55 protein-coding genes and 1 pseudogene are annotated in these 55,749 nt (G+C 60.0%); 32 read left to right on the forward strand and 24 right to left on the reverse strand.

Translation table 11 applies throughout. The features are described from left to right. Positions 1 to 303 precede the first annotated feature (303 nt). Positions 304 to 855, reverse strand: coding sequence for a hypothetical protein (locus FJ320_05050; GenBank protein ID MBM3925343.1), 552 nt, complete (start codon positions 853 to 855; stop codon positions 304 to 306). A 638-nt stretch (positions 856 to 1,493) separates the two neighbouring features. On the opposite strand from FJ320_05050, the gene recG reads away from it, so the two are divergent. The 12 genes from recG to FJ320_05110 all read left to right on the forward strand — a co-directional run bounded on the left by recG (position 1,494) and on the right by FJ320_05110 (position 15,034). Then, on the forward strand, positions 1,494 to 3,752 hold the full coding sequence (recG, locus tag FJ320_05055; protein ID MBM3925344.1) for an ATP-dependent DNA helicase RecG: 2,259 nt from the start codon (positions 1,494 to 1,496) through the stop codon (positions 3,750 to 3,752). 107 nt (positions 3,753 to 3,859) lie between these two features. Then, the gene (locus FJ320_05060) at positions 3,860 to 5,101 is read left to right on the forward strand and encodes a hypothetical protein (GenBank protein ID MBM3925345.1); all 1,242 of its coding nucleotides are present in this window, start codon (positions 3,860 to 3,862) and stop codon (positions 5,099 to 5,101) included. A 123-nt stretch (positions 5,102 to 5,224) separates the two neighbouring features. Then, positions 5,225 to 6,901 carry an arginine--tRNA ligase gene (locus FJ320_05065; protein ID MBM3925346.1) on the forward strand — a complete coding sequence of 559 codons (1,677 nt, stop codon included), beginning with the start codon at positions 5,225 to 5,227 and terminating at the stop codon, positions 6,899 to 6,901. Between the two features lie 60 nt (positions 6,902 to 6,961). Further along, positions 6,962 to 7,228 (forward strand): BrnT family toxin, encoded by a 267-nt coding sequence (locus FJ320_05070; protein MBM3925347.1) that lies wholly within the window; start codon positions 6,962 to 6,964, stop codon positions 7,226 to 7,228. Beyond that, positions 7,200 to 7,580, forward strand: coding sequence for a hypothetical protein (locus tag FJ320_05075; protein MBM3925348.1), 381 nt, complete (start codon positions 7,200 to 7,202; stop codon positions 7,578 to 7,580). The genes FJ320_05070 and FJ320_05075 overlap by 29 nt, the downstream gene beginning before the upstream one ends. 48 nt (positions 7,581 to 7,628) lie before the next feature. Continuing rightward, the gene (trpS, locus tag FJ320_05080; protein MBM3925349.1) at positions 7,629 to 8,630 is read left to right on the forward strand and encodes a tryptophan--tRNA ligase; all 1,002 of its coding nucleotides are present in this window, start codon (positions 7,629 to 7,631) and stop codon (positions 8,628 to 8,630) included. Positions 8,631 to 8,824: 194 nt separating this feature from the next. Beyond that, positions 8,825 to 9,649, forward strand: a complete 825-nt coding sequence (locus tag FJ320_05085; protein MBM3925350.1) for an inositol monophosphatase — start codon at positions 8,825 to 8,827, stop codon at positions 9,647 to 9,649. Between the two features lie 83 nt (positions 9,650 to 9,732). Continuing rightward, positions 9,733 to 10,668 (forward strand): hypothetical protein, encoded by a 936-nt coding sequence (locus tag FJ320_05090; protein ID MBM3925351.1) that lies wholly within the window; start codon positions 9,733 to 9,735, stop codon positions 10,666 to 10,668. Between the two features lie 244 nt (positions 10,669 to 10,912). Continuing rightward, positions 10,913 to 12,286 carry a CoA transferase gene (locus FJ320_05095; protein ID MBM3925352.1) on the forward strand — a complete coding sequence of 458 codons (1,374 nt, stop codon included), beginning with the start codon at positions 10,913 to 10,915 and terminating at the stop codon, positions 12,284 to 12,286. Between the two features lie 202 nt (positions 12,287 to 12,488). Continuing rightward, positions 12,489 to 12,878 carry an endonuclease domain-containing protein gene (locus FJ320_05100; GenBank protein ID MBM3925353.1) on the forward strand — a complete coding sequence of 130 codons (390 nt, stop codon included), beginning with the start codon at positions 12,489 to 12,491 and terminating at the stop codon, positions 12,876 to 12,878. 1 nt (position 12,879) lies between these two features. Then, a complete protein-coding gene (locus FJ320_05105) occupies positions 12,880 to 14,103 on the forward strand; it encodes a CoA transferase (protein MBM3925354.1) in 1,224 nt (407 codons plus the stop codon). Between the two features lie 124 nt (positions 14,104 to 14,227). Next, positions 14,228 to 15,034: a hypothetical protein gene (locus tag FJ320_05110; GenBank protein ID MBM3925355.1), complete on the forward strand. Its 807-nt coding sequence runs from the start codon at positions 14,228 to 14,230 to the stop codon at positions 15,032 to 15,034. Between the two features lie 5 nt (positions 15,035 to 15,039). On the opposite strand, the gene FJ320_05115 is transcribed toward FJ320_05110, so the two are convergent. Beyond that, entirely contained in the window at positions 15,040 to 16,311 is a 1,272-nt protein-coding gene (locus tag FJ320_05115; protein ID MBM3925356.1) for an HD domain-containing protein, read from the reverse strand. 96 nt (positions 16,312 to 16,407) lie between these two features. After that, the gene (locus tag FJ320_05120; GenBank protein MBM3925357.1) at positions 16,408 to 16,611 is read right to left on the reverse strand and encodes a hypothetical protein; all 204 of its coding nucleotides are present in this window, start codon (positions 16,609 to 16,611) and stop codon (positions 16,408 to 16,410) included. Between the two features lie 221 nt (positions 16,612 to 16,832). Here FJ320_05120 and FJ320_05125 point away from each other — a divergent pair, with 221 nt between their 5' ends. Then, the gene (locus FJ320_05125; GenBank protein ID MBM3925358.1) at positions 16,833 to 17,141 is read left to right on the forward strand and encodes a hypothetical protein; all 309 of its coding nucleotides are present in this window, start codon (positions 16,833 to 16,835) and stop codon (positions 17,139 to 17,141) included. 658 nt (positions 17,142 to 17,799) lie between these two features. On the opposite strand, the pseudogene FJ320_05130 reads toward FJ320_05125, so the two are convergent. The 4 genes and pseudogenes from FJ320_05130 to FJ320_05145 form a co-directional block, all read right to left on the reverse strand. Continuing rightward, a pseudogene (locus FJ320_05130) lies at positions 17,800 to 17,937 on the reverse strand (adhesin). Between the two features lie 404 nt (positions 17,938 to 18,341). Continuing rightward, entirely contained in the window at positions 18,342 to 20,072 is a 1,731-nt protein-coding gene (locus tag FJ320_05135; protein ID MBM3925359.1) for an HYR domain-containing protein, read from the reverse strand. 169 nt (positions 20,073 to 20,241) lie between these two features. Then, positions 20,242 to 20,943 carry a DNA repair exonuclease gene (locus FJ320_05140; protein ID MBM3925360.1) on the reverse strand — a complete coding sequence of 234 codons (702 nt, stop codon included), beginning with the start codon at positions 20,941 to 20,943 and terminating at the stop codon, positions 20,242 to 20,244. A 60-nt stretch (positions 20,944 to 21,003) separates the two neighbouring features. Continuing rightward, the gene (locus tag FJ320_05145) at positions 21,004 to 21,213 is read right to left on the reverse strand and encodes a hypothetical protein (protein MBM3925361.1); all 210 of its coding nucleotides are present in this window, start codon (positions 21,211 to 21,213) and stop codon (positions 21,004 to 21,006) included. Positions 21,214 to 21,696: 483 nt separating this feature from the next. Between FJ320_05145 and FJ320_05150 the strand changes: the two genes are divergently transcribed. The 6 genes from FJ320_05150 (at position 21,697) to FJ320_05175 (ending at position 26,550) form a co-directional block, all read left to right on the forward strand. After that, complete coding sequence (locus FJ320_05150; protein MBM3925362.1) at positions 21,697 to 22,749, forward strand: hypothetical protein; 1,053 nt, start codon at positions 21,697 to 21,699, stop codon at positions 22,747 to 22,749. A 263-nt stretch (positions 22,750 to 23,012) separates the two neighbouring features. Continuing rightward, the gene (locus tag FJ320_05155; GenBank protein ID MBM3925363.1) at positions 23,013 to 23,312 is read left to right on the forward strand and encodes a hypothetical protein; all 300 of its coding nucleotides are present in this window, start codon (positions 23,013 to 23,015) and stop codon (positions 23,310 to 23,312) included. A 21-nt stretch (positions 23,313 to 23,333) separates the two neighbouring features. Beyond that, entirely contained in the window at positions 23,334 to 23,555 is a 222-nt protein-coding gene (locus tag FJ320_05160) for a hypothetical protein (protein ID MBM3925364.1), read from the forward strand. 189 nt (positions 23,556 to 23,744) lie between these two features. Further along, positions 23,745 to 23,966 carry a DUF433 domain-containing protein gene (locus FJ320_05165; GenBank protein ID MBM3925365.1) on the forward strand — a complete coding sequence of 74 codons (222 nt, stop codon included), beginning with the start codon at positions 23,745 to 23,747 and terminating at the stop codon, positions 23,964 to 23,966. A gap of 571 nt (positions 23,967 to 24,537) precedes the next feature. Further along, positions 24,538 to 25,194 carry a hypothetical protein gene (locus FJ320_05170; GenBank protein ID MBM3925366.1) on the forward strand — a complete coding sequence of 219 codons (657 nt, stop codon included), beginning with the start codon at positions 24,538 to 24,540 and terminating at the stop codon, positions 25,192 to 25,194. A gap of 111 nt (positions 25,195 to 25,305) precedes the next feature. Then, entirely contained in the window at positions 25,306 to 26,550 is a 1,245-nt protein-coding gene (locus tag FJ320_05175; GenBank protein ID MBM3925367.1) for a histidine--tRNA ligase, read from the forward strand. A 7-nt stretch (positions 26,551 to 26,557) separates the two neighbouring features. Here the strand turns inward: FJ320_05175 and FJ320_05180 are convergent, their stop codons facing one another. From FJ320_05180 to FJ320_05190, 3 genes are read right to left on the reverse strand one after another with little or no spacing between them, the layout of a single operon-like run. Next, on the reverse strand, positions 26,558 to 26,974 hold the full coding sequence (locus FJ320_05180) for a type II toxin-antitoxin system VapC family toxin (protein MBM3925368.1): 417 nt from the start codon (positions 26,972 to 26,974) through the stop codon (positions 26,558 to 26,560). A gap of 5 nt (positions 26,975 to 26,979) precedes the next feature. Continuing rightward, on the reverse strand, positions 26,980 to 27,303 hold the full coding sequence (locus FJ320_05185; protein MBM3925369.1) for a hypothetical protein: 324 nt from the start codon (positions 27,301 to 27,303) through the stop codon (positions 26,980 to 26,982). Positions 27,304 to 27,311: 8 nt separating this feature from the next. Next, positions 27,312 to 27,713, reverse strand: a complete 402-nt coding sequence (locus FJ320_05190) for a hypothetical protein (GenBank protein MBM3925370.1) — start codon at positions 27,711 to 27,713, stop codon at positions 27,312 to 27,314. A 106-nt stretch (positions 27,714 to 27,819) separates the two neighbouring features. Between FJ320_05190 and FJ320_05195 the strand changes: the two genes are divergently transcribed. Further along, positions 27,820 to 28,740, forward strand: a complete 921-nt coding sequence (locus FJ320_05195) for a cyclase family protein (GenBank protein ID MBM3925371.1) — start codon at positions 27,820 to 27,822, stop codon at positions 28,738 to 28,740. A gap of 153 nt (positions 28,741 to 28,893) precedes the next feature. On the opposite strand, the gene FJ320_05200 is transcribed toward FJ320_05195, so the two are convergent. From FJ320_05200 to FJ320_05230, 7 genes are all read right to left on the reverse strand, one after another. Further along, entirely contained in the window at positions 28,894 to 29,118 is a 225-nt protein-coding gene (locus FJ320_05200; GenBank protein ID MBM3925372.1) for a hypothetical protein, read from the reverse strand. Between the two features lie 218 nt (positions 29,119 to 29,336). Further along, the gene (locus FJ320_05205) at positions 29,337 to 30,110 is read right to left on the reverse strand and encodes an MOSC domain-containing protein (GenBank protein ID MBM3925373.1); all 774 of its coding nucleotides are present in this window, start codon (positions 30,108 to 30,110) and stop codon (positions 29,337 to 29,339) included. A 196-nt stretch (positions 30,111 to 30,306) separates the two neighbouring features. Continuing rightward, positions 30,307 to 31,317 (reverse strand): 2-dehydropantoate 2-reductase, encoded by a 1,011-nt coding sequence (locus tag FJ320_05210; protein MBM3925374.1) that lies wholly within the window; start codon positions 31,315 to 31,317, stop codon positions 30,307 to 30,309. 26 nt (positions 31,318 to 31,343) lie between these two features. Continuing rightward, positions 31,344 to 31,655, reverse strand: a complete 312-nt coding sequence (locus FJ320_05215) for a GIY-YIG nuclease family protein (protein ID MBM3925375.1) — start codon at positions 31,653 to 31,655, stop codon at positions 31,344 to 31,346. An 80-nt stretch (positions 31,656 to 31,735) separates the two neighbouring features. Further along, a complete protein-coding gene (locus FJ320_05220; protein ID MBM3925376.1) occupies positions 31,736 to 32,869 on the reverse strand; it encodes an amidohydrolase in 1,134 nt (377 codons plus the stop codon). A 212-nt stretch (positions 32,870 to 33,081) separates the two neighbouring features. Then, positions 33,082 to 34,182 carry an amidohydrolase gene (locus FJ320_05225; protein ID MBM3925377.1) on the reverse strand — a complete coding sequence of 367 codons (1,101 nt, stop codon included), beginning with the start codon at positions 34,180 to 34,182 and terminating at the stop codon, positions 33,082 to 33,084. Positions 34,183 to 34,263: 81 nt separating this feature from the next. Further along, positions 34,264 to 35,055 (reverse strand): enoyl-CoA hydratase/isomerase family protein, encoded by a 792-nt coding sequence (locus tag FJ320_05230; GenBank protein MBM3925378.1) that lies wholly within the window; start codon positions 35,053 to 35,055, stop codon positions 34,264 to 34,266. An 85-nt stretch (positions 35,056 to 35,140) separates the two neighbouring features. Here FJ320_05230 and FJ320_05235 point away from each other — a divergent pair, with 85 nt between their 5' ends. Next, the gene (locus tag FJ320_05235) at positions 35,141 to 36,658 is read left to right on the forward strand and encodes an MFS transporter (protein ID MBM3925379.1); all 1,518 of its coding nucleotides are present in this window, start codon (positions 35,141 to 35,143) and stop codon (positions 36,656 to 36,658) included. Positions 36,659 to 36,677: 19 nt separating this feature from the next. Here the strand turns inward: FJ320_05235 and FJ320_05240 are convergent, their stop codons facing one another. The 4 genes from FJ320_05240 to FJ320_05255 all read right to left on the reverse strand — a co-directional run bounded on the left by FJ320_05240 (position 36,678) and on the right by FJ320_05255 (position 40,590). Beyond that, positions 36,678 to 38,366, reverse strand: coding sequence for a C1 family peptidase (locus tag FJ320_05240; GenBank protein MBM3925380.1), 1,689 nt, complete (start codon positions 38,364 to 38,366; stop codon positions 36,678 to 36,680). A gap of 255 nt (positions 38,367 to 38,621) precedes the next feature. After that, positions 38,622 to 38,951, reverse strand: coding sequence for a peroxiredoxin family protein (locus FJ320_05245; GenBank protein MBM3925381.1), 330 nt, complete (start codon positions 38,949 to 38,951; stop codon positions 38,622 to 38,624). A 48-nt stretch (positions 38,952 to 38,999) separates the two neighbouring features. Further along, positions 39,000 to 39,134, reverse strand: a complete 135-nt coding sequence (locus FJ320_05250; GenBank protein MBM3925382.1) for a redoxin domain-containing protein — start codon at positions 39,132 to 39,134, stop codon at positions 39,000 to 39,002. A gap of 76 nt (positions 39,135 to 39,210) precedes the next feature. Next, entirely contained in the window at positions 39,211 to 40,590 is a 1,380-nt protein-coding gene (locus FJ320_05255) for a hypothetical protein (GenBank protein ID MBM3925383.1), read from the reverse strand. Between the two features lie 153 nt (positions 40,591 to 40,743). On the opposite strand from FJ320_05255, the gene FJ320_05260 reads away from it, so the two are divergent. The 10 genes from FJ320_05260 (at position 40,744) to FJ320_05305 (ending at position 50,967) form a co-directional block, all read left to right on the forward strand. Then, positions 40,744 to 41,169, forward strand: coding sequence for a hypothetical protein (locus FJ320_05260; GenBank protein MBM3925384.1), 426 nt, complete (start codon positions 40,744 to 40,746; stop codon positions 41,167 to 41,169). A gap of 194 nt (positions 41,170 to 41,363) precedes the next feature. Then, positions 41,364 to 42,233, forward strand: a complete 870-nt coding sequence (locus tag FJ320_05265) for a hypothetical protein (GenBank protein MBM3925385.1) — start codon at positions 41,364 to 41,366, stop codon at positions 42,231 to 42,233. 345 nt (positions 42,234 to 42,578) lie between these two features. Beyond that, positions 42,579 to 43,538 (forward strand): zinc-binding dehydrogenase, encoded by a 960-nt coding sequence (locus FJ320_05270; GenBank protein ID MBM3925386.1) that lies wholly within the window; start codon positions 42,579 to 42,581, stop codon positions 43,536 to 43,538. A gap of 219 nt (positions 43,539 to 43,757) precedes the next feature. After that, on the forward strand, positions 43,758 to 45,974 hold the full coding sequence (locus FJ320_05275) for a bifunctional (p)ppGpp synthetase/guanosine-3',5'-bis(diphosphate) 3'-pyrophosphohydrolase (GenBank protein ID MBM3925387.1): 2,217 nt from the start codon (positions 43,758 to 43,760) through the stop codon (positions 45,972 to 45,974). 70 nt (positions 45,975 to 46,044) lie between these two features. Further along, entirely contained in the window at positions 46,045 to 46,311 is a 267-nt protein-coding gene (gene rpsT / locus FJ320_05280; protein MBM3925388.1) for a 30S ribosomal protein S20, read from the forward strand. A 111-nt stretch (positions 46,312 to 46,422) separates the two neighbouring features. Beyond that, positions 46,423 to 47,070, forward strand: a complete 648-nt coding sequence (gene lexA / locus FJ320_05285; GenBank protein MBM3925389.1) for a transcriptional repressor LexA — start codon at positions 46,423 to 46,425, stop codon at positions 47,068 to 47,070. A 123-nt stretch (positions 47,071 to 47,193) separates the two neighbouring features. After that, positions 47,194 to 48,396 (forward strand): isocitrate/isopropylmalate dehydrogenase family protein, encoded by a 1,203-nt coding sequence (locus FJ320_05290; GenBank protein ID MBM3925390.1) that lies wholly within the window; start codon positions 47,194 to 47,196, stop codon positions 48,394 to 48,396. 95 nt (positions 48,397 to 48,491) lie between these two features. Further along, on the forward strand, positions 48,492 to 49,436 hold the full coding sequence (mdh, locus tag FJ320_05295) for a malate dehydrogenase (GenBank protein MBM3925391.1): 945 nt from the start codon (positions 48,492 to 48,494) through the stop codon (positions 49,434 to 49,436). A gap of 68 nt (positions 49,437 to 49,504) precedes the next feature. Beyond that, on the forward strand, positions 49,505 to 50,257 hold the full coding sequence (locus tag FJ320_05300; protein MBM3925392.1) for a cysteine hydrolase: 753 nt from the start codon (positions 49,505 to 49,507) through the stop codon (positions 50,255 to 50,257). 2 nt (positions 50,258 to 50,259) lie between these two features. Further along, complete coding sequence (locus FJ320_05305; protein ID MBM3925393.1) at positions 50,260 to 50,967, forward strand: cysteine hydrolase; 708 nt, start codon at positions 50,260 to 50,262, stop codon at positions 50,965 to 50,967. Here the strand turns inward: FJ320_05305 and FJ320_05310 are convergent. From FJ320_05310 to FJ320_05320, 3 genes are read right to left on the reverse strand one after another with little or no spacing between them, the layout of a single operon-like run. After that, a complete protein-coding gene (locus tag FJ320_05310) occupies positions 50,964 to 51,212 on the reverse strand; it encodes a hypothetical protein (GenBank protein MBM3925394.1) in 249 nt (82 codons plus the stop codon). The genes FJ320_05305 and FJ320_05310 overlap by 4 nt on opposite strands. Beyond that, positions 51,175 to 51,543 (reverse strand): hypothetical protein, encoded by a 369-nt coding sequence (locus tag FJ320_05315; GenBank protein MBM3925395.1) that lies wholly within the window; start codon positions 51,541 to 51,543, stop codon positions 51,175 to 51,177. Before FJ320_05315 ends, FJ320_05310 begins: the two co-directional genes overlap by 38 nt. A 26-nt stretch (positions 51,544 to 51,569) precedes the next feature. Then, positions 51,570 to 53,081, reverse strand: a complete 1,512-nt coding sequence (locus tag FJ320_05320; GenBank protein MBM3925396.1) for an MFS transporter — start codon at positions 53,079 to 53,081, stop codon at positions 51,570 to 51,572. Positions 53,082 to 53,246: 165 nt separating this feature from the next. Here FJ320_05320 and FJ320_05325 point away from each other — a divergent pair, with 165 nt between their 5' ends. Then, entirely contained in the window at positions 53,247 to 55,637 is a 2,391-nt protein-coding gene (locus FJ320_05325) for a hypothetical protein (GenBank protein MBM3925397.1), read from the forward strand. The last annotated feature ends 112 nt before the right edge of the window (positions 55,638 to 55,749 follow it).

Here is a 55,749-nt window from a genome sequence, read left to right on the forward strand (position 1 = left end):
GGGGGGGGGGTGGGGAGGGGAGGGTAGGGGAGTGAGAGGAGATAAATCTCTAGTGGTAGGTGGCATTGATAAAGCATCGTGGGTTCCAGGGTTTCACCCTCTCTTCCTTCGACCAGGCTCAGGACGGCGTCTGTTCTCCCCCATCAAGGGGGAGAAGGTAAAAAGAAAAGCTGGCTGTGATAGGTGTCATTTGGCATGAACCAAATTAACTAGCAGCCGCCATCATTAGAGAGAAGGAATTTTCTTGGTGGCGGTCAGCCTAACTATTCACAGCAAACCTTAATTCGAGCCAATTAGGCACCGTTAGGGCAGGGGCTTGGGCAGGAAGTAGCGTTTGTTATCTACGATTAGGGGCTGGCCGGCCAGGATGCGCTGGTAGAGCCTGGATGTAATCGTTAGGTCTTGCTCGTTGTATTCCAGGAGTCGGTGCTTCTGTTTAGCAAAGACTCCTTCGTTTTGAGTATGGTCCCAGGGGATTTTAGATATGCCTAGGGTCTCGCTACATAGCGTATCTAGCTTCACGCGGAAGCCGGCGAGGTATTGGAACTTGGCCATGATATCGTAGTGCTTCTTCATCTTGGGCGCGGAGCCGAGGAACTTTTTGAAATAGACGTCCAGAACGGCGAAGTCGAAGCGTGTGCCATTGAAGGTGACGATGGTGCCTGAGTACGAGTTAAGGAAGTCGGCCAGGTTGCCGAGGTCTTGCTTATTGCATTCGTAGGGGACGTACCTCACCTGGTCCATGGTGCCTGTCACCAGGAGCATGAAGTCCGCCGGGTTGTAGTTGTCAAAGTCGCCGCGGCAGGTCTCGATGTCCAACACACAGAAGTTACTGGCAGCTACGCTCTGACCCATGGCACTTTCCTTCCTAGTCGGCTGGTGAATTAGCTAAGAGCAGTCTGGAATTTTAAAGGCTTGAATGGGTAGATGCTAGATTACAAGCATGGATGCAGAGCAAGGACTGGTGTGGAAGAGACGATGAAAGAGGGCTGTAGAGGTGGTGAGGGAGGGGCAGCCTGTCGTGCTAAACTTTAGGCATGGCCACAAGGCAAGGGCCGCCGGCGGTGGAGACGTTCAAGAAGATCCTCCAGTTGGAGGAGAAGCGAGGCTTTGACAATAAGGCGGTGGCGGGGGGGTTGGACCGGTTTTTGGAGCGGAATCGTGAGGAATTAGTGGAAGGTTTAGATCCTTCGACTGCGTCCGGGTACGGACTCCGCTCAGGACTCGCTACGCTCGGTCCCCATCCCGTCGACCCAAGGGCGCTGCTGTCGGAGGGGTACGGGGGGATGGAGGTGGGGCGGAGGAGGGAGTGGGTGGGGCTGTGGTTGGGGATGATGGGGGAGGCCCCCACCGCATCCCCGACCCCCCTCTCTAACTCTCCCCCTCAAGGGGGGAGAGGACCAAAGGGGCAGTCAGAGAGGGGTGTAGGCAAATTAGCGAGGCCAACCCCTACTCCGGAAATGGGAGAGGACTGGATTCCAGCTTCCGCTGGAATGACCCTTCGACCAGGCTCAGGGCAGGCCCTGGGGAAGGGCGAGGAGACCTCGCCCCTACAAAGGGCCAAGAGGCCTGGAAAATCACCGAAGCGACCTGGGCGAAGGCCGGCAGGCGGGGGGACGACGTTGCCGGTGGAGTCGCCGGTGACGAAGCTGTCAAGGGTGGAGGCGAGGACGGCGGCGAGGCTGGAACGGTTGGGCGTGTCGACGATTAAGGACTTGCTTTATTTATTTCCGCGTCGTCATAAAGACTATTCGAACACGATAAAAATCGCGGAGATGACGCCAGGGCAGGAAGCTACGATAAAAGCCACAGTATGGGAAGCGCGGGCGATTCGATTGGGGCAACAGGGGCGGCTTCAGGCTACCGAGGCGACAGTCGGCGACGAGACGGGGAATCTGAGGGTGACGTGGTACGGGCAGCCCTACATAGCCAGGACGCTAAGGAGTGGAGAGCAGATAGGCCTAAGCGGGAGGCTGGATATTTTTGGCGGGGAACGAGTGTTAAAGTCGCCGGACTATGAACTGGTGCGTGATGGAATTGAGATGATACACGCGGGCCGACTGGTGCCGGTGTACCCGCTGACGGAGGGGCTGTCTGCGAGGCAGATGCGGCGGCTGGTGTGGCAGGCGGTGGAGAGGTGGTCGCCGGCCTTGCAGGACTTCCTGCCGCCGGACGTGCGAGAGCGGCAGGGGCTGCGGGACTTGCCGACGGCGGTGACGCAGGCGCACTTCCCGGACGATATGGAATCGTATGAAGAGGCGAGGAGGCGGCTGGCCTTCGACGAGCTGTTCCTGCTGCAACTGGCGGTGCAGCTTAGGCGTCAGAACTGGCAGAAGGGGACCAAGGGTATACCCATTAGACCCGACGGGAAGGTCATCGCCAGCTTTATCAGCCATCTGCCCTTCAGCCTGACCAACGCGCAGAAGCGGTGCCTGGAGGAGGCGTTGGGGGACATGGCGCGGGGCACGCCGTCGATGAGCCGACTGCTGCAGGGCGAGGTGGGGAGCGGGAAGACGGTGGTGGCGCTGACGGCGCTGCTGGCGTCGGTGGCGTGCGGGTACCAGGGGTCCATCATGGCGCCGACGGAGATACTGGCGGAGCAGCATTTCCAGACCGTGTCAAAGCTCATGCGAAACATGGCGAGGCCGACGCAGGAGGAGAACCTGATCACCGCGTACCTGGAACCACACTCGCAGCCCCTATCGGTAGCGCTGGTGACGGGCAGCACCAAGAAGTCGATAAAACGGGAGATAAAAGAGCGGGCGGCGGAGGGGAAGCTGGACATTATCATCGGCACCCACGCGCTGATACAGGAAGAGATGTCGATGCCCAACCTGGCGCTGGCGGTGGTGGACGAACAGCACCGGTTCGGGGTTATGCAGAGGGCGGCGCTGCGTGGCAAAGGCGAAACGACGCCCCACCTGCTGGTGATGTCGGCGACGCCGATACCACGGACGCTGGCGCTGACGCTGTACGGCGACCTGGACATATCGACGATAGATGAGCTGCCGCCGGGTCGGCAGAGGATAGGGACTCGATGGGTTTCGCCGGACAAGCGGGCGGCGGCATATAGCTTTGTGCGGGAGCAGGCGCAGGCGGGCCGGCAGGCCTTCGTGATATGCCCGCTCATCGAAGAGTCGGAGGCGGTGGAGGCCAAGGCGGCGACGGCGGAGTACAAACGGCTTAGCACAGAGGTGTTCCCGGACCTGCGGCTGGGACTGCTGCACGGGCGGATGCCGTCGAAAGAGAAGGAGCGGGTCATGGGGCAGTTCTATGGGCGGGAATTGGACATACTGGTATCCACGCCGGTGGTGGAGGTAGGCATCGACGTGCCTAACGCCACGGTGATGATGGTGGAGGCGGCGGACAGGTTTGGGCTGGCGCAGCTGCACCAATTCAGGGGCCGGGTAGGCCGCGGCGAGCATCGGAGCTACTGCCTGCTGCTATCGGACGCGCCGTCGGACGGGGCGAGGGAGCGGCTTTCGGCCATTGAGCAGATCCACGACGGGTTCCGGCTGGCGGAGGTGGACTTGCAGCTTCGAGGGCCGGGGGATATTTTCGGGACACGGCAGAGCGGGCTGCCGAATTTGAGGATGACGCGACTGAGCGACCAGCGGCTGCTGACGACGGCGCGGGAGGAGGCGTCGAGGCTGCTGGAGAAGGACCCGGGGCTGTCGAAGAAAGAGCATAGGGCGCTGAAGAAGGAGGTAGCGGGTCGGTTCCAAGGGGAGGTGACAGGAGAGGTGGGGTAAACAGGTACGTCCCACGACCGCCGGACTATTAAAAACCTCTAAAATCAGGGCCGGGCCGTGAGATATTCGTGAGATACCTGTGGTAATACCCTGGCGGTTAAAGCTATATGAGCGCGCAAAGAGAAGTCCGTCTCCCAGACGCCGCCGTAGTTTCCGGGACGGCTGAAGCCGAAAGGGCGCAGGGCGGGGGAGTGATGGGAGGGATGCGCCGATTCGGAACCTTCATGGTCGGCCCGCGGTACAGGCCTGTGCATCTCGCCATCATCACTTTCGCGCTGCTGCTGCATCTGGCGACCCACTACGCGACGTACCTGGACACCACACGCTCCCTGGTCAGCGGCCTTCCTTACTTCAGACTCCATATACTGCATGAGATGGAGTTCCTGCTAATCATTGTTTATGCGGGGGTAGTGTTTGGGGTCAAGGGAGGTCTGATAGCGGTGGGCATATCCGCCGTCACATCCATCCCGTTCTTGTTTCAGGCGGACATCATTGGGTACCGGGCTGCGCCGGGGGAGATGCGGGATTCCGCGCTTCAGCTATCGGTCATGCTGCTGATGGGCGTCTTGATGGTGGGACTGCTGGAGGCGGATAGGAAGCGTCGACAGGCGGTCAGCACGGCGCGGGAGATGGAGGAGTTGGACAAGCTGAAGACCAACTTCCTGAGCATGGCGTCGCACGAATTGAGAACGCCGATATCTAGCATATTCGGCTTCGCCGACCTGCTGGAGACCTCCAACCCGTCGGAGCAGGACAGGAAGAAGTGGGTGCAGTGGATAAAGAGCGAAAGCAAACGGCTGGTGAGCATCATAAACGAGCTGCTGGATGTGTCCCGATTGGAGTCTGGAATGCTGCAACTGGAGATGGGGCCGGTGCAGGTCAAGAAAGTGGCAGAGGAGGCGGCGCTGGCGTCCGGGGTTTCCAACAGCGGGCATAGCTTTCTGATGGAGATGCCGAGCGCGCTGCCCTCAACGCATTCCGACTACGACCATTTGAAGCAGGTGCTGATTAATCTGCTGAGCAACGCGGTCAAGTACAGCCCGAAGGGAACGACGATTGTGGCCGGGGCGGTGCATGACACGGAAGGCAAGCGGGTGGTGATGTGGGTGCGGGACCAGGGTATGGGCATAAGCGAGGAGGACCAAAAGCAACTGTTCACCACGTTCCATCGGATACGCAGGCCGGAGACGGAGGACGTGGTAGGCACGGGGCTGGGGCTGTATATAGTGAAGAGCCTGGTGGAGGCGATGGGCGGGGAGGTGTGGGTGAAGAGCGCTTTGGGGCAGGGGTCGACGTTTTATGTGTCGATGCCGGTGGGGGAAGGGGAGAGGGTGGAGGCAAAGGTTTAGGCGACTAACTGTCTCGGCTGGCTTTAGCGGTCTTTCTTCGTTGTTTCGCCCTGGCTGTGGCTATCGGTTTTTGATGCGTGGTAACATACTCTTTTAATCCAAATTCCATCATGTGTGTTTGCCATGCCTTCATTAGCTAAGGACATCATCGCTGAGAAGATTGAGAAAGCCCTGGAGCAGGCCAAGGGGCAGGGGTTGCTGCCGTTGGAGACTATACCTGAGGTGACGGTGGAGCGGCCGGCCAAGCCGGAACACGGGGACTTTGCCACCAACGTGCCCATGCGGCTGGCGAGGGCCACCCGAATCGCGCCGCTGGAAATCGCGAAGACGCTGGCGAGGGTTATAACAGCGGACGAGATTATCGAGAAGGCGACGGCGGCGCCGCCCGGGTTTATCAACTTCACACTGAAGGAGTCGTGGCTGCAGGAGCAGGTGGAGGCGATTCGGAAGGCGGGGCAGAAATACGGCGCGATGAAGGCGGCCAAGCCGCAGAAGGTAATGATTGAATTTGTCAGCGTGAACCCTACGGGGCCGGTGCACGTGGGGCACACTCGGGGGGCGGTGCTGGGGAGCGCCCTGGCGTCGGTGCTGGGGGCGGCGGGGCACCGGGTCACGCGCGAGTATTACGTCAACGACGCCGGCACCCAGATGGAGCTTTTTTATGGGTCGGTGCTGGCGAGGTATTTGCAGGCGCTAGGGCGGGAGGCGGAGCTGCCGGCGGGGGGCTACCAGGGCGAGTACATTAGCGAGCTGGCGAGGGAGATACTATCGGAGGAGGGGGAGAGGTTCGCGCCGATGGAGCGGGGGCAGGCGCTGAAGGAGATGGGGGACATCGCGCGGGAGAAGATGGTGGCACACATACGGGAGGACCTGCTGAAGCTGGGAGTGGAATTTCACCATTGGTTCAGCGAGCATACTCTATACGACACCAAAGAGTACGACGAGGCCATCGGCCTGCTGAAAGAGAAGGGGCACCTGGCGCAGCGGGAGGGGGCGCTGTGGTTCGCGTCGTCGGCGTTAGGGGAGGATAAGGACAACGTGGTGGTGCGGTCCAGCGGCGCGCCGACCTATTTCGCGTCGGACATCGCCTATCATCACAACAAATTCATCAAACGGGACTTCGACCGGGTCATAAACATCTGGGGGGCCGACCACCAGGGCCACGTGAGCCGCTTAAAGGCGGCGGTGGGGGCGCTGGGAGTGGAGCCTTCGAGGCTGGAAGTCATCATCGCGCAGATGGTGACGCTGAAGCGGGGGGACCAGGTGGTGAAGGCGTCGAAAAGGGCAGGGGAGTTTGTGACGCTGCGGGAGCTGGTGGAAGAGGTGGGGCCGGACGCGTGCCGCTATTTCTTCCTGGCGAGGGCGCCGAATACGCAGATGGACTTTGACCTGGAACTGGCTAAAAAAGAGTCGTCAGAGAACCCGGTGTACTACGTGCAGTACGCCCACGCACGAATCGCGGGGATACTGCGGAGCGCTAAGGAGCGGGGGCTGGAGTGGTCGGCGGGGGACGTGTCGCTGCTGAAGGACACGAACGAGCTGGCGCTGATTCGCAAGATGCTGGAACTGCCGGAGCTGGTGGAGCGGGCGGCGAGCAAGCTGGAGCCGCACCACCTGCCTCACTACGCGCTGGAACTGGCCACCGCTTTCCACTGGTTCTACGAGAACTGCCGCGTGCTGAGCAGCGACCCCAAGGACACGCCGATAAGCCTGGCGAGGCTGAAGCTGGTGGAGGCGTGCAAGGTGGCGCTGGGTAGGACACTGGGGCTGATGGGGATGAGGGCGCCGGAGCGGATGTAGGGGCGGCAGGAGTGGGCCCCTTGACAATGTATATACAAATGTATATACTAAGCGCGTCCCATGGAATTTGAGTGGGACGAGAACAAGAACCAGGCGAACAAGATAAAGCATGGCCTGGACTTTAGAGAAGCCATTGGGGTCTTTGAGCACCCAGGCTTAATCCAGAGAGAGACCAAACACGGTTATGGAGAAGAGAGGTTTTCCATTATAGGGACAGCGAATGGCAGAGCGTTGTTTGTGGTGTACACCATTCGTGGGAGCGTCTATCGAATTATTTCTGCAAGGAGGGCAAGCCGCGATGAACGAAGAGCGTATAGTCAGATATAAAGCTGGACAGGTACCCAAAGGCGATACCGACTGGGCCCGTATTGATGCAATGACTGACGAGGAGATTGAGGCTAACGCCTTGTCGGACCCGGACGCGCAGCCTACGGACGAGGAGTTCTGGAGGGATGCCGTGCTCTGGATACCAGGGAAAAAGACGCCGGTTCAGCTTCGGCTGGACCCGGACGTGCTGCTGTGGTTCAAAAGCCAGGGGCCGCGGTACCAGACTCGCATCAACGCGGTACTGCGCTCTTACATGACAGCCACAGAGATTAAGATGGCTAGGGAGAGCAAAGCGGAGTACAAGGCGGAAACCAAAGGCACAAAGGGGAAGAAGAGGGGAACCAAGAAATAGCCTATACTGGTGGGCTGTTGGATTGCAGAGGAGAGGCGTTAAATGACAATGAGCAAGAAGAAGGGCCGGATTTTTTCCGGCATGCGGCCCACGGGGCGGCTGCACCTGGGGAACTACCTGGGGGCGCTTAAGAACTGGGTGGACCTTCAGGACGAGTACGAGTGCATATACAGCGCCGTGGATATACATGCCTTGACCACCCTGGAGTCGGCGCAGGAAGCCAGGGAGATAAAGGGCAACATTCGCGAGATGGTGCTGGACTGGCTGGCGGCGGGCGTCGACCCGAATCGCAGCATTATTTTCGTACAGTCGCACGTGCCGGAGGTTATGACGCTGCACACGCTGTTGAGCATGGTGACGCCCCTCGGGTGGCTGCTGCGGGTGCCCACCTTCAAAGAGAAGGTGCAGCAGATGCATGAGACCGACGAGACGGTCAACTACGGGCTGGTGGGCTATCCGGTGCTACAGACCGCCGACATTGTGCTGTACAAAGGCGACACAGTGCCTGTAGGCAAGGACCAGATACCGCACCTGGAGCTGGCACGGGAGATAGTGCGCCGGTTCAACAATATGTTCGGCGAGACGTTCCCGGAGCCGCAGGCCAAGCTCACGGAATCGCCGGTGATTGTGGGGTTGGACGGGCAGGCAAAGATGAGCAAAAGCCTGAACAACCACATCGAGCTGTCGGCGACGCCGGAGGAGACTCGAAAGCGGATTATGACGGCGGTGACGGACCCGCAGAGGACGCATCGCAGCATCCCGGGACGCCCTGAGGTATGCAACGTGTATGCGCTGCACAAGATCTTCACGGCGATGAACCTGGAGACCATCTATCGAGAGTGCAGCACGGCGGCGCGAGGATGCGTCGACTGCAAGAAGGAGCTGGCGGAGAGCATCAATCGGTACCTGGCGCCGTTGAGGGAGCGACGGCAGGAGTACATGGCGAAGCCAGGGCTGGTGGATGAGATCCTAGTGGAAGGTGGGAAGAAGGCGAGGAAGCTGGCCCAGGCGACCATTGAGGAAGTGAAGACGAAGATGGGGCTGGCCTAGGGATGAATTGTGTCAATAGTCACAACACGTTTATGGGATTAAACAACAGTGATAAGTGGATCTGATCCCCTTGCCGTGGTGCTAGGGTTTCACCCTCAACCTGCGCCTTCTCCCATCAAGGGAGAAGGAATTTCCTTGGTGACGGTCATGTCTGTAAACCCCTTTATCCCTCGACTAGCACAAGGCATTTAGGAATGAACGGATTCATGGACTTCGGTGTGCCTCCATCTAAGAGCGGGCGTTCGGCACTGGAAATAGCCATCGATGCGGCCAAGGCGGCGGGGTCGATTACGCGGGCCAGGGTGAGAGATGTACTAGAGGTGTCGTTCAAGGGGCGGGGCAACCCGGTGACGGACGTGGACAAGGCGGCGGAGAAGGCGGCGCTGTCGATACTGCGGCGGGAGTACCCGGAGTTTGGAATCCAGGCGGAGGAGTCGCCGAGGGTGGACTCATCGACGCCGTATCGATGGATAGTGGACCCCCTGGACGGCACTCGAAACTACGTGGTGGGCATTCCTCACTTCTGCACTGCCGTGGCTTTGGCGAGGGGCGATGATGTGCTGGCGGCGGCCACCTACGACCCGCTGAAGGAGGAGTTATTTCAATCGGTGAAGGGCGGAGGGGCTTTTCTCAATGGGCGGCGGCTACGAGTCACGGCCAAGAAGTCCTTAGAAGACTGTGTCGTCGGGTTTGACATGGGGTATTCGGACGAGCGTGCGCGGCAGGGTCTGGAGCTGGTGCGGCACCTGTGGCCGGGGTTTCAGAGCCTGCGGCTGATGGGGTCGGCGGCGCTGGGGATGGCGTACGCGGCCTGCGGCCGGATGGACGTATATTTTCACCACCGGCTGGCGCCATGGGACGTGGCCGGCGGGCTGCTGCTGGTGCGGGAGGCGGGCGGTGTGGCCCTGGACCGCTACGGCAAGCCCGCGACGCCAGACAGCGAGAGCGTGGTGGCGTCGAGCGGGGGCGTGGTGGAGGGGTTTATGGCGGCGACGGAGGGGCTGGACTGGCGGCGGTAGTCCGAGCGTTTGCCCTGGGATTTTGTTGCGCCTATACTTGGCGCTAAATCGCCGGGCCGCCGGAGAGCGGATAGGAGGACTCCATGACAACAACGCAGCAGAATACTGCCAAGAAGACGATTTATGAGAAGAAGGGGCACATTGCCTATTTAACTATCAACTACCCTGAGAAGGCTAATATTATGTCCAACCAGGTCATACAGGAGATGGGTGAGGCCTATAAGGACTTCTGGATGGACCGGGACATGCGGGTGATGATATTAACCTCGGTGGGGGAGCGACACTTTTCGGGGGGGCACCACATCCAGCCGCCGCCGCAGGGGCAGACGGTGGCCGACGTGCGCCACCAGCGGGGCGACCAGGTGGTTTGGCCGCCGCCAGGGTCGGTGAACGGGAGGAAGCCTTCCATAGACCCGGACAGCGGGCACGACTTTCCGAAGATATACAAGCCGGTTATCGCGGCGGTCAACGGCATTGCCGCCGGCGCGGGGCTGTACACGCTGCTAACGACGACGGACATACGCGTGGCCTGCGCGGAACACGGACGGTTCTACTACGCGCTGCTGTCGAATCGAGGCGGCATTGGGAGCGGGCCTCTGCCCACACGGATCATGAAGCAGCTTAACTACGTTCACGCGATGAAGTTCCTGCTGATGGACGAGCCCATCGACGCGCAGGAGGCGGTGCGCATCGGCCTTATCAACGAGGCGGTGCCTCACGGGCAACTGATGACACGCTGCGAGCAGATAGCGGAGAGAATAGCGTCGCTGCCGCCGGTGTCGGTGCGGTTTTTGAAGGAGTTCTTGATCCGATCGCAGGACCTGAGCGTTGACCAGGCATGGCATTTGCAATTCATGTACCACCATCTGGCGAACATGCACTCGGGGGACAGCGACGATTCGACGAACGCGTTCCTGGAGAAGCGTGGCCGGACGGTGAGGGGTGAGATGCGGGACTGCGACAAGCACGCCCACAGCAAGCTGGTGGAGGGCTATTTGCCGTACGACCCGTTTGGTTAGGGAACGGGAGAATCCCCTTACCAACCCCCAAGGGGAAACTAGAGGAGAGTAGTCTAGCCTGACGGACGGAGCGTAGTGCCAGTGTTTCACCCTCTCTTCTATTCTCCCCCATCAAGGGGGAGAAAGTAGGGAAGGTGGCAAGATGCGGTCTTGAATAGAGAAGGCGAGGTAGCAGACAGAACAGATTCTTCGGCTAGGTCGGAGTACCGACTTCGCTCAGAATGACAAGTCGCGGGAGGCTGATATGGCTGGCAAGAATGGAGGGCCGCTGGCAGGGATTCGGGTTATTGATTGCACGACGGTGAACGCCATGCCGACGGCTATGTATTGCATGGGCGACATGGGGGCCGAGGTTATCAAGGTGGAGGCCCACACCCGATTGCGGACGGAGGGGCTGGGGCCGTTCCCGGACGGGGCGCCGGGGGAGAAGTGGTGGAACCGGGACGGGGGGTTCCAGCGGCTGAATCGAAGCAAGCTGGGGATAACGCTGAACCTGAAGTCGGCAGAGGCCATCGACACGTTCAAGCGGCTGGTGGCGGTCAGCGACATTGTGGCCGAGAACAACCGGCCGGGGGTGATGGAGAGGCTAGGGCTGGGGTACGAAGAGCTTCGGAAGATAAATCCCAGCCTCATTTATTTCTCGTTTTCGGGGTTTGGGCAGACGGGGCCGTGGCGGGACTACCAGGGCATCGGGCGGATGTTTGAGCTGACGGCGGGGGTGAGCCAGTTCACGGGCTACCCGGACGAAAGCCCTCGAAGAGTGGGGTCGGCGTGGTTCGACCCGCCGAATGGGTGGACGGTGGTGTTTGCGCTGCTGTCGGCGCTGCACAACAGGGAGCGGACGGGGAAGGGGCAGTACATGGACCACGCGATGTACCAGATGGCGGTGTCGACGCTGGGGGATGCGATTCTGGACTGGGAGGTGAACGGTCGGAACGGGCGGATGATGGGTAACACGCACCCTTACCTGGCGCCCCACGGGGCGTACCCGTGCAAGGGGGACGACAGGTGGGTTGTGATTACGGCGGAGGACGACGCGCAGTGGGAGGCGCTGGTGGCGGCGATGGGGTCACCGGTGTGGGCGGGGGAGGAGAGGTTTGGCGACGGGTTGAGTCGATGGAAGAATCGCGAGGCGCTGGATAAGAACATATCGGCGTGGACGAGGAAGCACAGCGCTGAGGGATTGATGTCGTTGCTGCAGGAGGCGGGGGTGCCTGCGGGAGTGGCGCAGAACGCGCGGGACACGATGCTGGACCCGCAGATGAGGGAGCGGGGGTTCTTTGAGGTGGTGGAGCACGCCAAGCATTTGAACATTGGGCCTCGGCATTACGGCGGGCAGCCGTGGAAGATGTCGAAGTCGAGGACGTATATACGGAGGCCAGCGCCGGACCTGGGGCAGGATAACGAGTATGTGTTGGGAGAGATCTTGGGGATGAGTGAGGCGGAGGTGACGAAGTTGTATGAGCTGGGGGCGATTGGGAGGGAGCCGGAGCCGCCGCCGAAGCCGAAGGCGAATCGAAGCCAGGAGGAGTTGAGGAGGCAGTACGAGAAGAGTGTGGAGGAGGGGTCGCTGGCGGGGTACGATGGGGATTTTAAGGGGAGGCTGGGACTGGAGTGAGGGGGAGGGGGAAGAGGCCTGAGGGGAGGCCACGGGAGGTGTGGTTTAGCCTGGCGGACGGAACGTGGTGCTAGGGTTTCACCCTCACCTTAGTCCTCTCCCATCAAGGGAGAGGAAAGAAGAAGGCAGGGCAAGAGTGGTCTGTATTTTGGGTATCGCGGCCTTAACTCCTCTGGCAGCGAATAAAGTGCAAGGGAAGTAGATGAGTAGCTCAAGGGCGCAAGTATTAAGAAAGCGACCCACAGATGCTGAGAGCAAATTGTGGGCAGCTTTACGTGAACTTCGTCTGGTGGGTTTCAAGTTCCGGCGCCAAGAGTCCATCGGTAGCTACGTATGCGATTTTGTATGCTTCTCGAAGAAATTGATTGTAGAGGTTGATGGTAGTCAACACGCTGACAATGTCATCGCTGACCAAAAGAGGACTGAATGGTTGGAAAGCCAAGGGTTCAGGGTGCTGCGGTTTTGGAATAACCAAGTGGTAGATGATATAGAGACGGTGATTGAGGCGATTGCTAATGCGTTAAATGGAGTAGATTACCCGCTGGCCTTTACACGGAAGACCAGGAAAGACCAAAGGAGGAGCGATTCTTAGCATGGCAGAGGGAGCGTTGAAAGCGTTAACGGTGCTGGACTTGAGCGGGCATATTGCGGGGCCGTTTGCGGCAAAGCTGATGGGGGATTATGGGGCGGACGTGGTTAAAGTCGAGGCGCCGGGAGTGGGTGATGTGTCTAGGAGGATGGGGCCGTTTTATGAGGACGACCCGCACCCGGAGAAAAGCCTGCTGTTTTTCTACCTCAACTGTAATAAAAGAGGCGTCACGCTGAATTTAGAGTCGTCAGCGGGGCGTCGGTTATTTAGGGAGATGGTGAAGAAGGCCGACGCTGTGATTGAGGACTTTCGGCCGGGGTATCTGGAAGGGCTGGGCCTGGGGTTCGAGGAGTTGGAGGCGATCAACCCTAACCTGGTGATGACGTCGGTGACGCCGTTTGGGCAGAAGGGGCCGTACAGCCAGTACAAGGGGAGCCACCTGGTGTACGAGGCTATGGGCGGGATTATGTACACCAGCGGGGCGTATTCCAGGGAGCCGCTGGCCCACGGGCACCCGCAGAGCCTGTACATCGGCGGGATAACGGCGGCGTACACAACATTGGGGGCGCTGTGGGCGAGGAGGTGGGAGGGCGGGCAGCACGTCGACGTGTCGCTGCGAGAGGTGGCGGCGGCGCACCATGGCGGGGCGACGTCGAGGTACGCGTACGCGGGGGTTATCGAGCGTCGCGCGCCGAAGAACGAGCTGGGAAGCCCCAAGGGCGGGCCGCACATGGAGGGGATACCGCCGGTGAAGGACGGGTACGTGGGGGCGACGTTCCAGCGGGGGTCGGCGACGCGCGCGCCGCTGTCGGAGTGGCTGAAGCTTATGGAGAGCGACGAGGAGGCGGACCCGAGTTTCCAGTCGCCAGAGTTCCAGGGGAAGATACCGCAGCACGTGGACGACCAGGTGCTTCGAGTGCTGAAGAACTGGAAGAAGTACGACTATTTCAACAAGGTGGCGGGGTCAAGCTGGGTGGCGGCGGTGGTGCAGACCAGCGAGGACTTGTACAAGAGCGAGCATTTGAAGGAGCGGGGGTATTTTGCCGAGATTGAGCACCCTGTGATGGGGAAGCTGAGGATTCCAGGGGAGATCTATCGGATGCCGGAGTCGCCGTACAGCCTGCGCCGGCCGGCGCCGCTGCTGGGGGAGCATAACGGGGAGGTTTTTGGGGAGTTGGGGTATGGGAGGGAGGAGTTGGTGGTGCTGCGTCAGCAGGGGGCGATTTAGAGGAGGGCGAGGTGACCTCGCCCCTACATTGAAAATGATAGGTTGGACTGCACGTCGCATCCTGGGAACATTGGTAGTGTTGGGACTAGCCGCCGCGCGCGCTGATGGCTCAACGCGGGTACCGTTGCAGACACCGACAGCCTCGCTGATACCGGCGGCGACGCCATCGCCGACAGCTATGGCTACATACACCTCGCCGTCCACACCAGCCAACACCTCGCGTCCTACATCGTCGCCGACGCATACGCTGACACCAACTTTCACACCAAGGCCGTCGCCCACAGCCACCCGCACGCCGACGCCTACGGCTACACCCACACCCCAGCCTAAGAAGGAGGTTTTTCCGGAGGTGTGGTCGTTAAATGATTTTGATAGGACAAGTTATGAGTTCAAGGCCAACTGTTTCGGCGAGTACAGCAAGCTGGAGGAGTGTTTGCTTTGGGAGGTGACTAGGGTGGTGGTAAGGTCGCCAGAGGGGAGGGAGTTTGAGCTGGCGAAGGATTTCAACGTCAACTCGTATTCGGGAGAGGTTACACGTCGGTGGGTACTTTACGGCCCGAAGGACGGGGGCTTGCCCGTGGCTGGAAAGTACACTTTCGCTTATTACATCGGCGAGAGGGTGGCGCTGCGGCAGGAGGTACAGTACGAGCCGAAGACGGTGGACTTTCCGAAGGATGTGAAGTGGCGTCGGGAGGGGAAGGACTTGGTAGTGTCGTGGACGGCGCCGGCGAAGGTGGACGACACGATGTGGTACAAGGTGCTGGTGTTCCCCCGCGACAGGCCGGTGATAAGCAACATTTTCAAGTGGGACGCGACGGAGGCGCGGTTGCCGAGCTTGCCGCTGGAGGAGGGAGAGGAGGCTAGTTTAAACGTGACGCTTTATTTTAGAGGGGGAGCGGCCAGCAGCGAACACCAGAGGATTGTGTGGTAGGCGTCCTACCCCACAATCCCATTCTGTAGGGCGAAGATGACGGCGGAGGTGCGGGAGGTGATGTCTAGCTTGCCGTAGATGTTTTCCAGGTGTCGCTCTACGGTCTTGGGGCTGATGACCAGGGAGTCTGCAATCTGGCGGTTGCGCATGCCCTGAGCCAGGGCGCGGAGGACTTCGATTTCGCGGTCAGAGAGGCTACCCAAGCGCTGGTCTCGAAACACAGGCCTGGCAGGCGCGGGCGCGCCTTGGAGGTGGCCGGCGAGGCCTTCATAGCAGAGGGGGTCGAGCTGGGTGGCGACGGAGGCTTTCATCTGGCGGAGGGCGGCTTCGGGGTCTACGGGATTGCCGTGATTATGGGTGGAGATGGCGAAGGCGTCGGCGGTGGCGAGGATGCGCTGGTGGAGGGTGGTCTGCGCGGCGCGGAGCTGGCGATGGAAGCCTCGGCCGTCCACCCACTCGTGGTGAGCAGCGGCGTCGGCGCCGAGGTCTCGCAAGGGCGCGACGTTGGAGAGGATGCGCTCGGTGTAGTAGGCGTGGAGGCGGATACGCTCGCGCTCGTCGGTGGAGAACTTGTCCTGCTTTTCCATGGCGCTGCAAGGGACGGTGACCTTGCCCAGGTCGTGGACCAGGGCGGCGCGTTGCAGGCGGGTGATGTCGGTATCAGGCAGGCGAAGCTGTTTGGCGATACCGACGGCGGCGTCGGCTACGGCCTTGGAGTGGCCCCAGGTGAAGGGGGACTTCATGTCGATGAAGTCGGCCAGGACTTCACAGGTGTTATCAAGGTGGGCGTCGGTGACGGCGTCGTAGGGGGAGTCGGGGGCGAGGGCGAGGACGGCGGCCTGGGCGGATTCCATTTCCAAGGCTGACCAGAAGTCCGGGCGCTGGCTGGCCTGGATAAAGGCGTCGACGACATCGGGGTCGAAGTCGCGGGTGCGGCGGTCGCGGGCGATGGTGGTGGCAGCGGACGGGCCGCCGGTGCGGTGGGCGACCTCCATCACCTGGGCGAGGTGGAGGACGCGGGAGGCGACTGGGGTCTGATCGCCTTTGAGATGGTAGGCCATGCCCCTGCCGTTCCACTGCTCCCAGAGATAACGAACGGTATTTTCGATGTTCTGAGAAAAGCCCAGCCTTCGAGCTAGCATAGCTCCGGTCTCGCAGGCGCTGGCGGAGAGGTCTCGCATGAACTCCGAGCCGGTGACAAAGAAGGTGAGGAACTTGGCCGCTCGCTGGGGGAGGGACTCGTCGGAGGCGATGTGCCCCATAAGCCAGCGCGACATATCGATCATCTTGCCACGGTCTAGCAGGTGGAAGTTCTGGCGGGCGGTGACCTCGTCGCCACCGAACTTGGCGGCAAAACTTGCCGCGCAGGCGGTTCAACCGGCGTCTTTAAGGAGGCCGCCGTAGTAAACGGCGACGCGGTCGTCGTGGGGCAGGGCGAGGGCGTGGACGATCTGGGTGGCGATCCAGACAGTCTTGAGGCCGTGCTCCATGGGCTGGCCCATATTGAGGTCGGCGGCCAGGGAAAGGGAGCAGAGGAGCTCCGAATAGCTTCCTTTAGTCTGTTTTGTCTCGCTCACACAGGGGTCTCCTAACCTGGAAGCGTTGTCGCCAATTATAGTCAAGGGCGATTTGGCTGCCAACGGCAGCCCGAAATGGGTAATTTACCCGATGCTTACAGCTTTGGATGGTCTCACAATTTGCCCAACACATTGGCGGTCTGGCTTACGGGAAGGGGGTGAGAGTTGGTGGTCTATGGGTTGAGCCTGCATAGTCACAATCATGAGACAAGGAGCCAGAGATGAAAAAACTAATATTAGTCCTTACCCTCGTCGGGGCCATGGTGGCGCTTTTTGCCGTGCCGGTGTCGGCGCATGTGCATGTGGTGTCGAACCCCCACCACTCGCAACAACTGGCGAACGGTCAGAATCACCCCGGGTTTGTGGGGAACGTATCGTGCGAAGGTATAGCCGAGCCGGCGAATGCGGGGCCGGCGGGCTATGGGCTGGAAACGGCGCACCACGGGCCGGACTCAGGTGATCCTGGCAAGGACGACGGGTGTTACGAAAGGGACGCGCCGCCTGATGACCAGAATCCGGCCATAGACTAAAAAGGTTGGCACCAGGCTTGAAAAGGAGGCCATGCTGGCCTCCTTTTTACATTTCGGGGGCTGGTCAGGGAAGGGATGGCTGGCCGTTCCAGGCGCCGTCCTGGGCTTCGACGGCGGGCCTGAACTGGCGGGCGTGGGCGTCGTAGCGGGCCACGTAGACGTCGGCGTCCGGGTTGTAGATGGCGTGCATGCCTTTGTTCCAGTGGAAAGCGACGGCGCGAAGGGCCTCGGTGTCGTCGAGGGCGTAGACCTTTTTGAAGAGTTGGAAGGCGGGAACAGCGAAGCCGGTGGAGAAGCGGTCCAGGTTCTGGGCGGGGCTTTGCCAGGAGTCCAGGCGCGAGACGCGGGTCATTTGAATCCAGTTCCCATGCTGCTGGAAGTTCATAGCCAGGGCGTAGGGCTGGTTAGAGTTATCAGGAGAGTTGAGCCACATGGGGTAAGGCTCGCCGCTGTACCAGGGGTCGCGCAGGCCGGCCAGCCCTTTAGCCCCGTCGTCGTTGGAGGGATTGCAGCCGGACTCTATGTCGATGATGGAGTAGTAGAACCATCGCGGCAGGTTGTATTTGGCGACGGCGCTCCTAACCGCGGCATCGACGGAGGCGGAACACTGGGCGGGCCGGAAGCTCCCGGTGGGCGTGGCGGTGGCAGCGGGAGGGCGGGTGGGAGTAGGAGTGGCGGTGGGCGTCAGGGTAGGGGTAGGCGTGGGTTTTGGGGTGGGGGTGGCAACGGCGACGTGGGCGGGTGTAGGAGTAGAGGGAGCGAAGATGGGAGACCGGGTGGGCGTCGGCGTGTCGGCGAAGGGGATGCGGGTGATGACGGGCCGGGGGGTGTTGGTGGGCGTGGATGTAGCCAGGGGCCAGTTGAGGTGAGTGGTTGACTGGCAGGCCAAGGCTAGGGTCGCGGCAAGGGCGGCCGCCAAGAGGACTGCCCTTTTCGAGAGCAGCGTTAAGCTCGTTAAGCTAAGGATGCGGCGGACTGGAGATATTAAGCTAAAAGCAGTTGTAGGTCATTACTTACCATTAGGTCGGTTTCTCGAGACCTTGGCAATGGACGAGCGGACGAAATCGGCGGCGCGGGAGTTAGTACGAAGGGATGTGGCAGGAGTGGCATTCTCAACAGGGCGAACAGAAAGCCTCATCATTAGCAAATAAGAAGGGCCGGCTTTTCGCCGGCCCTTCTTGGTCTATGATACTGCGCGGGTTAGGGTTTGAGGGTGACAGTGACACTGCGGGTAGTGCCGTCGTCAAGGGTTATGGTGATGGTAAGGGAGCCGGCGGCGATGCCCTTGGTGCTGAGGTTAAAGATGTACTGGCCAGCGGAGGCGTCGTAGCGGGCGGCGCCCAGGGACGGGCCGCCGTTAACGGAGACGGAGGCGACGGCGGTGCCGATGGAGATGCCGGCAGCGTTGGTGAGCTTGAACTTAACCGGAATGGTGGAACCAGCCTTGAAGGTCTGGACAGGGGCTGAAATGGGCTGGAGGAAACCGCTGAAGGCGTAGACCACTGAGTAGCTGACGGCCTTGCTGGCAGAGTTGCCGGCCTTGTCGCTGCAGCCGACGGAATAGGTGAAGGCGCCGACGCCATTGGCATTGCCGCCAGAGGTGGAGGCGGAGGAGGTTGCGACGCCGGAAGTAGCGTCAGTGCAGGTGTAGGAGGCGGTGGGCACGGCGCCGAGGGTATAAGTGGCGCCGTTGGAGACGCCGCTAATTGTGATGACAGGCGGCGTGACGTCGTAGAAGATGTGAAAGAAGGAGTTGGCCGTGTTGCCCGCTTTATCAGTGCAGGACCCCGGCACCGAGGCTGGGCTGCCATCGGGCCCGGAGTAGGTGGTGGAGGAGCAGGAATCGATGCCGGAGGTGGCGTCGGAGCCGGTAAAGGAGATGCCTACGGAGTGGTTGTACCAGCCATTATGGTTGGGAGCGCGGCTGGCGACGCCGGAGACGCCGGTGGGAGCGGTAGCGTCGTACATGAAGCCGTAGGAGACAGAACCAACGTTGCCGGAGGTATCAGTGCAGCTAGCGGAGACGGAGGCTGCGGAGCCGTCGGGGCCGGTGTAGTCGAAGTCGGGGTCGCAGGAGGCTACACCGACCAAGTCGACGCTGGAGACTGTGAAATGAACGCTGTGGTTATACCAACCGTTGTGGTCAGGGCCACGGTCGGGCGTTAGGGTAACAGTAGGTGGCGTGGTGTCCACGACATGGAGAGTGAAGGAACCGTTGGACGAGTTGCCCGAGGCGTCGGTGGCGGTGCAGTCAACGGTGGTGTCGCCTAGGGGGAAGACGGAACCGGAGGGCGGGTTACAGTCAACGACGGGTGACGGGTCGGCGTTGTCTGAGGCGGTGACGGAGTAGGAGACGGCAGCACCTGCGGGCCCTGTGGCCTCAACGACGACGTCGGCGGGCAGGTCCAACACGGGAGGGGTGATGTCCAGAACGGTGAGGTTGATCACCAGGGCAGGAGCGCCCGTGAGACAGTCACTGACAGGCCTACCCCTATTATCCGGCTGGCAGGAAGAGCTTGAGGCCCTCCACTTGACAGTGTACGAGTGCAAGCCCACAGTCATGGGAGCGGTAAAAGAGATATTGGAGACGCCGGAGAACTGATTGGAGCCGCTGCCCCAGTTAGCAGGCACGTTCAGGGCGACGTTGGAGACGCTATAAGGGGCGGGGATAGTGGTCTGGCCGCCATCGGCGTCAACAAAGGTTACCGAGCTTCCTGGAACAAGGTGTTTGCTGCCTTGCAAGTTGACGACAATGCGGCCACTTGTGTTGACCGCAGCGCCTTGAGGCGCGGAAACGTTAACGATGTTTTGGTTACCTGGACTAGCCAAGTCGTTGTCGACGAGCTGCTGGTCGGCGGCAACGAGGGCAGGAATGGCGGCGAGGAGGAGGATGAAGACGATGGAGGTGAGGAGCTTCAGCCTGCGGGACATGTTTCCCTCCTTATTTATTAGGTACGCAAAGTGAGAATATAAAATTTGCACACCGAATACACAAAATTATCTAATGAGGTGGGGGACGCCACTATGGGAAGAACACGTGAATCTTCTGGGTGCCACCACCCATTACAAGGCCTAAAAAGATAAAGGGGTAGAACCGAGGCTACAGGTGGAAAAGGATGGGCTGAACCTGGACACCGTGCTCGTGGTCAAGAGTGATATGGGCAACCGACGGCGCGGTAGATTCGGAGGGGGAGCCGGGGTAGAAGGCGGGGGCGCGGCCCCGGGTGAGGTCCCGGAAGATGTGGACGTGGCCGAGGGCGATGTAGTCGCAGTCCGCATCGGCGAGCTCGCGATAGGTGATGGGGGAGGAGCGGCCTTCCAGGTACTTATCATCGGCGGCGAGGCCGTGGGCCATGGCGACGAACCAGCCGTGGCCGTTTCGGGGCGGGAGGCCGCCGAGGGGTCGGAAGTCGGGGGTATGGTCGGCGACGGGCTTGCCCCATATGTGGAGGCCGAGGTCAGGGAAATGGACGGTCTGGCCCTGGGGGTGGCGGAGGATGGTGGTGTTGGGCGGAAGGGGGACAGGGGCGGCCCCGGGAGCGGTGAGGAGGGTGTCATGATTGCCGGGGAGGAGGATGACGGGCCGGTGGAGGGCGCGAAGGGCCTCGAGGGCGTAGGCGACTTCGTCGGCGGGGGCGCGGGAGGAGTCGAAGAGGTCGCCGGCGATGAGGAGGGCGTGGGCGCTGGTGTCGCGGACGGCCTGGAGGACGGCGTCGAAGCCGCGGCGGGACTCCTCGGGGCGTTCGCTGCCGATGTGAATGTCGGACGTGTGGATTAGGGTGAGTTTAGGGCGTGGCTGCATGAACGCTGGCGTTATTATATCAGCCGCGACGCGGAGGAAAAGTTGAATAGGCCAGGGGGCCTAGGAAAGCTCTAAATGAATCACCATGTCGCCGGTGAGCCGGACGCTCACGCGCTTGCCCAGGAGGTTCCGGAGCTTGGCAATGGTGGCGACGCCGGCCGTTACGAGGAACCACCGACTGCTTAGTTCTCCCTCAAGATCCAGCAGGACTTCGTGCTCGCCTTGCATGAACATTCTCTTGTACTGGAGGAGTGTGCCCGTCACAACCATGTCACCTCACCTAATCCCAAGAGTGAAAGACCGCTGGTATTGTGTCCACCTCCTGAAATGGTTATCAATAAATTTCTTTACGAATTATGTAAATTTTTTGAGCGATTGTCGAGGGGGGATGATAATTTCGTGTCGGCGCCTTGGGCAGCGGGCCTTGTTTTAATCGAGACGCCCTCATCACCCTTAGTCCCTCTTCTCCCGACTACGGGAGAAGAGGGAAAGAAAATAAACCACCACAACCCCCTCCTTCGACATACTCAGGACAGCGTCTAACTCCCCATTCGGCCTGGAAGGCGAAGGGGGAGAACCAGGCGGGACACCCCAGGACACCAACAAAAAAGAGTGGGATCGGTTAGTCTAACGAAGTGCGGTCACACGTGGCGCGTCGGGGTCTTCAGATGGCTAGAGAGAGGACTTTTGGGTGCGGGTTGAAGGGGGAGAGGGGGTGTGCTATGTTGTCGCAAATTGAGGCGGGGGGAGCGTATGGCAACGGCGAAGGAGCTGGCGTCGAAGAGAGTGGAGGTGGGCGGGCTGGATGAGGCTATGGAGCTGTATTACCAGCGAGGGTGGACCGACGGGCTGCCCGTGGTGCCGCCGACGGAAGAGAAGGTGCTGGCGTTCCTGGCGACGGTGGGGAAAGAGCCTTCGCATATTATCGCGGTGGAGCCGGTGAGGGGGCGGGTGGTGACGGCGGAGAAGGTGGCGATTAACGCTGTGATGGCCGGATGCAAGGCCGAGTATTTTCCGGTGGTGTACGCGGCGGTGGAGGGGATGACGTCGGCAGAGTACAGCCTACACGGGTCGTCGGCGAGCACGGGAGGGTCGGCGGTGCTATGCATCGTGAATGGGCCGATTAGAAAAAAGCTGGGGTTCCAGAGCGGGCACAATTTGTTCGCCGGCGGACCGCAGCATCGCGCCAACGCGACGGTGGGCCGGGCGCTTCGACTATTTCTCGTCAACGTTTTGGAGAACCACCCTGGCGTGCTGGACCGATCGACGCTGGGACACGGCGGGAAGTACAGCTATTGCTTCGCCGAGGACGAGGAAGGGAGCGTGTGGGAGCCGCTGCACGTCGAGAAGGGGTTTTCGGCGTCGGACAGCACGGTGACGGTGGGCGCCAGCCAGTCGCCGATACAGGTGCAGCACCGAAGGCTAGGGAACATCGAGGGGCTGCTGGACGCCATGGCGCACTCGATGCTGGCGATTGGCCCGGGGCACAGCGAGATTTACGGTATCTTTCCGCCGGAGCACATGAAGGCGGTGAAGGAGGCGAAGTGGAGCAAGGCGCAGGTGCGGGAGTATTTGCACAGGAAGGCGCGGCTGACGGCGCAGCAGTGGGCGGACGCGAACCTGGACGAGGTGCCGCCGAAGGGGAAGGAGAGGGAGATGGTGGGGGTGATGCGGTCGGTGGAGGGGATCCGGCTGGTGTCGGGCGGGGGCACGGGAGGCTCGTCGGCGGCGGTGATATCGAGGTGGAGCAAGGGTGCGACGGCGGCGTCGGTGACGAAGAAGATTGATGTCGGGCGTATAATGTGAGGGATGGGCACGAGGGGAAAGGGCGGGTCTGAGACCCGCCTCTACAAGAGTGAACGTGCCGCAGGGTTAGGAGGCATTGATAAAGGGACGAGTCAGCAGGGTTTCACCCTCACCTTATATCCTCTCCCATCAAGGGAGAGGAAAGTTGGAGTGAAGGCCGATTTTGGGGATACTCTACCGCACACTGAAGTACGCGGCATGGGTCCGAAAAGACGCGGCGATGGTTTCAATACGAGGTTGAGAATGAATGAAAGGGGGTTGATATGGTGGTAACGGCGAGTCGGTTGATGGTGTTGGACCCGACGGTGCAGGCGATGCCGGAGAGCACGGTGATGGCGCCTCGACCCAAGAGCCTGGACGGGATGACGGTGGGGCTTTTGGCGAACGGCAAGCGCAACTCGGACGAGATCCTGCGGAACGTGTATTCGTTGCTGCAGGACATGTATAACTTCAAGGGCACGGTAGAGCTGAACAAGCGGGACGTGTCGAGGCCGGCGCCCAAGCATATCATGGACGAGCTTTTGCAGAAGTGCGACATCGTCATAACGGCGATAGGTGATTGAGGGTCTTGCTCGTCGTGCAGTGTGCACGACGCCATGACGGTGGAGAAGGCTGGGAAGCCGGCGGCGGCGATATGCACCGAGCCCTTTGTGCCCACGGGACGGGCCATGGCTAAGGTGCGAGGGCTGTCGGAGTACCCCTTCGCGGTGATACCCCACCCGGTGGGGACGCTGGAGGGGGAGGCGCTGATGGCGCGGGCGAGGCAGGCGCTGCCGCAGGTATTGCAGATACTATTAGGAAAATAAAATAGAGGTTTCGAGAGGCACTGAGGCGCGGGCAAGACAGAGCCGATAGATCAGCTTCCACATTGTATAAATAGTTTGTGGTGGAGCGCTTGCCGCAGGTGTTACTGATTTTGTTGGGGAAGTAGGAATTTTGAAGTAAGGATTTGAGGCGGCCCCGACTTTATCGGGGCCGCCTCACCAGGAAACGTTATGAAGGACGACATCAGGATAGAAGTCAACCCTAAGATTATGCTGGGGAAGCCGGTGGTGCGCGGGACTCGGATACCGGTAGAGCTTATCCTGCGCAAACTGAGCGAAGGGGCTACGGAGGCTGACCTGCTAAATGCTTACCCTCGGCTAAAACCAGAGGATATAAAGGCGGTGTGCTCCTTTGGAAGAATCGTATGGAATTTTGCCGTAGACGAAAACTAGAGTGCCCTGAAACTTCGGGGCACTTTTGGTTTATGGTGGAGAACTAGTTCGGCTCTAGTTCAATTAAGTCCTTCAAAAAACGCCTTGCCGAAGGAACGTCAATGTTTTCTTCATAACCGGGATCAAATACCTTACTTAAGTTACCCGTTAGTTGAGTTACACCTCTAGACCCGCGTCCAGCCCAGTGAAACTGGCGTCGGGTTGCACTCAATATAGTAGAATCAAAAATGGATATGAGGCGGCGGGGGTGGACCTGCTGATTATGATGATGCAGACGGAGAGCGTGCCCCACGAGAAGGTCATGAAGTCGATTGAGCTGGTGGGGCGGGAGGTGATGCCGAGGTTTGGGAAGAGGGCGAAGGCCGAGAAGGTATGACCTCTCATCCTTTGTCCTTTCTCAACAAGGGGGAAGGTAAAAGACCCTAGCGACAGGCGGCATTGATAAAGTATCGTGCCTCTAGGGTTTCACCCTCACCTATATCCTCTCCCATCAAGGGAGAGGAAAGAAGAAAAATGACTCTGCACAGAACGTAAACCTCAAGCCTTTCACCTCTGGGCCTAGGAGAGCACTATGACACCTGAAGAAGCCGTTGCGTATTTGCAGGCATACCTGGAGAAGCCGACGGAACCGAAATTGCCGGCGACGCGGGAGGGGGCCACGGTGGTGACGTGCGTCGACGGGCGGCTTAACCCGTACCTGGGGTCGTTTAGGTTTGTTATTCGCACGGCGGGGGCGGCGGCGGAGGCGGTGGAGGGAAGTGTGGGGTTCACCGGGGAGGCGTCGGGCTTTAGCGTGCTGGCGACCCATGGGGACTGCCTGGCGAACCGGGCGGGCATAGATTACCTGTCGGCCAGCCGGTCGGGGGCGAAGCCGTCGGGCAGCGCGGTGGCGCACCTGAACCGCAGCGACACCCGGGCGGTGCTGACAAACATTAACCACGAGTGGCGGCTGGACCGGCTGCCGGCGTCGGACGACCAACGGGCACTGGCCCGGCTGGGGATTAACTACGCGCGACGATGGACGGCGGGAAACCCCGGCGGCAAGCCTAGGGTGGGGCTGTTTATAGACCTGGCGTCGGTGGTGGCGCCGCAGCCTCGAGTGTGGGTGGTGAGCTATGACGGGATGGCGGGGGCGGAACTGGTGAGTTTTCTGCGCAGACGGGGGATGAGGGAGGAGACGGTGTCGCAGAACGTGCTGGTGCAAGAGCCGGTAGGAGTGAAGCGGTAGGGAGGAGACGGGCGAGGCGACCTCGCCCCTACAGCGGGAAAGAGGGGTTATTTCCTTTACACCACCCTTAGCCTTGGATATGCTACGCCTATTTCAGGAGGTCACGATTTAGTGTTTAAGGCGGCGAGAGGGACCAAGGATATTTTGCCGGAGGAGCAGAAGTACTGGCGGTACGTGGAGCGGGTGGCGTCGACGCTGGCGCATCGAAGCGGGTTTAGAAGGCTGGACACGCCGGTGTTTGAGGATGCGGGGCTGTTCCAACGGTCGGTGGGGACCGGCACGGACATTATGGACAAGGAGGTGTACCTGTTCGAGGACCGGGGCGGCGACAAGCTGACGCTGCGGCCCGAGGGGACGGCGCCGGTCTGCCGCGCATATTTGGAGCACGGGATGCACAGCCTGCCCCAGCCGGTGCGGCTGTACTACTTCTGCCCGGTGTTTCGATACGACAGGCCGCAGGCGGGTCGGTATAGACAGCACCACCAGTTCGGGGTGGAGGTGCTGGGGGACGGCGACGCGCTGGTGGACGCCGAGGTGGTGCAGCTGGCGTGGAGCCTGATGGCCAACCTGGGGCTAAAGGACGTGTCGCTGGTGGTCAACAGCATCGGCGACGCGCAGTGCAGGCCCGGGTATATCAAGGAATTGCAGGCGTATTATCGAGGGCATTTCGACAAGCTGTGCGGCGACTGCAAGGCGAGGCTGGAGAACAACCCGCTGAGGCTGCTGGACTGCAAGAAACCGGCGTGCCAGCCGCTACAGGAGTCGGCGCCCAAGTCGTCGGAGCACTTGTGCGAGGCGTGCCGCGCGCACTGGGAGCAGTTCAAGGGGTACATGGCGGCGCTGGGGATATCGTACAGCGTCGACCATAAGCTGGTGCGTGGGCTGGACTATTACACGCGGACGGTGTTTGAGATTTTGCCGCCGGTGGAGGGGGCGCAGAGCACGCTTTTGGGCGGGGGCCGCTACGACGGGCTGATGGAGCAGTTGGACGGTCGTCCGACGCCGGGGGTGGGCTTCGCCACGGGGATGGAGCGGCTGATTCTGAACCTGCAACGGCAGGAGGTGGCGGTGCCCGATGAGGAGAAGCCGAAGTATATGCTGGCAGCGATGACGCCGGAGGCGGCCCAGGCGGGGGTGCGGCTGGCGGCGAGGATTCGAGAGCGGGGCGCGGGGGTAGTGATGGGAGGCCAAGGGCGGAGCATGCGGTCGCAGATGCGCAGCGCGAACTCGATGGGGGTGCCGTACGTGGTGATACTGGGGGAGGACGAGCTGAAGGCGGGGACGGTGACGGTTAAGGACATGGCGAGTGGGGAGCAACGGAAGGTGGGGGAGGGGGAGTTTTTGGGGGGCGTGTAGGGGGAGATCACGGAAGAGACACAATAGTTATCCCGTTGAGATGTTCATAATGCCTTCTATTATTTGTCAGCAGCGTACAACCAAATCTTAACGCGCAGGCGGCTACCCAGGCATCGTTGTTTGACATCGCTCTGCCCTTTTGGTGGCTTTCTGCCCTTATAGACCCAAAGGCAACAGCCAAGTCCTTGTCATAGGGCAATACTACGTATGCTCTGAGCGCATTTTCTAATACCTCAATTTGCCCCTTACCCCAACGCCGTATCTTTGACCAGGCATATAACTCGCCAACCGTAATAAAAGATAGGCATCCGAATTTGCTGGTAAGATAAGTCAAATAGGGTTTAGACCGCGTATCACCCTTGTGAATGAATGAAAAAACACAAGTATCCAGCAATGCCCGCTCTGTTTGAAGGGCCACGCTAATTAGCCTTAAGAGTCCTTACGCCAATCCATGACAGCGCTTATGAAATCATCGATGTTCTCATTGGCAGGCCACCAGTAGGCAAGCTTATTCGTTTCCGTAATGGGTCGAACACCCTGCTCCTCAGCCAATTGGTCAAAGGATGCTGGCGACCAAAAGGTATCTGGGATTGCCTTATCCTCAACAATCCATCCAAAGTCAGCGTAGGCGGCTGTTCCTGTAGAACCACCTGACACTGTGTATATTAGAAGCGCTTCCTCAACTATTTCCTGCTGCTGAAGACCACGTTTAACTCTTATCTCTTTGACATCGTATTCGTATAAGGTAATCATAGCTTTTGTTACGCTCCCTGCTTTACTACTTGGAACTGAATTTTCTTTTTCTGGTCATCATCAACCAAGATCGTAAGCTCATAAGTGCCCGGATGATCAAATTCCATCCGTTTGATTGATTTAACTAGGATTGCACCGAACTTTTGCCCTGATTCCCAAACTGGTGGGAGTTTGAGACTTATACCCTCTTCTCTTACAAACTTGCCATTTGGATCTAAAAGTACAATCTTTACAGTTTTTTCGAGGCCCTTTTCGGAAGCGTCCGCTTCGAAACGAACCACCAGTTGTAATTCTGGGTGGGTCGCCGGAAAGGTCTGGGCGAAGATTTGGTTGAACGCCCCTAAAATGTTAAGCTTCCCTTGCTGCGAAATGTTCGCCGCATCCGCAAGTAGAGCTAAGGTAACTTCCATTAAAATGGTCCAGAAAAAATGTCCGGTTATGCTTGACTACCCTACTTTACCATATAAATATCATACAACCGAGCGAATGATTGCCAACGAATAGGAGGCTCCCCCCATGACCACAAAACAGCGCATCCCAACAAAACAAGACGTCCTCTCCTACCTGCACGACCGCACCAACTGGGGGCGGTGGGGGAAGAAGGGGAGCGCGGGGGCGATGAACCTGATCACGCCCTCGAAGACCATGGCGGCGCTGAAGCTGCCCAAGAAGGGGCGGACGGTGTCGATGAGCAGGCCGTTTAACACCACGCCGTCGATGGAGAACGGGAGGCCGGCGCAGCATTACATGATGGTGCAGGACAGGCCGCCGGGTGGCGGCGCCTCTATGGACTTCTACGGCATCTTCTACCACGGCCAGTCGACGACGCACATCGACGCGCTGTGTCACGTGTGGGACGAGCGGGGGATGTGGGACGGGAAGGACGCCAAGGAGGTGCTGAAGTTCGACGGGGCGAGGTACGGGTCGGTGGACGCGTGGAAGGAGGGGATTATCACTCGAGGGGTGCTGCTGGACGTGCCGCGGCATCGCAAGAAGCCGTATGTGACCATAGAGACGCCGGTGCACGGGTGGGAGCTGGAGGATATCGCCAGGGCGGAGGGGGTGAAGCTGGAGGCGGGGGACGCGGTGATGGTGTACAGCGGCCGTGAGGCGTATGCCAAGGCCCACAATGGCTTGTGGGGAGGCGGGGTGGAGAGGCCGGGGCTGCACGCGTCGTGCCTGCCGTTTTTGCGGGACAACGATGTTTCCATATTGGGGTGGGATATGATGGACCACCAGCCCAACGAGTACGGGCTGCCGTGGACGGTGCACGGGGCGATTTTTGCCTACGGGGTGGCGCTCCTGGACAACGCGCTGCTGGAGCCGCTGGCGAAGGTGTGCGCCGAGGAGAAGCGATGGGAGTTTTTGGTGACGATTAACCCGCTGTATGTGATTGGGGGGACGGGGTCGCCGGTGAACCCGATAGCTGTGTTTTAGTGGGGAGGGATGAGAAGGATTCCAGGGAAGTTGGTGTATACCTGGCGGACGAATCGTGGAGCTAGTGCTTCACCCTCACCTTAAATCCTCTCCCATCAAGGGAGAGGAAAGAAAAGAGTGGGGCGACGCTGTTGCTGTTGGTCCTATCGTCGGCTAGTCCACGCGGACGGCGACGTTGTTTTCCAGGTTGAGGGTGACGGGGAGGCCCAGATGGTCGCGGAGGTGGTCGAGGGTGATGACGCCGGCTTTGATGACGAAGGTCATGGGGAGGCCGGTGGTGTTGGCGCGGAGCAGGGCCTGGAGGTCGCCATGGTTACCAAAGGGTCGGCAGTCGAGGAGCGTTCCGCCCACCCTGACGGCTTGGATGGTCTCTTTCATACCCCTCCACCTCCCTTGGATTAGCGGACCCACGAGGTCTGGTCTATGAGCGGTCAACAATTCTAGCGACCCTCTCGGTGAGCATCTACATTAATTAGAACGCATTTTAGCTTTTTCTGTCAGGCCCTAGACTGACAGAACTAGGCTGTTAGTTAAAAATTCTTCCTGAACAAAAAACGCATGAAGCCAAAAGCGCGTCAATTAGATTTTTGCGGGACTCAGGATGACAAAACTGAAACCTGGTCGCCGAGGGAGATTTTGCCAGGATGGTCAACGATGCCGTAGACGCCCATGTAAGCCTTAACGTCGGGTCGGTAGGAGAGGATCAGGCGCAGGGTGTCGAAGTCGCGGGCGCCGGAGTCGGGGTCGTGGGTGGTGATGGCACATCGGGGGTCACGCTTGACCATTCGCAGCACCAGGCTCTGGCCGATTTTTATAGTTTTGCCTATCCACGAGTCCTCCTCGTTGGGTATACAGCCATCGATGACCAGGTTGGGGCGGAAGCGGCGGGGGTCGGAAGGCATGGAGATAGAAGAGTCTTTGGCCCGAAGAACCAGCTCGTCCACCGAGGCCTGGGAGACCAGGGAGACGGGGAATTCGTCGTAGGACTGGCCGGGGTAGTCGGAGCGGACGAGAAGGACGGGATGGCGGAGGAAGTCGGAGAGGGCGGCGTTCCAATCGCCATCGACGAGGCGGCCACCTACCTGCCGGCCCCAGAAGGGGATGGCCACGGGGCCGCCGAGGTCTAGGGGGCCGTCTAGCGTATTGCCGGTGGGGAAATCGAGGTGGAGGCGCTCGGGGTCGAGGCGGTATTCGGCCTTGATTTGCACCATGTGTCCGATTTGCCGCTGGGTCATAAGCTGGCCCGAGGCGTCGATGATGAAGAAGCGGCGGTCCTCTAGGATGCCGGTGGGGGAGACGTGGACGATGGAGGCGCACTGGAGGGCGAGGGATTTGACGGGGGAGATGAAGATTTCTTTGACGGTGGGCATAGGAAGTAGTTTAGCGGAACTCCTTTATGTTGTCCTTCCTAGTGTAGACCGAGTAAGAGATAAGGGAAGTGTGGTTATGCCTGACGGACGGGGCGTAGTGCTAGGGCTTCACCCTCACCTTAATCCTCTCCCATCAAGGGAGAGGAAAGGAGAAGGACAAGGCGACCTCGCCCCTACGGATAAATGACGAACCTCGTTATAAAAGCTTCTCTAGTTCCAAAATGTTAGCGTCGTCTTGCTGGCGGCGGCCTTGTTCAACGTCTTTGACGAGGGCGATCATACGCTCGGTCAAAGGGGTAGGGATGCGGCACTGGCGGCCTTTTTCGACGAAGGGGCCGAGGACATAATCGACTTCGGTGGGGCGCTTGCGGACAGCGATGTCGCGCCAGGGGCCGGAGAAGACTTTGACGAAGGGCCGGTAGTGGTCGGCGTACTGTTGGAAGAGGGGGAGGGTGGCCTCGAAGTCGAGCTTAGCGAAGGCTGGCGGGTCGAAGGGGACTTCGGCGAAGGGCTCCAGCTTGATCCCGTCGGCCTGGCACACGGCGATGCCTTCTTTGAAGCAGGCATAGAGGATGCGCTGGACGCGCGGGTTGGCAAACATGGCGGGGACGGGGGATGTGCCCAGGGCGTTGCCGATGTAGAAGTAACCCCAGACCTGCTTGGACCACTTGTGGCCCATGATGTTGCCGGTGATGAAGGTCTCCTGGGCTTTTGAGAGGACTTTTTGCAGTTCGACGAGTCGGGGCGTGGTGCGGCCATCGAGTTCGCCTATCTGATAAGGGCCGTGGTTACCATACTCGATGTGGCCGGGGGACTGGTAGTCGCCGCCCCACTGCACCAGGCAGCCGACGGTGCGCTGGGGGCCGATGAGTTTGGCGATGGTCTCCTCGTTGACACCGTTCTGAAAGCAGACCAGGGTGGACTTGGGGCCGAGGTGGGGCATGAGGGCGTTCATGGCGTCGAGGGTATGGAGGGACTTGACGCAAAGGAAGACGGTGTCGAGGGGGCCTTTTAGCTGATGGGGCTCGAGGGCTTTGGGGCGGACGCGGAACTCGCCGGCGAAACCGGTGACGCGAAGGCCGTCGGCGTTGATGCAGCGGACGTGGTCGGCGACCTTGTCCACGAGGGTGACGGGCTGGCCGGCTTTTTCCAGGAGGGCGCCGGTGAGGCCGCCGATGGCGCCGGCGCCGAAGATGGTAATTTGCATTTTCTACCTTTCAATAAGCGCAAGGATTAGCTATCAATCGCTCGTGCTGAGCTTGTCGAAGCATGAGACTTCGATAGCTCCACGATCCTCTTCCAATCCCTTCGAATAAGAGCTTCCTTTTTAGCCCTAGACCAACCTTTGATTTGGAATTCTGCATCCAGAGCGTAAGACCTTGTAGCGAACTCTTCTACAAAAACGAAACGTACAGGCCTTCGTCTCTTGGTGTACCCGCAAAAGAAGCCGCTTTGATGCTCGCCTATACGTTTATCCAGATTGTCGGCATGCCCGGTGTAGTATGAGCCATCAGAGCATTTGAGCATATAGACGTAAAAAGCCATTGTGCTAGCTAGCAACCCTCGCCCTTCGACAAGCTCATGGTGAGCGACTTAATATCATCTCTTTTCTAATAGCGAGCTCCTTACAGCTTGTACAGCCGCAGGCAGTTGTCCCAGAGGATTTTGCGTTTGGACTCGTCCGAGATGGGCATATGCTTTAGGAAGTACTGGGTGGAGCCGGGGTACTTGGCGTCGGGGTGGGGGTAGTCGGTGGAGAAAACGAAGACGTCGTCACCGACGGCATCGATGGCGTGCTTGGCGGGGGTCTCCTCGCATTCGACGGAGACGTAGGCCTGACGGAAGAAATACTCGCTGGGCTTCATGGACAACTCGGCGTGCTCGACCTTGCCGGCCCATTCCAGATGCTCGTCCAGCCGCCAGAGCCAGAAAGGGAGCCACGAGCCGTTGCCTTCCAGGAAGCCGACGCGCAGCTTGGGGTGGCGGTGGAGGACGCCGCCGAGGGTGAAGGCGGCCACAGCCTGCATCTGCTCGAGGGGATGGGAGACAGCATGCTTCAGGGCGTACTTGCCCCCGCGCTCCCAGCGGTCGTTGCCGGTGGTGGGCTGGTAGGAGTTCATGCCCTCGTGGAAACCCAGGGCTGTGTCCAGGGATTCGATTTCACTCCACAGGGGGTCGTACTTAGGGAGTTCCCAGTATTCGCCCTCGCGGACGGGGTTAGGGCGGAGGAATACGGCTTTGAAGCCCAGATCATTGACGGCGCGTCGAGCTTCTTTAATCGCCAGCGAGACATCGTGGATGGGAAGCATGCCGGAGCCGAACATACGCTTAGGATCTCCGTCGCGGCAGAAATCGGCCAGCCAGTCGTTGTAAGCCCGGGCGATGGCGCTGGACAGCTTCGGCTCCAGGTCGGAGAAGGCGCTGGCGTAAAGACCGCGCGATGGGAAGAGAACGGTCTTGTCGATACCTTCTTTGTCCATAGCGCGGACCTGAGCAGTGGCGTCAAAGTTGCGCTCCAGGTCGTGGGTGTACTGAGGGAGGAGGTCTTTGTTGATTCGATTGGTCTGGGTGGTGATGCCGGTGCCGGTGTGGGGCGGGTTGTTGCGGTGGCCGAGGCGGACGCGAAGGTCCATAGGCCAGTCAGTAAGGCCGATGGGGGCGTGTTTCTTCATGGAGGCCGGCATGTACTTTTGCCACAGGTCGGCGGGCTCCAGGACGTGCATGTCGCTGTCGAAAACTTTAAAACCTTGTTTGGCCACGATTGATACCTCTGGGAGACTTCATGGCAATTATTCAACGGAGGGGCCAGCGAATGCAACCTGGGAAGAAGCGCTTATACGTTTAGCAAGGCAACACTGAGATGCCGCCGGGCAGCCAGGGCGTGAACGCAAAGCCAGTGTGCGGGGTGTGATTGCGCCGAACATGGGGGCCGATTGCCGCGTGTTGTCCGACCGGCCCGGTCGTCTCCCTTCTACTTCGGCGAAGGGAACCTGTACAGCCTGGAGGCGTTGTCATAGACGATTTTGCGCTTCACCGACTCCGGATGGCCCTGGAAGATGCGGTCTATAACCTCCTGGGAATGGGGGAAGGTGCCTTCGTCGTGGGGGTAGTCGCTGCCCCAGAGGAGGGCGCCGTCGCCGATGTAATCCAGGGTGGCGAGGGCTACCTCGTCGTCGCCGAAGGTGACGTGGCCCTGGCGCTTGAAATACTCGCTGGGCTTCATGTCCAGCTTGGGCTGGATCCACATGTGCTTCCGGCCATACTGCTCGTCCATAGCGTAGAGGGTCCAGGCCAGCCAGCCACCGCCGCATTCCACGATGACGAAGTTGAGGTCAGGGTGGCGCTGGGGGATGCCGGCGGCGATGAGGCGGGTGACAGGCTCAATGCCTTCCGCCATGGAGGTGACCATGTAGGTGAGGAAGCCGCCGCTCTTTTCCTCGCCGGGGTTGTCGGGCAGGTGGTCGTTCTCGCCGGTGGTGAAGTGGAGGCTGAAGACCATGCCCGTGTCCTCCAGGACGTCCCATAGAGGCTCATAGACGGGGAGGTTGTAGGGCTGGTTCAGGACGCTGATGGGCGAACTGACGACTCGAAATCCCTTCTTAGCCAGCCGTCGCACCTCCTCGACGGCCTTGGACACGTCTTTGGTGGGGAGGATGGCGGCAGGGGCGAAGCGGTCCTGGTGAGCGCCAAAGATATCGAAGACCCAGTCGTTGTAGGCTTTGGCGGAGGCGAGCTGGAAATTGGCGTCGGGGGAGGCGGTAAGGGCCAGGAGGGAGTTGCAGTAGATGACCTCGCCGGTGATGTTGTCGCGCTTCATGTCCTTGAGGCGGCGGGGAATGTCGCGTCCGCCGAAGGGGTCCTGGCGGAACTGGCGGTTGAGGTCGTCCTCGTTGATGTTGGCCTCGGCCAGGTCATAGCGGCGGGTCTTACGGCCCTCGGCGACGGAGTACTCGCCGCCGTTGATGGTCTCTTTGTGGGGCAAGCGGTGGCGATACTGGGCGGGGACGCGCTGCTGGTAGCTTTCGTCCTCGTCAACGTGGGAGTCGGCGGAGATAAACTTTACGGGGGCCATGGCGTGCCTCCTGGCGAGAGTAAGTTAAAAGGATTTGGGGAGATTTTAGCGCATTTTGGGGACGGATGGGATAGTAGGAACCTAGAACCTCGGTTGCCGCCGCTCTTTGAAGGCCTGGATGCCTTCGGCTGGGTCTGGGTGTGAGGAGAGGTAGTCGACGAAGCTTTCGATTTCTTGAACGACGCCGTCTTTCAAGGGCAGGTCGAGGCCGTGGTGGACGGCGGTCTTGATGCGGCGAAGACTTTCGGCGCTTTTGGGGCGGAGCTGATCGAGGAGGGCCTGGAGTTCCGAGTCTAGCTTGTCGGCGGGGTCGGCGCGCAGGGCCAGGCCCCACCCGGCGGCCTCGGCGCCGGAGAGGCGGCGGCCAGTGAGCATCAGATCCATGGCGCGCTGGTAGCCGACCTTGCGAGGCAACCGCTGGGTGGCGCCGCCGCCGGGCATAAGGCCAAAGTTGGCGTGCTGGTCGCCCATCTGGGCGTCATCGGCGGCGAGGATGAGGTCGCAGGCCAGGGCCAGTTCGAGACCGCCGGCGAGGCAGAAGCCGTGGACGACGGCGATGACAGGAAGGGGAAGGGCTTCCAGACGGAAGAAGAGGCCGTTGAGCAATTCAATGAAGGGCTTAAGTTTTCTCGGCTCCTTCATGACTGATTCGACGTAGCGCAAGTCAGCGCCGGCGCAGAATGCGCGGCCTTCGCCTCGGATGATCAGGGCTTTGAGGCTGGGTGTGGCTTCGACTCGCGAGAGGGCATCGTGAAGCTCGCGGGCCATGGCGGGGTCCAGGGCGTTGAGGGCGTCGGGACGGGCGAGGGTGAGGGTGGCGACAGGGGCGGCGATAGATAGTTTTATGGTCTTGAAGCCGTCTTGAGTGTCCATAGCTCATCATGTTACAGCTTAAAACACGGGTTTGCAGGACAGGATACCCACGGAATATTGCGCCGCTGTCCATGGCGGGAGTAGGATGGCTTCTTGCAGAAATATGGGCCTACTAAGCACATATCGTGAAGTGATGGACACACCGATGCGGCGGCAGGTGGTCGTCGCACTGAGCGCGGCGTACTTGCTGGTGCAGGTGTCCAGCTTCCCGGTGGCGCTGACGCTACCCAGCATTGCCGACCATTTCAACGTGAGCGTGACCACGGCGGCGTGGGTGATGATCGCCAACCTGCTGGTGCTGGGTAGCACGGTGTACCTGGCGGCCAAACTGGGCGACAGGTATGGGCACAAAGAAGCCTTCTTCATCGGCATTGTTATCATAACGCTGGCGGCGGCGGGGGCGGCGTTTTCGCAGAGCTTGGAGCAGTTAATCATTTGCAGGGCGTTGCAGGGCATCGGCGCGGCCTTCGCGACAGGAAACATCAACGCCATACTGGCGGGCACCTTCCCGTGGCAGCAGCGAGGGCGGGCCTTCGCCATGCCGGTGACGGCGGGCCAAGTCGGAGTTTTTTTGAGCCTCATCTTCTTTACCATCTTCCTGCAGTACATAAGCTGGCGGGCCGTCTTCATCACTTTTATTCCTCTTGGGATCATGGCTATCGCGGCGGGATTGCCGCTGCTGAAGCACAAAGACACGCGGCCTCAGTTAGCGCAGGTGCCGATTAATTTTGTGGGCGGGATACTGTTCATCGGCGCGATAGCCACGCTAATCCTGGCGAGCTCACACCTACACTCCGGCGAGGAATCGTTCACCAGCTCGGACGCAATAAGCTACCACATACCGATGCACATACTGTTCGCGGGACTGCTGGCGGCGTTCATCGTGGCGGAATTAAAAATGAAGCAGTCCTTCCTTGATTTCCGGCAGTTTAAGAACAGCAACTTTTCGATGGCGCTGTTTTCGAACATCAGCTTCCACCTATCGATGCTGGCGATTATGACCCTGGTGCCCATTATGGTTCAGAAGGGATTTGCCAAGGACCCTATCTTTATTATCTACGTGCTTCTGCCCCACGAGTGCGTGAACCTGTTCGTGCCGATGGTGGCGGGCTGGTACTACGACCGGCATCGCCCTCGACTGCTGCGTCCTATAGCCCTGTCGCTGATAGCTTTGGGCATAATTCTGGTGGGCATTGTGGGCCTGAGGGTGCCCTTCTGGTACGTACCGCTGCTGATACTGCCGGCGTCCCTGGGGACCGGGCTGTTCAACACCATCAACAACACGGCGATTATGAACTCGGTGTCAGCGGAGCAGCGGGGGTTCGCGTCGGGGATGATAGAGACGACGCGGCACGTGGGGCATACCCTGGGCGCGACGATTGCGGCATCGGCCATGGCGCTGGCGACACCGGTGGCGCTGGACTTGCTGGAGCCGGGGGAGTCGAAGGGATATGTGCGGGACGGCATCCAGGCGGCGACGCTGGCGGTGGTATGGCTGATTATCGCCGGGGCGGTAGTGGCGTTTTACCACAAGGCTGCATTGCCGCTTAAGTCGGGAAGGGATGCGACGCCGCAGGCTCCGGCGTCGGGGGATGGGGGATAGAAATGAGAGAGGGCGCGGACTAAAGTCCGCGCCCTCTCTTCGCGCAGAGTTGGAGAGGCCATTTGGCGATGCCGGTGATGGCAATCATGCCGGTGCCCCACTTGTTCACCCAGTCGACGGGGAGGTAGGCGTAGCCCAGGTCACCCCAGCCGGTGCCCCAGGAGTTCTTCAGGATGAAGTACCCGCCGCCAGAGGCCTTGGGCGCGCCCGCCGGCAGCTTGCTGTTATCGATGTAGCCGGTGATGCAGGCGCAGTGGCCACCATCGCTTTTAGTCTCGTTGGCGCTGTAGGCAACGTAGCCGCCGCTCTGGTTCCGGAAGGAGTCTGGGACGTTGAAGCAGAAGACGATGGGGACTCTATTGGCGAGGTATGCCTTGGCCGTGGATACCTCCTGGTCGTTGGAGAAGGGGTCCCAGATGACGTCGGCGGAGTTAATGCGGAAGCCGGAGGTCCCGGGGATGTCTGTGTCGTAGACACAGACTTCATACCTTTCGATGGTCTCGATGAGCTCGGTCACCGGCTCGCAGACCCACTCCTCGATAATCTCGCTGATAATGCCGCCGATGATGGGTATCTTTTCTACCTCTTTTTCTACCCAGGAGCAGGACTCGGTCACCACCTCTTTAACGTGTTTGGTCTCCACCTGGTAGCACTTAAGGGCGGCCTGGTGGTTGGTGTCTGAGCAGGCCTCGCCGTTGTAGCCGGAGCAGGAGTTGGTGTACCTGCGCTGGCTGTCGCTCTCGGTGCGGGACTGGGACTGGTTGTAGTCCCAGTCCCTCTCGAAGGGAAACTCGTAGGACTTGGTGAGGGCCTGGAGCAGGACGCTATAGGCGGCGTTGTAGCCGTCGCCGTACCAGTCGGGCGGGATAGGGAACCACTTGAGCTTTTCCTTCATGTACAGGTCCTGCTCGGACAGGTTGACCCAGCGGCTGTGCTTGACGGCGATGGCGCTTTCGACGGCGGCGATGATGCCAAAGGCGGTGCAGGTGCCGCGGTTGCCCTGGTCTCGAACGCAGGTGGTGTACCACTTGAGGGGCCACCAGCAGTTGGATAGGATGCCGCTGGCGTTGGCGTTGGTGCCGGGGGTCATGTCCGAGTCGCCGCCGAAGCCTGTGCCCTCTTCCTTGTCGCAGGAAGCGGGGTACTTGGCGGGCTTGAGAGTGAGACCTTTGAGGGCTGTTACCAATGAGAAAGAGGTATTGGCAAGGCTGATAACAGACTTGTTGGCCGCCAGAACGGTCCTGGCGGAGGCAGGTGAGGCCACGGCGGTCAGCTTGGACTTGTCCGCCACGGTTAGCTTCTGACCGGCGGTGATGCCCTGAAGGGAGGTAAAGAGCTTGCCCTGGTACTCCTTGGTGGCCAACTGTCGCCGCATGAGGACGGCGTCGCGGGCCAGGGAGTCGGGGTGGAGGAGCTTGACGGTGCGGACGCTGCCAGCGGCGGTCTTGAAACTTAGCTTGGGCGCTACGTAGTTCTTGGAGGGGCCGAAGGCCTCATAACGCTTCACGATTTCTGAATTGGCGGCGAAGAGCCTTTTGAATTCGCGGCTGGTGTTGGCCCGGGTCAGGGCGTTTTTGTCTATGCTGGACTTGATGGAGGCCGGGGTGATTATCCGGTTCTCGGGCTCTTTTACAAGGGCCTGGAAGTCCGACTTTTTCATCACGGGCAGTGAGGACCGACCGGTTATGGGCTTTAACTGGATTATCATGGTTTGCTAATCTTTGTCGCATACTCCTTAAAGTAATCTTTGGCAATCCTGGTGACAGATGCTCTACCTCAATGCTCTCGGTGTGCTCACGTAGCTGTTTGGCTTTGAGGATTCCACCAAAGCGGCAGACCTTACCTGAAGAAATTCCAATTAAGTAAGATAAGCTGAGGGTGGCTAGCGGAGCGACAGAGCATGGCGCAGGACGCGCTCAGGGCTAATATGGGTTCTCATCTACCAGCAGCGATGTGAAGGATTCTAGGCGCTTTTGCCTTGGGCTTGCTGCTCCAATCGGCGGCGCTCACGGTTGGTGATGGAGGTAATGACCTCGTCCACGTGCATACGGCCTACGGGGCCGGAGGCGTAGAGGGTGCCGAAGAGCGTGCCGCCTCGCAGGACAAGGAACTCCATGGGCTGGGGGTAGTGGCCGTGGTGGTCGTCGGCCCACCAGGGGTCGAAATCGACAAGCTGGTCAGGCCTGACGCCGTAAGCGATGGGGAAGGTGAGGCCGTTGTCGCGGGCCATGGCCTCGGTGGAGGCCTTGTCATCCACTGTAGCAGCGACGACCTGCGCACCCAGGGCCTCCAGGTCTTTAAGCTTGGACTGGTAGGCGACTAACTGCCGCCGGCAGTAGCTTCACCAGTTGCCTCGGTAGAAGAGAAGGACGAGGTAGCGGCCTGTCATGTCGTCGGGGAGGGTGACGGCGCGGCCGTCGGTGAGGCTGAGGGAGAGGCGGGGCAGCTTGTCGCCCTGGGCGAGTTTTTGGGGCATGGGCCACCTCTTGTGGGGTGGGTAAGGGGAGGATACAGGGATAGGATGGGAGAGGGCAAGTAGATTAAGGAATTTCCTATTTCCGTCTTAGCCTTGCCTTGGCAATCTCATGGTCATGGGCTAACTCTAGAAGCCTTTTACCTACGCCAGGAATACTTAAGTCAACATACCTGCAGCCGATTTCTTGAATAGACCAATAGCAGTCCCACAGACATTCAACCGCAAATGTGGTTGGAAAATCCTGATCTGAAGCAGCAAGGACTTTGGCAGCACGCCAGCGAGTCAACGAGTATGGAGTCTCAATAAAGCTAGTTATGGCCTCTGGATAGGGCGCACCTTTCGGTAGACGCGCTAACGATTCCAGGATAGAGCCCTCTCGATACATCTGATGCTTTGGGTCAGAGTGCGCTATGCTCAAAGCTACACGGAGCATGGGCACATCTTTTAACTGGGCGTGCTGCTTCAAAATACGCTCACCTGCGACACGCATACGCCATGAACGAGAGGAGAACCATCCTCTTGCGTCCCGCAAGGTGTATCGGGCCGGCAGAGACTCCATATAATCATATGCGGCATGCCTGTGAGCCGCGCGAGTGCGTGACCGAATAATGCTTACAGCCAGTGGAATAGCGACGGGATTATGTTGTCTCCCTAAAGCTCTGAGAGCAGTCGCAACCACTCTTTCCGAGGTACTCCCTAATGCCTGTTCAAGCAAAGCTGTATCTTCTGCACTTTTCCTAGCGCTTAATATTTGCCCAATAATGCGCCAACTGCCTGAAGGAGCAATTCCTAGCAGTTCCGAGGTTGACATACTCTCATGCGGCTCAGCATTCGTATGACGCTTATGACGTCGCCCCAACTTCTCATAGGCCTCTCTAATATGGGGGTGTGTCTCCTTCCAAGTGTTCCACGGTTCAATGTCAAAATCATAACTATCTAGCCGTTGCAGGATATCTTCTACCGAGAACCGCTGACAGATGATCTCAGCTAAGCTCAGTAGCTTCTTCTGCTCTAGCAGATCGCTAAGAATAAATAGCGCATCGTCCCACTGCGTGCCTGACTCCACCTGGTTACGGAGTACAGCGAGGGCAAGTAGGTGGCCACGCTTTGCCATCTCACCTAACGTGTTGATGGCTATCCAACCTGAGTCCTCTTCCATTAAGCCACTCAAGTACTCTCCTACGCATGTTACATCCATGCTGGTACGCAGCATTATTTCAGCATAGTATTCTTCGCGGTCCTCAATCTGGCGATCCCACTTTGGGTTGTACATAAGACAGTGCATCAATGCCTTGTGCACTTCCATGTAATCTGACTTCAACGCAAGCAGATAGCCAGCGCCGCGGCCGCGCTGAAGCATCCCCAGGAGCGTGTCTGGAGCGGCGAGTTCTACAGCGGTATCCGACATGAGTTGGATTCTAGCATATGCCTTACTTACCTCCGGTTTTAACTTCACAAATCCTCCTCACAATCTTTGCAGACCCTTATTACCCCCGCTCTAAGGTTAGTTGGACGGTTTAATCTCACCTTAGGAGCGGAGTCATGAAGAAGCGGTTGTTTGTAGCCCCGTTGCTGGTGCTGGCCCTGGGCGGGCTGGTGGTCGGGGGGGGTGGCCTTCGCCCAGGAGGGCAGTTCCGACAGCTCTACTACCACAGACTCGACTGCTGCCACCGAGACGCCCAGCTTCCCTGATCGAGTCGCCGGAATTCTCGGCCTCGATAAGGCAAAGGTGGAGTCGGCGTTCCAGCAGGCAGCGCAGGAGGCGGCGGATGAGGCGGTGAGGTCGAGGCTGGACGCGCTGGTAGAGCAGGGGACGCTGACCCAGGCGGAGGCGGATGAGATATACGAGTGGTATCAGTCTAGGCCTGAGGCGCTGTCGAAGATTGCGCCCTTCGGCGGCCCGATGTTTGGGATCGGAGGGCACATGGGGCGGGGGCACGGGCGCCACGGCGGGTTTGGACATTTCGGGTACAAGATTATGCCTGCGCCGGAGGCCGAGGAGACGCCTGCTCCGACGGCTACCACCTCCCTCTAGCCTCGCAGAGTCTCTACTGGGAAAAGTTCGGGGCCGCATAGACGGCCCCGAACTTTTCGTTTCTACATCGCTGGGCCTACGAGCCAGCCTTTCTTGGCGTCAGCTTCGTCCCCATGGATGATGCCCCCATAGTCGGTTCAGATAGAGAATCGAGATATAGCAAAAACAGAAATCGCTGTGCGGGTGGAGGGGTTATGGTATTCAAAAGGGGAGCAAGGCTTGACCCGTCGCAGGTGTCGGACAGACGGGGCGCGCGCGGTGGGATGGGCGGGATTCCGATGGTGCTGGGCGGCGGTGGCGGCATCGGCCTAATTGTCACGCTCATTTTGCTGCTGATGGGAGGGTTGAGCGGAGGACAGGGGTTTACGGGCGAGACCACGGACGGCACGGGGAGTGACCTGGCGGCGACATGCCAGACCGGCGAGGACGCGAATACTCGAGAGGACTGCCGGATTGTCGGCTTTGTAAACAGTATCCAGAGCCTATGGACGGAGGAGTTCAGCCAGCGCGGACGGCAGTACGCCCCCGCCAAGACCGTGCTTTTCACCGGGTCGACGCAGACGGGCTGCGGCGTCGGGTCGTCGCAGGTTGGGCCGTTCTACTGTCCCCTGGACAAGAGCGTGTACATCGACCTGGGGTTTTTCGACGAACTGAAGAGTCGATTCGGCGCGCAGGGCGGGCCTTTCGCGCAGGCGTACGTGGTAGCCCACGAGTACGGCCACCATGTGCAGAACCTGTCGGGCACCCTGGACACGCGGGACAGGGACACGGGGCCGCAGAGCAGGGCGGTGCGGGTGGAGCTGCAGGCGGACTGCTTTGCGGGGGTGTGGGCGCATCACGCCTCGGCCACGGGATTCCTGGAGCCGCTTACGGAACGAGACATCGCCCAAAGCCTGGACGCGGCGGCGGCGGTGGGAGACGATCGAATACAGAAGGAGTTCCAGGGCAAAGTGAACCCGGAGAGCTGGACTCACGGGTCGTCAGCGCAGCGGCAGGGGTGGTTTAAGGCGGGGTATGAGAGCGGGAGTCGGAATTCGTGCGACACTTTCAGCGGCACGGTGTAGCTGGCTAGCTGCCCCAGGGTGATGGTAAGAGACCGCTTCGCAACTTTCCGCATTAGGATAATTGTGCCGGTTCTGAGACGCCGACAACACTTGTAGACGGTAGAAGGTGAGGGGTGTCAGCACGATGCCTAGCTCGGTCGCAGTCTAAACAGATTCCTCGACTACGTCCTTCCGAGTACAGGAGGACTACGCTCGAATGACAACTCGTTTTCATTGATAGAGATGAAGCTGGCGTGGGAGCAGTCGCGGCCATTAGATTCTTCTATCCGCCTCAGGCGGACTCAGAATGACAGGCGCAGACCTTTTCTATAAAATACGCCCCAGTTTTCATCCCACGGAGGATACATGAAGGCTGGAAGAATCGCCGGACCCCGGCGAATGGAGATTGTGGATGTTCCAGAGCCAACTCTTCGCATCGGCGAAGTGCTGGTGAAAGTCGAAAAGGTGTCTATATGCGGCAGCGACATCCGGCCCTTCAGCACCGTCCTGCCGGAAGAGAAGTACCCTATGAGTCCGGGCCGGCCCATCCACGAATGCGCCGGCGTCGTCCAGGAGGCCTGGGCCGACGGGTTTAATCCAGGCCAGCGCGTCATCGTATTTCCTTACGAGCAAGGCGGGCTGCGGGAGAAGGTGGTGGTGCCGCCCTCGGGGCTGGTGGCGGTGCCTGACTACGGGTCACTGGACACGTGGATTATGTGCCAGCCCATGGGCACGGTGCTTTACTCGGTAAGCCGCGTCGGCAACGTGGTCGACAAGAACGTGCTGGTGCTGGGGCAGGGGGCCATCGGACTCAGTTTCACCAAGTTCCTCAGCGGCATGAACGCTCGAGAGCTTATCGTCGCGGACCTGGAGGAGTACCGGCTGAAGGTGTCGAGGAAGTTCGGCGCCACCCAGACGGTCAACGTCAGCAAGGAAAACATCTTCGAGGCGGTGAAGGACCTGACCCACGGCGAGGGGCCGGACGTGGTGGTGGAGGCGGCGGGGGAGCACGAGAGCGTGCGGCAGTCGATTGCCCTATGCAAGAAGTTCGGCACGGTGATATGGTTCGGCATGACGCACAACGAGTACTTCGCCATCGACTTCCAGCAGATTCGCGACAAGGACCTGACCATGATCGGCACCTCCAGCGCAAGGGCGGGGACCATGCCGCAGTATGTGCGGCAGGTGGTGCGAATGGTGGAGCAGAAGAGGGTGGACCCAACGCCCATGATAACGCACAAGCTGAAGGTGGAAGAGGTGCAGAAGGCGCTGGAGATGTACGAAAAGCGCACGGATGGCGTCATAAAGGTGACGCTGGATATGTAGGGTCAGGAAATAGGATAAATCAGGGCGGTCCGCCTTGGTGGACCGCCCTTTTTCATGTCAGCCAGTCAGCCTACGAGAACAGTAAGTAATCTTCATGTGAAGTATCGAAACCATGAAAGTCTGGTCGCAAAAGAATGGGTTAGTCCGAAAAGTACGGGCACAATAGGTGGGCTAGCACTATGGACTGGTCTACAACTTACTCTTATCATTAAGGATGGTATGCAGCAAGCTACGTCGGAAAACATAAAAGAACTGCTGGTCAAGATTAAGGGCTATCTGCCCCGAGATAAGGCCGACCAGGTGGAGGAAGCCTACAACTTCGCCTCCACGGCCCATAAGGGGCAGAAGCGGGTCTCGGGCGGGCCGTACGTAGAGCATCCCCTCAGCGCCGCCAGCTTTTTGGCCGACCTGCACCTGGACGCCACCACCCTGTCGGCAGCGCTGCTGCACGACGTTGTCGAGGACTGCGGCATCACCCAGGACGACTTGAAGACTAAGTTCGGACCGGACGTAGCCAAGCTCGTCGATGGCGTCACCAAGCTGACTCGGATGGAACTTACGGACTGGACCGCGGAAGGGCAGGGCCAGGCGCAGGCCCAGGATACCGAGGATCGCCTCAAGGCCGAAACCCTTCGCAAGATGCTGGTGGCCATGGCGGAGGATATCCGCGTGGTGCTAATCAAGCTGGCGGACCGGCTCCATAATATGCAGACCCTCAACGCCCTGAGGCCTGAGCGGCAGCGGGCTATAGCCCAGGAGACCCTGGACATCTACGCGCCGCTGGCAAATCGCCTGGGCATCTGGGAGATCAAGTGGCGGTTGGAGGACCTGGCCTTCAAGTGCCTGGACCCGGAGAAGTACGAGCAGATATCGCAGCTGGTGGCGGTCAAGCGGGAGGAGCGGGAGGCCTACGTGGCCGACGTCGAGAATGTTTTGAAGACTGAGTTGGAGAAGGTGGGGCTGAAGTCGGCCCAGGTGTCGGGCCGGCCAAAGCATATCTACAGCATCTATCAAAAGAGCCTGAAGTACGCCGGCATGGGCAAGCATATAACTGATATTTACGACCTCTACGCCCTGCGGGTGCTCGTAAAGACAAAAGAGGAGTGCTATCACGCCCTGGGCGTGGTGCATAACATGTGGCGGCCTATGCCCGGCCAGTTTGACGACTACATCGCCAGCCCAAAGGAGAACCTGTACCAGTCGCTGCACACCACAGTGATGTGCAAGAACGCGACGCCCCTGGAGGTGCAGATACGCACCGTGGAGATGCACCAGCTATCGGAGTACGGGGTGGCGGCCCACTGGCGGTACAAGGGTGGGTCCGGCGGCGACCTGAAGTTCGACGAGAAGATGACATGGCTCCGGCAGCTCCTGGAGTGGCAGCCGGACGTCAGCGGCACCGAGGAGTTCCTGGAATCGGTCAAGATGGACCTGTTCAAGGACCAGGTCTTTGTGTACACGCCCAAGGGCAAGATTATCGAGCTGCCGGCGGGGGCCACGCCCATTGATTTCGCCTATCGAATACATACCGAGCTGGGGCATCGGTGCATCGGCGCCAAGATAAACGGGCGGCTGATGTCGCTGGACTACCAGCTTCAGAACGGCGACACCATTGAAATCCTGACGACCAAGGTGGCGCGAGGGCCTAGCCTGGACTGGCTGAACCCCAACCTGGGGTACATTCGAACAGCCAGCGCGCGGGGCGCCGTGCGGCAGTGGTTCCGCCGACAGCGCCGCGGCGACACTATCCAGATGGGACGAGAGCTGCTTCGCAAGGAAGCCAAGCGTCTGAACATGAAGGTGGACGAGGAAGAGCTGGCGTCGATTTTCAAGCAGCCCAACGCGGAGGAGTTCCTCATTGCCCTCGGCTCCGGCGAGATCACTATCAACCAGGTGCTGAACCGGCTGTCGGAGAAGGAGACCAAGGCCCAGCAGGAAGTGAAGCTGGACAAGGTCAAGGCGGTAAACCCCGGCTCCGGCATCACGGTGCTGGGCGTGGGCGACCTTTTGACCCGCCTGGCGCGGTGCTGCGGCCCTATCCCCGGCGACCACATTGTCGGCTTCATAACCCGTTCTCGGGGTGTAACGGTCCACAAGCGGGAGTGCCCCAGCATCCAGAACGAGGACGAGAAGGAACGCATTGTGGAGGTGGAGTGGGGCCAGGAGAAGCAGCTTTATCCGGTACGGCTGGAGATACAAGCTCGAAATCGAGTGGGGCTGCTGCGAGACATCACGACTCGGGTGTCGGAGGAGGGGGTGAACATCGCCGCCGCTACATCGGAGGACCATACGGACGGCACGGCGATAATATCGCTGACGCTGCACACCACGGGGATGGACCAACTGAGCCGGCTCTTCGCCAAGCTGGACAGCATACGTGGCGTCGTGAGCGCCAGCCGCATAGTGAGCAGCGCCGCGGCCGGCGGACGCTCGTAGCGCGATTTATCTGCTATAATAGCCAGCCGTTGAGCCAAATAAAGAATCCAAACGAGCAAGGGGAAAGTTAGTGCCTGCAGAAAAGTCGCATCGCGCATCATTGAGGAAGCAGACTCGCAACAAAAGCGTGCGCTCCGCCACCCGCAGCGCCATAGCCAAAGCCCGGCTGAGTGTTGAAGAAGATGAGGGCAAGACCAAGGGCGAGGAAAACAAGACGGCGGTGCTGGAAGCGGTGAAAACCCTGGACAGGGCTGCCCAAAAGGGTATTATCCACCCTAACAACGCAGCCCGCCGCAAGTCCAGGCTCATGAAGCAGTTGAAGGCCGGCAAGGCCTAGACCCGCCCTAAACGGCGCCAGTTCCTGCCAGCAACTCCTTGACAGCCTATTTTAGCTGTGCTACGTTGAGGCAGAACATCAGTTCATACCCACGGCTAGAGGCGAGCATATATGAAGACGCGCAAGAAGGTCTCTTCCAGACAGCAGCGGATGCTGGATTTCATTCGAGAGTTCATGGCTGAAACGGGCCGCCCGCCCACAGTCCGAGATATACAGAAAGCGTGCAACATAAGCTCAACGTCTGTGGTGGACTACAACCTGCGGCTGCTTCAACGTGACGGCCTCTTGAGGCGCCAGCCGGACGTGGCCCGGGGCATTGAGCTTCTGGACAGGGACGGGCGCTCCACCAGCATTATGCCGAGGATACCTGTGATGGGGTACATCGCGGCGGGGCAGCCTCTGCCCGGGCCGGCCAGCGACGGCTGGAACCAGGAGCCCCTGGAGGAAATAGAGGTACCCAGGTCCATGGTGCGAGGGCATAAAGAGATGTACGCGCTGCGAGTCCGCGGCACGTCCATGATCGACGCGTACATAGACGACGGCGACATGGTGATCATCGAGCCATCCAATGACATTCGCAACGGCGATATGGTGGTGGCGTGGCTGAAGATGGAGCAGGAGGCCACCCTGAAGAAGATTTACAAGGAGGGCGACCAGGTGCGCCTGCAGCCCGCCAACAGCCAGATGAAGCCGATATACGCCATGGCTAACAACGTGGAGACGCGCGGAAAAGTGGTGGGTGTGCTGAGGGGAATGTAACCAAGAACACGAATTTTATTCATAAGGCCCTCGAAACAATTCGAGGGCCTTATGTTTTTATAAGTTTGCGCTCGCCTAATCCCGCTTCTATAATGGCCCAAGACTGCACCACGGAGGACTGTCTTGGCGGACACTAAAGCAATATCGGCTGCCAAAGAGCATTTTGGCAAGATTTTAGAGCAGCAACTGGCACGGGTGGAGAGGCTGAAGAAGGACGAGCCCTGGGCTGACTTTTCCAAGATGAAGCCTATCAAAATCGGGATTATAGGCGGGGACGGCATCGGCCCCTTTATCAGCGCCGAGGCCCAGCGAATGCTGGAGTACCTGCTGCGCAAAGAGGTGGACCAGGGCAAGGTGGTCTTTAAGATCATCGAAGGGCTGACTATCGAGAACCGGGCGCGGCATATGAAATCGATACCGGACGACGTGCTGGAGCAGATGAAGGCCTGCCCTGTGACCCTGAAGGGGCCCACCCACACGCCGGAGAAGGGTGACGGGTGGCCGAACCTGGAGAGCGCCAACGTGTCCATGCGCAAGGCCTTCGACTTATTCGCCAACGTGCGGCCGGTGCGTATGCCCCAGGAAAAAATCGACTGGACGTTCTATCGAGAGAACACCGAGGACCTGTACGCCGTCGGCAGCCAAGGGCTGAACGTGACGGAGGACCTGGCTATCGATTTTAGGGTTATCACTACCCAGGGGTCGGAGCGGATCATCGACGCGGCTTTTGCCCATGCCAAGCGCAACGGCAAGACCAAGGTGACGGTGGTGACCAAGGCCAACGTGGTGAAGACCACCGACGGCAAGTTCCTGGATATCACGCGCAAGGTGGCGGAGCGATACCCCGGCATCACCTGGGACGCCTGGTACATCGACATAATGACGGCGAAGCTGCTGGACACGGCGCGTCGTCACGAGTTCCAGGTGCTGGCGATGCCTAACCTCTACGGCGACATTCTGACGGACGAGGCGGCGCAGATACAGGGGGGCGTCGGCACTGCGGGCAGCGCCAACATCGGCAAGCAGAACGCGATGTTCGAGGCCATTCACGGCAGCGCGCCACGCATGGTGCAGGAGGGCCGCGCCCAGTACGCCGACCCCAGCTCCATGATTCGCGCCAGCTCTATGATGCTGGACCACATCGGCTTTCCCGCCCTGGCGGAGAAGTTGAACAAGGCTATGGACGTTTGCACGCAGTACGAAAAGAAGATAGTTATCACTGGCCGCAGCAACGGCGCGACGGCCAAGGAGTTCGGCGATTACGTTATGGCGACGGTGGAGGACTCGAAGTTGGAGAAGCGCTGGGAACAGTACGTTAAGAAGTAGACGCATATTAACGTTGGTAGCCTTCCGGGTTCCGAACTGCGAGCAAGGGTACCCTTAGCAACCGTGAAACATAACTACAAAGGAGTATTGCTGTCATGCGGAAGAAGGTAACAGTAGTCGGGGCGGGGAACGTGGGGGCGACCACAGCCGAGCGATTGCACGCGCTGGGCTACTGCGACGTGGTGCTGGTGGACGTGGTGCCGGACATGCCCCAGGGCAAGGCCCTGGACATGCTGGAGTCGGGGCCGGTCATCGGGTCTGACTCGCTGATCACGGGCAGCAACGGCTACGCCGAGACGGCGGAGTCGGACCTGGTCATTATCACCGCCGGCGTCGCCCGAAAGCCCGGCATGAGCCGCGACGACCTGCTGCTGACCAACATGAAGATTGTCGGCGGTGTCACGCGGGAGGTGGTCAAGTACTCGCCAAACACTCTAATTATGGCGGTGAGCAACCCCCTGGACGCTATGTGCCATCACGCCTACGAGGTGTCGGGGCTGCCCAAGAACCGGGTCTTCGGCATGGCGGGTGTGCTGGACACGGCGCGATTTCGAACGTTCATCGCCCAGGAGCTGAAGGTGTCCGTCGAGGACGTGCAGGCGTACGTGCTGGGCGGCCACGGTGACGACATGGTTCCGCTGGTGCGCTACACCTCCGTGGCTGGCATACCCATTAGCGACCTGCTGCCCAAGGAGAAGGTGGACGCGCTGGTGAAGCGGGCGCGTGGTGGCGGCGGCGAGATTGTGGCGCTGCTGAAGACGGGAAGCGCGTATTACGCGCCGTCGGCGGCAATTGTGCAGATGGCGGAGTCGATATTGCTTGACAAGAAGCGCATACTGCCCGCCTGCGCCTATTTGGAGGGCGAGTACGGCATCAAGGGCCTCTGCGTGGGCGTGCCGGTGAAGCTGGGCGCCCGGGGCGTGGAGCAGGTCATCGAGATCAAGCTGACGGCGGATGAGCAAGCCATGCTGAACAAGTCGGCGGCCAGTGTGAAGGAGCTGGTGGAGGTCATGCACAAGGCGCAGAAGGCGGCGGTTTAGGTTAGTTTAGTACGTTCAGTCCGCTCACCCTGAGATTGCCGAATGGGTGAGCGGACTTTTGTTTTATAATGGGCCGCATAGGGAGACAGGATATAAGGTGGGCCATGGCTAAAGTAAAGCTCATAAACCGCTCCAAGATGCTGACTCGCATGAACGAAGCACTGGAGGTGGACTTTTCCAGGTCGGCGGTCATACAGATCGACATGCACAAGTTCCAGATGGATGCCGAGTACTCGACGTTTCCGCAGGACGTGGCGAATCGCATACTGCCTGTGACGGCGGAGTTCCTGGACGAATGCCGCGACCTGGGGCTGCCGGTAATACACGTGATGGTTTACAAGCGAGACCTGGACAAGCGGGGGAACCTTCGGACGGAGGCGGTGAATCGGACGGGCAAGGCGTACACGCCCTACGGCTTCCCCAAGAAGCCTAACTACGACACCGGCACCGCCGAGGGGGAGTTCGAATGGGACGTAATGCCAGTCCTGGGGCCAAAAGAAGGCGACTATGTCATCAATCAGAAGAAGCAGGAGACCACCAGCCTCCTCTCCACCGACCTGGAGCATTTAATTCGAAGCCTGGATGTGGACACGTTTTTCGTCGTCGGCATCAATACCAACAACTGCGTGTCCAATTTCTGCTTCGACGCGTCGGACCGGATGTGGACGCCTATCCTCATCAGCGATTGCGTGGGATCGGTGCACGGGGAGGACTTGCACGAGTTCGCGCTGCAGAACATACCGAGGACACTGGGGTTCGCGATGTCGTCGGAGGAGGCGGTGGGGAAGATAAAGAGGGCGAAGAAGTCGGCCAAGGCTTAAGTATGGCTCAGAAAAAGGGTAACTCCGCTTATGTAGAAGTCATCGACCGCAGCGACCTGCTGTCGTCGATGGAACGAGACCTACGCATCGAGTCGTCCAAGACGGCGGTGCTGACCATCGAGATGACGAAGCGGCGGCTGGGAGACGACGCGCCGCTGCCGCCGGGGGTGCGGGAGGGCCTGCTGACCAATACCGAGATTTTGCTGAAGCTGGCGCGGGGCAAGGGCATACCGGTCATCCACTGCATGTCGTCGCTGCGGGACGTGGAGGCGCGGGCGAGGTCGAGGATGCCGTTTGCGCGGGCGCTGGTGAAGAGCGGCGAGTCGCTGAGCCCCTACGGACCGGTACATGACGAGGTTATGTCAATCAGGGACGGTACCTTCAAGCCAGACCTGGTGGTGTCCAGGGCGAAGGACGATTACATCGTGCGGTCCAAGAAGGGGTTAAGCTGCTTCTACGCTACGGACCTTGAGTGGCTGCTGCGGCAGTTGAAGCGGGAGTGGGTGGTGCTGGCGGGGGTCAGCACCAACGCCGACGTGCTGGCTACAGCCTACGAGCTAACGAATCGAAACCTGGGCGCGATTACGATTAAGGACTGCGTCGCCAGCACCTACGGGGAGGACCTGCACGAGCTGGGGCTGCAACAGCTAGCGCGATGCCAGGGATGGGTGATAGGGCTGGATGCGCTGGAGGGGAAGCTTAGGGGCTAGGCCCTCCGCAGGGCCCGCCGCCGTATGGCTTGCAGCCAGCCCCTTCGGATGGTGCCGCTGCCCCATCTGACCACCAGCCAGTAGCGTTTGAACGCACGTTCGGCCTCCAGACTGGTGCAAAGCACGCGAGTCTCGGTGGCGACGCGGCAGCCATCGCCCTCAGCCCACACCCGGAAGTCCATGGCGGCCTTGGCGTAGCCGGGCTCGTCAAAGACCAAGAAATGTCCGGCGTCTGTGACCGGCACAGGCCCGCCCCCCGGCGACGCGCCAGAACTGCCCGATGGCCCCCAGAACGATTTCAGAGCCTTCCTTTTCACCCAAGACCACGAAACCCATCCGGGCCATCTGCTCAAGCATGGGACGGTTCGCCTCGGCGGGAGGGAGCTTGCCCGAAAGACGGGCGGGAAGGATGCGCAGGAACATCAAGGGACCGAAAAGCCGGATGTCCCTGGCGGTCACTGATTTGACGGCTTCATAGGCCGCGCGAGTTGACGATGGAATCCAGAGAGAATGGGACTCGCGGGCATGGAAGACGGGTAGCAGCGTGTCGAGAAGGGCGGGGCTTTGGAGCGCCATTACAACCCTCCTTGACTCAGGCTAGCCTACTGGCCGTCGGCGCCGGAGGAAGCTTTGGCAGGCCGTGCCGCGGACGCCTCAGCGGGCTGCTCCGCCTCCTTCGTCTGACCGCCTTTGGCAAAGGAGAGGAAGATAGACACGGCGGTGATGGCGCCCATGCCCAGGTAGGTAATGCGCAAGCCGTCGGTGAAGGAGTGGAGGAGGGCATCGGAGGCGCCGCGCTCGACGCCCGCCAGGGTGGGCGGGTGGCCGTCGGCGGCCATGACCATGGTGACCACGGCGGTGGCGATGGCGATGCCGGTGACGTTGGCGGAGTTTCGCACCAGGTTGAGGAAGCCCGAGACGACGCCGTACTTGCTGCGCTCGACAGTGCTGATGACGGCGGTGTTGTTGGTGGAGTTGAAGGTGCCGGCGCCGGCGTTCATGATGATCATCCCTATCATCACGTGCCAGAGGCCGCTGGTGGGCGTGATGAAGGCCAGAATGAAGAGGCCGGAGGCGATCAGGGCGAGGCCGAGGATATTGAAGATGGTCCAGCCATAGCGGTCTGATAACCGGCCTCCCACGGGGCCCATGATGATGGTGCCCAGGGCGCTGGGGACCAGGATGAGGCCCATCTGCTGGGGGCTGTAGCCCAGGACGGCCTGGATGTAGAAGGGCGCGAGAAATCGTACGGACTGCATGGCGGCGAAGGTGATAAAGCTGGCGGTGACGCTCATGGAGAAAAGCCGCTTCTGGAAGAGCCGCACGTCCATCATCGGCGATGGGGACTTGAGTTCCCGCCACACAAATGTCGCCAGCAGCGCCATCATGCCGACGGCAATACCTAGGGTGGAGAGAATTCCCCAATCAACACGATGGCTGTTGGTCATGACCATGAGAAAGCCCACCAGGAAAGCGATGGAGAGGGCTGCCCCGGCCCAGTCGAAGGAGAACTTCTTGCGGTCGTCGGACAACTGCTCCTTCAGGACAGGCTGAGCGACGGCGAAGGCCATAGCGGCGGCCACAGCGGTGGCGTAGAAGACACCCCTCCAGCCGAAGAGGTCCACCAGGAATCCGCCCACCGCAGGGCCGACAATAGCCCCCGCGCCTACAGCGCCCAGCTGTAAGCCCATGGCTTTGCCTCGCTCGTTGGCGGGGAAGACGGAGACGATCATCGCCATGCCGGTGCTCTGGGTCATGGCTGCGCCTATGCCCATAACCACGCGGCTGAAGATGAGGATGGGGATGTTAGGCGAGACGGCGGAGATAAGGCCGCTGACGATAAAGACCAAGAGGCCGATCTGGTAAACGCGCTTTCGGCCCACCAGGTCGGAGAGGCGGCCCATGGGGAGGAGCAGGGCGCTGACGGTTAGGGCGAAGCCGATGGTTACCCACTGGACGGTGGGAAGGTCGGCGAGGAAGTGGTCGGAAATGCTGGGGAGGGCGACGTAGGAGGCGCCGGTGTCGGCGACAGAGACAAAGGTGCCCATGGCCACCGCGTAGAAGGCGACCCAATGGTAGGGCATGGACTTGATTCGGGCGGGCAGGCTTAACATGACGGCTCAGGCACGGAGGTTAACGATACCACAAAAGGGGATATGTGTCAGAAAGCGCTCAAATTGGGGGTTTTAACAACATCCCCCCCACGCAAGGGGACAAGCCAGGCCGAAAATTCGTCCAAACGTGCTATTTATCTGCCTGGATTGCCCATTCATACTAATATGGATACTAGACTGGGTGTCCATAAAAAAGAAGGGCTGCCCGTAAGGATAGACTACGCTTTGGAAAAAGTACGCAGCAGATTCCGCTGGCTCGGCTTTGCTTTTCTTCTCCTTATCTTTTCGGCAGCGCTGATAGGCCCCGTCTCCGCCCAGGACCCCAGGCCCCCAAAGTCTACAGACCCGTCGCAGGACTCAGAAGAAGGGGTGGAGCTGCGCGACAGAGACCGCAATAAAATCCTGGATAACCTCGACAGGCGGCTGCAACGCGCCGGAGACGATGACGACTTAACCGTTATAGCCGTTCTTGATCGTCCTATCCCCGATGTGGATTTAGGCCGGCTCAAAGGAATGGGCGGAAACTTCCAGGTGGTCGCCACGTATCCCAGCATCAACGGCATAGCTATAAACATCAAGGCCAGATTTGTTCGCGGCCTGGCCCAACTGACTGAGATTGAGCAACTGGAGGACAACGCCACGGCCCGGGCCGTCATGGACACCGCCGCGGCATGGCACGGCGTGAATAACGCCAGGGCCGATTTCGGCGTCGATGGAAACACCGATGGTTCCGCAGGCTACAGCGCCAACGACATGGTGGTGGCGGTAATCTACACGGGGATAGACACAGGCCACGTGGACTTAGACGGCGGCAAGGTGGTCTGCTGGCGCGATGAGATAAATGGCAGGCCGGCCCCTTATGACGACAACGGCCACGGCAGCCACGTAGCCGGCATGGTTGCCGGGGAGGGGCAGGGCAACTCGGCATATACGGGCGTCGCGCCCGGGGCGGCGCTGGTGGGGATCAAGGTCTTGAATTCCGCAGGTTCAGGCTCGACAACGCAGGTGCTGAACGGCATCCAGTGGGCCATAGACAATCGCGCGGCCTGCGGAATCGAAGCCATAAACTTGAGCCTTGGCATATCTGGAAACAGCGACGGCAACGACGCAACGTCTAGGATGGTGAACTCGGCGGTGTCGGCCGGCCTGATATCCGTGGTGGCGGCCGGCAACGACGGCCCCAGGGCCAACACCGTCGGCAGCCCAGCGGCGGCGGCCAACGCCATCACCGTAGGCTCCTCGGGCGACCCGGGCGAGGGGGGCTTTTTTCTATCATACTTCTCCAGCCGTGGGCCAACAGCCGACGGCCGCATAAAGCCCGACCTGGTGGCCCCCGGACACGGCATTACTTCCGTCAGAAGGGGCACCACTAACTCTTACATCACCTACAGCGGCACCAGCATGGCTACGCCTTTCACGGCGGGTGTTGTGGCGCTGATGCTTGACGCTAACTCTTCGCTATCGCCGGCCAGTGTAAAGTCAATCCTGAAATCGACGGCCCAGGACTGGGGTCCGGGCGGGGACGACAACGATTATGGCGCGGGCAGGCTGGACGCTTATGAGGCCGTGAGTGACGCAGCGGGCTTTTCGGCGGCGAGCGCGCCCGCGGTCCCGGTTCACCAGCATATTTCCGACAACCTGCCGGGCACCGGCGCTTCCGATTTCCACGACATCAACGTTGTCGACGGCGGCTATCCCATTGGCATAACCATGATCATGCCGACCTGGAATTCCGTGGACTTTGACATCTACTTGCGCAATGAGGCTGGGACGCTGGTCGCCAAGTCGGACGGGACTACCCGACAGGAGACTATTGCCTACAAGTCGCCGGCAGCCGGTCTTTATCGATTGGAGGTCCATTCGTATTCAGGTTCCGGCGCTTACTTCGTCGATATCAGCGCCGGCTCCGCGCCGCCGCCTCCGCCCGATACCGAGGCTCCAGCCGCGCCCACTGTTCTAACCGTGACTGTGCCGGTGAGCAACGGCGACAGGCTTGACCTGGACTGGGCGGATAATGGCGAGGGTGATCTGGCCGGCTACAACGTCTATCGCTCTAATTCCAGCGGCGGCCCATACACCAAGGTGAACGTACCGCTGGTGACGGGATCGTCATACACCAACACAGGGCTGACCAGCGGCGGCACGTACTACTACGTGGTTACCGCCGTCGATACCTCCGGCAACGAGTCGGGCAACTCCAATGAGGCCAGCGGGACAACGCAGAACAACCTGGCCCCAGGAGCGCCTTCCAGCCTGGGCGCCGCGCCGGGGAACCAGCAGATAGCGCTGGACTGGGCGGATAACGGCGACGCCGATCTGTCGGGCTACGACGTGTACCGGTCCGAGATTGACGGAGGGCCCTATACCAAGATAAACCCTGCCTTAGTCACCGTCTCTGAATACACCGACATGGGGCTGACCAACGGCACGACTTACTACTACGTGGTGAAGGCGGTGGACACGGCGGGAAATGAGTCCGCCAATTCAAGCCAGGCCAGCGGCACACCCAACGAAATAGTGACCCCTCCGACAGTCCTATACCGTGTGACCTCATAAACAATGGTTACCGAAAGATTTTTGTTGCCTCAGAATTACGGTTACCTTTCCCCGACCATGATAAGGGACTACCTGGCCTAGCTGCGAGCTTTAGAAGCTTCTCGGTCTCTTG

The organism is SAR202 cluster bacterium (genome assembly GCA_016872285.1).
In the GTDB taxonomy this organism is placed as follows: domain Bacteria; phylum Chloroflexota; class Dehalococcoidia; order Lucifugimonadales.

Excerpts from the sequence above, each read along its gene's own strand:
- FJ320_05135 (MBM3925359.1), bottom strand. The coding sequence starts at position 20,072 with ATGTCCCGCAGGCTGAAGCTCCTCACCTCCATCGTCTTCATCCTCCTC.
- FJ320_05210 (MBM3925374.1), bottom strand. The coding sequence starts at position 31,317 with ATGCAAATTACCATCTTCGGCGCCGGCGCCATCGGCGGCCTCACCGGC.
- FJ320_05195 (MBM3925371.1), top strand. The coding sequence starts at position 27,820 with ATGACCACAAAACAGCGCATCCCAACAAAACAAGACGTCCTCTCCTAC.
- FJ320_05085 (MBM3925350.1), top strand. The coding sequence starts at position 8,825 with ATGAACGGATTCATGGACTTCGGTGTGCCTCCATCTAAGAGCGGGCGT.
- FJ320_05105 (MBM3925354.1), top strand. The coding sequence starts at position 12,880 with ATGGCAGAGGGAGCGTTGAAAGCGTTAACGGTGCTGGACTTGAGCGGG.
- FJ320_05165 (MBM3925365.1), top strand. The coding sequence starts at position 23,745 with ATGAAGGACGACATCAGGATAGAAGTCAACCCTAAGATTATGCTGGGG.
- FJ320_05145 (MBM3925361.1), bottom strand. The coding sequence starts at position 21,213 with ATGGTTGTGACGGGCACACTCCTCCAGTACAAGAGAATGTTCATGCAA.
- FJ320_05305 (MBM3925393.1), top strand. The coding sequence starts at position 50,260 with ATGGCTCAGAAAAAGGGTAACTCCGCTTATGTAGAAGTCATCGACCGC.
- FJ320_05300 (MBM3925392.1), top strand. The coding sequence starts at position 49,505 with ATGGGCCGCATAGGGAGACAGGATATAAGGTGGGCCATGGCTAAAGTA.
- mdh (MBM3925391.1), top strand. The coding sequence starts at position 48,492 with ATGCGGAAGAAGGTAACAGTAGTCGGGGCGGGGAACGTGGGGGCGACC.
- FJ320_05325 (MBM3925397.1), top strand. The coding sequence starts at position 53,247 with ATGGATACTAGACTGGGTGTCCATAAAAAAGAAGGGCTGCCCGTAAGG.
- FJ320_05250 (MBM3925382.1), bottom strand. The coding sequence starts at position 39,134 with ATGCCCCAAAAACTCGCCCAGGGCGACAAGCTGCCCCGCCTCTCCCTC.
- FJ320_05155 (MBM3925363.1), top strand. The coding sequence starts at position 23,013 with ATGGTGGTAACGGCGAGTCGGTTGATGGTGTTGGACCCGACGGTGCAG.
- FJ320_05050 (MBM3925343.1), bottom strand. The coding sequence starts at position 855 with ATGGGTCAGAGCGTAGCTGCCAGTAACTTCTGTGTGTTGGACATCGAG.
- FJ320_05070 (MBM3925347.1), top strand. The coding sequence starts at position 6,962 with ATGGAATTTGAGTGGGACGAGAACAAGAACCAGGCGAACAAGATAAAG.
- FJ320_05115 (MBM3925356.1), bottom strand. The coding sequence starts at position 16,311 with ATGTCGCGCTGGCTTATGGGGCACATCGCCTCCGACGAGTCCCTCCCC.
- FJ320_05275 (MBM3925387.1), top strand. The coding sequence starts at position 43,758 with ATGCAGCAAGCTACGTCGGAAAACATAAAAGAACTGCTGGTCAAGATT.
- FJ320_05200 (MBM3925372.1), bottom strand. The coding sequence starts at position 29,118 with ATGAAAGAGACCATCCAAGCCGTCAGGGTGGGCGGAACGCTCCTCGAC.
- FJ320_05125 (MBM3925358.1), top strand. The coding sequence starts at position 16,833 with ATGAAAAAACTAATATTAGTCCTTACCCTCGTCGGGGCCATGGTGGCG.
- trpS (MBM3925349.1), top strand. The coding sequence starts at position 7,629 with ATGAGCAAGAAGAAGGGCCGGATTTTTTCCGGCATGCGGCCCACGGGG.
- FJ320_05215 (MBM3925375.1), bottom strand. The coding sequence starts at position 31,655 with ATGGCTTTTTACGTCTATATGCTCAAATGCTCTGATGGCTCATACTAC.
- FJ320_05315 (MBM3925395.1), bottom strand. The coding sequence starts at position 51,543 with ATGGCGCTCCAAAGCCCCGCCCTTCTCGACACGCTGCTACCCGTCTTC.
- FJ320_05270 (MBM3925386.1), top strand. The coding sequence starts at position 42,579 with ATGAAGGCTGGAAGAATCGCCGGACCCCGGCGAATGGAGATTGTGGAT.
- lexA (MBM3925389.1), top strand. The coding sequence starts at position 46,423 with ATGAAGACGCGCAAGAAGGTCTCTTCCAGACAGCAGCGGATGCTGGAT.
- FJ320_05090 (MBM3925351.1), top strand. The coding sequence starts at position 9,733 with ATGACAACAACGCAGCAGAATACTGCCAAGAAGACGATTTATGAGAAG.
- FJ320_05235 (MBM3925379.1), top strand. The coding sequence starts at position 35,141 with ATGGCTTCTTGCAGAAATATGGGCCTACTAAGCACATATCGTGAAGTG.
- FJ320_05100 (MBM3925353.1), top strand. The coding sequence starts at position 12,489 with ATGAGTAGCTCAAGGGCGCAAGTATTAAGAAAGCGACCCACAGATGCT.
- recG (MBM3925344.1), top strand. The coding sequence starts at position 1,494 with ATGACCCTTCGACCAGGCTCAGGGCAGGCCCTGGGGAAGGGCGAGGAG.
- FJ320_05265 (MBM3925385.1), top strand. The coding sequence starts at position 41,364 with ATGGTATTCAAAAGGGGAGCAAGGCTTGACCCGTCGCAGGTGTCGGAC.
- FJ320_05230 (MBM3925378.1), bottom strand. The coding sequence starts at position 35,055 with ATGGACACTCAAGACGGCTTCAAGACCATAAAACTATCTATCGCCGCC.
- FJ320_05240 (MBM3925380.1), bottom strand. The coding sequence starts at position 38,366 with ATGATAATCCAGTTAAAGCCCATAACCGGTCGGTCCTCACTGCCCGTG.
- FJ320_05320 (MBM3925396.1), bottom strand. The coding sequence starts at position 53,081 with ATGTTAAGCCTGCCCGCCCGAATCAAGTCCATGCCCTACCATTGGGTC.
- FJ320_05225 (MBM3925377.1), bottom strand. The coding sequence starts at position 34,182 with ATGGCCCCCGTAAAGTTTATCTCCGCCGACTCCCACGTTGACGAGGAC.
- FJ320_05185 (MBM3925369.1), bottom strand. The coding sequence starts at position 27,303 with ATGATTACCTTATACGAATACGATGTCAAAGAGATAAGAGTTAAACGT.
- FJ320_05150 (MBM3925362.1), top strand. The coding sequence starts at position 21,697 with ATGGCAACGGCGAAGGAGCTGGCGTCGAAGAGAGTGGAGGTGGGCGGG.
- FJ320_05075 (MBM3925348.1), top strand. The coding sequence starts at position 7,200 with ATGAACGAAGAGCGTATAGTCAGATATAAAGCTGGACAGGTACCCAAA.
- FJ320_05065 (MBM3925346.1), top strand. The coding sequence starts at position 5,225 with ATGCCTTCATTAGCTAAGGACATCATCGCTGAGAAGATTGAGAAAGCC.
- FJ320_05060 (MBM3925345.1), top strand. The coding sequence starts at position 3,860 with ATGAGCGCGCAAAGAGAAGTCCGTCTCCCAGACGCCGCCGTAGTTTCC.
- FJ320_05190 (MBM3925370.1), bottom strand. The coding sequence starts at position 27,713 with ATGGAAGTTACCTTAGCTCTACTTGCGGATGCGGCGAACATTTCGCAG.
- FJ320_05170 (MBM3925366.1), top strand. The coding sequence starts at position 24,538 with ATGACACCTGAAGAAGCCGTTGCGTATTTGCAGGCATACCTGGAGAAG.
- FJ320_05095 (MBM3925352.1), top strand. The coding sequence starts at position 10,913 with ATGGCTGGCAAGAATGGAGGGCCGCTGGCAGGGATTCGGGTTATTGAT.
- FJ320_05205 (MBM3925373.1), bottom strand. The coding sequence starts at position 30,110 with ATGCCCACCGTCAAAGAAATCTTCATCTCCCCCGTCAAATCCCTCGCC.
- FJ320_05140 (MBM3925360.1), bottom strand. The coding sequence starts at position 20,943 with ATGCAGCCACGCCCTAAACTCACCCTAATCCACACGTCCGACATTCAC.